At 66.0% G+C, this 56519-nt stretch carries 55 protein-coding genes, 2 tRNA genes and 1 riboswitch (2 of these 58 cut by a window edge); of the genes, 14 read left to right on the top strand and 43 right to left on the bottom strand.

Translation table 11 applies throughout. From position 1 onward, the window contains the following. The 4 genes from NG698_RS12255 to NG698_RS12240 form a co-directional block, all read left to right on the top strand. A protein-coding gene (locus NG698_RS12255) for an ACP S-malonyltransferase (RefSeq protein WP_181037144.1) crosses the window boundary here: on the top strand, positions 1 to 475 show its 3' portion. It extends 455 nt beyond the left edge of the window; the window shows 475 of its 930 coding nt (coding positions 456-930); its start codon lies off the left edge, out of view; it ends in the stop codon at positions 473 to 475. Then, the gene (locus NG698_RS12250; protein ID WP_252601563.1) at positions 472 to 1533 is read left to right on the top strand and encodes a beta-ketoacyl-ACP synthase III; all 1062 of its coding nucleotides are present in this window, start codon (positions 472 to 474) and stop codon (positions 1531 to 1533) included. Before NG698_RS12255 ends, NG698_RS12250 begins: the two co-directional genes overlap by 4 nt. 81 nt (positions 1534 to 1614) lie before the next feature. After that, positions 1615 to 1860 (top strand): acyl carrier protein, encoded by a 246-nt coding sequence (locus NG698_RS12245; RefSeq protein ID WP_009359314.1) that lies wholly within the window; start codon positions 1615 to 1617, stop codon positions 1858 to 1860. Positions 1861 to 2012: 152 nt separating this feature from the next. Then, positions 2013 to 3248 (top strand): beta-ketoacyl-[acyl-carrier-protein] synthase family protein, encoded by a 1236-nt coding sequence (locus NG698_RS12240; RefSeq protein ID WP_252610009.1) that lies wholly within the window; start codon positions 2013 to 2015, stop codon positions 3246 to 3248. 154 nt (positions 3249 to 3402) lie between these two features. Here NG698_RS12240 and NG698_RS12235 read toward each other — a convergent pair whose 3' ends face one another. From NG698_RS12235 to NG698_RS12160, 16 genes are all read right to left on the bottom strand, one after another. Next, positions 3403 to 3906 carry a DUF3145 domain-containing protein gene (locus NG698_RS12235; protein WP_056349065.1) on the bottom strand — a complete coding sequence of 168 codons (504 nt, stop codon included), beginning with the start codon at positions 3904 to 3906 and terminating at the stop codon, positions 3403 to 3405. Between the two features lie 276 nt (positions 3907 to 4182). Further along, positions 4183 to 5109, bottom strand: coding sequence for a tyrosine recombinase XerC (locus NG698_RS12230; protein ID WP_252601567.1), 927 nt, complete (start codon positions 5107 to 5109; stop codon positions 4183 to 4185). Positions 5110 to 5159: 50 nt separating this feature from the next. Next, a complete protein-coding gene (gene dprA / locus NG698_RS12225; RefSeq protein ID WP_252601570.1) occupies positions 5160 to 6344 on the bottom strand; it encodes a DNA-processing protein DprA in 1185 nt (394 codons plus the stop codon). A 13-nt stretch (positions 6345 to 6357) separates the two neighbouring features. Further along, a complete protein-coding gene (locus NG698_RS12220) occupies positions 6358 to 7902 on the bottom strand; it encodes a YifB family Mg chelatase-like AAA ATPase (RefSeq protein WP_252610007.1) in 1545 nt (514 codons plus the stop codon). Further along, positions 7903 to 8259 (bottom strand): YraN family protein, encoded by a 357-nt coding sequence (locus NG698_RS12215; RefSeq protein WP_252601576.1) that lies wholly within the window; start codon positions 8257 to 8259, stop codon positions 7903 to 7905. A 123-nt stretch (positions 8260 to 8382) separates the two neighbouring features. Beyond that, complete coding sequence (locus NG698_RS12210) at positions 8383 to 8709, bottom strand: DUF2469 domain-containing protein (protein WP_252601579.1); 327 nt, start codon at positions 8707 to 8709, stop codon at positions 8383 to 8385. A gap of 93 nt (positions 8710 to 8802) precedes the next feature. Then, positions 8803 to 9531, bottom strand: coding sequence for a ribonuclease HII (gene rnhB / locus NG698_RS12205; protein WP_374209885.1), 729 nt, complete (start codon positions 9529 to 9531; stop codon positions 8803 to 8805). 11 nt (positions 9532 to 9542) lie between these two features. Then, positions 9543 to 10394, bottom strand: a complete 852-nt coding sequence (lepB, locus tag NG698_RS12200; protein WP_252610005.1) for a signal peptidase I — start codon at positions 10392 to 10394, stop codon at positions 9543 to 9545. Continuing rightward, complete coding sequence (gene lepB / locus NG698_RS12195) at positions 10395 to 11072, bottom strand: signal peptidase I (protein WP_252610002.1); 678 nt, start codon at positions 11070 to 11072, stop codon at positions 10395 to 10397. An 84-nt stretch (positions 11073 to 11156) separates the two neighbouring features. Beyond that, a complete protein-coding gene (rplS, locus tag NG698_RS12190; RefSeq protein WP_056349088.1) occupies positions 11157 to 11516 on the bottom strand; it encodes a 50S ribosomal protein L19 in 360 nt (119 codons plus the stop codon). Between the two features lie 243 nt (positions 11517 to 11759). After that, the gene (gene trmD / locus NG698_RS12185; RefSeq protein ID WP_252609999.1) at positions 11760 to 12632 is read right to left on the bottom strand and encodes a tRNA (guanosine(37)-N1)-methyltransferase TrmD; all 873 of its coding nucleotides are present in this window, start codon (positions 12630 to 12632) and stop codon (positions 11760 to 11762) included. Next, on the bottom strand, positions 12633 to 13178 hold the full coding sequence (rimM, locus tag NG698_RS12180; protein WP_252609997.1) for a ribosome maturation factor RimM: 546 nt from the start codon (positions 13176 to 13178) through the stop codon (positions 12633 to 12635). Between the two features lie 112 nt (positions 13179 to 13290). Further along, entirely contained in the window at positions 13291 to 13533 is a 243-nt protein-coding gene (locus tag NG698_RS12175; RefSeq protein WP_056349097.1) for an RNA-binding protein, read from the bottom strand. A gap of 1 nt (position 13534) precedes the next feature. After that, complete coding sequence (rpsP, locus tag NG698_RS12170) at positions 13535 to 13951, bottom strand: 30S ribosomal protein S16 (protein ID WP_056349101.1); 417 nt, start codon at positions 13949 to 13951, stop codon at positions 13535 to 13537. A 212-nt stretch (positions 13952 to 14163) separates the two neighbouring features. Continuing rightward, a complete protein-coding gene (locus tag NG698_RS12165; protein ID WP_200950819.1) occupies positions 14164 to 14601 on the bottom strand; it encodes a hypothetical protein in 438 nt (145 codons plus the stop codon). Between the two features lie 113 nt (positions 14602 to 14714). After that, complete coding sequence (locus tag NG698_RS12160) at positions 14715 to 15590, bottom strand: VOC family protein (RefSeq protein WP_252609995.1); 876 nt, start codon at positions 15588 to 15590, stop codon at positions 14715 to 14717. Positions 15591 to 15745: 155 nt separating this feature from the next. Next, a riboswitch (TPP riboswitch) is annotated at positions 15746 to 15853 on the top strand. Between NG698_RS12160 and thiC the strand changes: the two genes are divergently transcribed. Next, entirely contained in the window at positions 15848 to 17665 is a 1818-nt protein-coding gene (gene thiC / locus NG698_RS12155; RefSeq protein WP_374210092.1) for a phosphomethylpyrimidine synthase ThiC, read from the top strand. Its footprint overlaps the riboswitch before it by 6 nt. Positions 17666 to 17669: 4 nt before the next feature. Here the strand turns inward: thiC and NG698_RS12150 are convergent, their stop codons facing one another. Continuing rightward, positions 17670 to 18404: an alpha/beta fold hydrolase gene (locus NG698_RS12150; RefSeq protein WP_252609993.1), complete on the bottom strand. Its 735-nt coding sequence runs from the start codon at positions 18402 to 18404 to the stop codon at positions 17670 to 17672. Positions 18405 to 18504: 100 nt separating this feature from the next. After that, a complete protein-coding gene (ffh, locus tag NG698_RS12145) occupies positions 18505 to 20085 on the bottom strand; it encodes a signal recognition particle protein (RefSeq protein WP_252609991.1) in 1581 nt (526 codons plus the stop codon). 88 nt (positions 20086 to 20173) lie between these two features. Here ffh and NG698_RS12140 point away from each other — a divergent pair, with 88 nt between their 5' ends. After that, positions 20174 to 21577, top strand: a complete 1404-nt coding sequence (locus NG698_RS12140) for a glucose-6-phosphate dehydrogenase (protein ID WP_252609989.1) — start codon at positions 20174 to 20176, stop codon at positions 21575 to 21577. A gap of 143 nt (positions 21578 to 21720) precedes the next feature. Here the strand turns inward: NG698_RS12140 and NG698_RS12135 are convergent, their stop codons facing one another. Then, positions 21721 to 22059 carry a P-II family nitrogen regulator gene (locus NG698_RS12135; protein WP_056349123.1) on the bottom strand — a complete coding sequence of 113 codons (339 nt, stop codon included), beginning with the start codon at positions 22057 to 22059 and terminating at the stop codon, positions 21721 to 21723. Next, positions 22056 to 23393, bottom strand: a complete 1338-nt coding sequence (locus NG698_RS12130; protein ID WP_252609987.1) for an ammonium transporter — start codon at positions 23391 to 23393, stop codon at positions 22056 to 22058. Before NG698_RS12130 ends, NG698_RS12135 begins: the two co-directional genes overlap by 4 nt. A gap of 226 nt (positions 23394 to 23619) precedes the next feature. Between NG698_RS12130 and NG698_RS12125 the strand changes: the two genes are divergently transcribed. Continuing rightward, positions 23620 to 24861 carry an MFS transporter gene (locus NG698_RS12125; RefSeq protein WP_252609985.1) on the top strand — a complete coding sequence of 414 codons (1242 nt, stop codon included), beginning with the start codon at positions 23620 to 23622 and terminating at the stop codon, positions 24859 to 24861. Between the two features lie 76 nt (positions 24862 to 24937). Here NG698_RS12125 and ftsY read toward each other — a convergent pair whose 3' ends face one another. From ftsY to coaD, 7 genes are all read right to left on the bottom strand, one after another. After that, positions 24938 to 26146 (bottom strand): signal recognition particle-docking protein FtsY, encoded by a 1209-nt coding sequence (gene ftsY, locus NG698_RS12120; RefSeq protein ID WP_252566025.1) that lies wholly within the window; start codon positions 26144 to 26146, stop codon positions 24938 to 24940. Positions 26147 to 26202: 56 nt separating this feature from the next. Continuing rightward, on the bottom strand, positions 26203 to 29793 hold the full coding sequence (gene smc / locus NG698_RS12115; RefSeq protein WP_252609983.1) for a chromosome segregation protein SMC: 3591 nt from the start codon (positions 29791 to 29793) through the stop codon (positions 26203 to 26205). Positions 29794 to 29934: 141 nt separating this feature from the next. Continuing rightward, positions 29935 to 30882 (bottom strand): bifunctional DNA-formamidopyrimidine glycosylase/DNA-(apurinic or apyrimidinic site) lyase, encoded by a 948-nt coding sequence (mutM, locus tag NG698_RS12110; RefSeq protein ID WP_252609981.1) that lies wholly within the window; start codon positions 30880 to 30882, stop codon positions 29935 to 29937. An 8-nt stretch (positions 30883 to 30890) separates the two neighbouring features. After that, a complete protein-coding gene (rnc, locus tag NG698_RS12105) occupies positions 30891 to 31631 on the bottom strand; it encodes a ribonuclease III (RefSeq protein WP_252609978.1) in 741 nt (246 codons plus the stop codon). Positions 31632 to 31652: 21 nt separating this feature from the next. Then, on the bottom strand, positions 31653 to 31856 hold the full coding sequence (gene rpmF, locus NG698_RS12100; RefSeq protein WP_009356569.1) for a 50S ribosomal protein L32: 204 nt from the start codon (positions 31854 to 31856) through the stop codon (positions 31653 to 31655). 36 nt (positions 31857 to 31892) lie between these two features. Continuing rightward, positions 31893 to 32417: a YceD family protein gene (locus tag NG698_RS12095; RefSeq protein WP_082576166.1), complete on the bottom strand. Its 525-nt coding sequence runs from the start codon at positions 32415 to 32417 to the stop codon at positions 31893 to 31895. A 124-nt stretch (positions 32418 to 32541) separates the two neighbouring features. Then, positions 32542 to 33042 (bottom strand): pantetheine-phosphate adenylyltransferase, encoded by a 501-nt coding sequence (gene coaD, locus NG698_RS12090; RefSeq protein WP_141140891.1) that lies wholly within the window; start codon positions 33040 to 33042, stop codon positions 32542 to 32544. 43 nt (positions 33043 to 33085) lie between these two features. Here coaD and NG698_RS12085 point away from each other — a divergent pair, with 43 nt between their 5' ends. Beyond that, positions 33086 to 34315: an aminotransferase class I/II-fold pyridoxal phosphate-dependent enzyme gene (locus tag NG698_RS12085; protein WP_252609976.1), complete on the top strand. Its 1230-nt coding sequence runs from the start codon at positions 33086 to 33088 to the stop codon at positions 34313 to 34315. After that, complete coding sequence (locus NG698_RS12080) at positions 34315 to 35103, top strand: spermidine synthase (protein WP_252609974.1); 789 nt, start codon at positions 34315 to 34317, stop codon at positions 35101 to 35103. Before NG698_RS12085 ends, NG698_RS12080 begins: the two co-directional genes overlap by 1 nt. Positions 35104 to 35157: 54 nt before the next feature. Here the strand turns inward: NG698_RS12080 and rsmD are convergent, their stop codons facing one another. From rsmD to thiL, 4 genes are read right to left on the bottom strand one after another with little or no spacing between them, the layout of a single operon-like run. After that, on the bottom strand, positions 35158 to 35796 hold the full coding sequence (rsmD, locus tag NG698_RS12075; protein ID WP_252609972.1) for a 16S rRNA (guanine(966)-N(2))-methyltransferase RsmD: 639 nt from the start codon (positions 35794 to 35796) through the stop codon (positions 35158 to 35160). Positions 35797 to 35805: 9 nt separating this feature from the next. Then, entirely contained in the window at positions 35806 to 38088 is a 2283-nt protein-coding gene (locus NG698_RS12070) for an ATP-dependent DNA helicase RecG (RefSeq protein WP_252609970.1), read from the bottom strand. Continuing rightward, complete coding sequence (locus NG698_RS12065; protein WP_252609968.1) at positions 38078 to 39088, bottom strand: DAK2 domain-containing protein; 1011 nt, start codon at positions 39086 to 39088, stop codon at positions 38078 to 38080. The genes NG698_RS12070 and NG698_RS12065 overlap by 11 nt, the downstream gene beginning before the upstream one ends. A gap of 22 nt (positions 39089 to 39110) precedes the next feature. After that, on the bottom strand, positions 39111 to 40151 hold the full coding sequence (gene thiL / locus NG698_RS12060) for a thiamine-phosphate kinase (RefSeq protein ID WP_308293033.1): 1041 nt from the start codon (positions 40149 to 40151) through the stop codon (positions 39111 to 39113). Positions 40152 to 40273: 122 nt separating this feature from the next. Here thiL and NG698_RS12055 point away from each other — a divergent pair, with 122 nt between their 5' ends. Then, a complete protein-coding gene (locus NG698_RS12055) occupies positions 40274 to 40777 on the top strand; it encodes a DUF3515 domain-containing protein (RefSeq protein WP_252609965.1) in 504 nt (167 codons plus the stop codon). 76 nt (positions 40778 to 40853) lie between these two features. Here NG698_RS12055 and NG698_RS12050 read toward each other — a convergent pair whose 3' ends face one another. The 6 genes from NG698_RS12050 to leuC form a co-directional block, all read right to left on the bottom strand. Next, entirely contained in the window at positions 40854 to 42002 is a 1149-nt protein-coding gene (locus NG698_RS12050) for a D-alanine--D-alanine ligase family protein (RefSeq protein WP_252609963.1), read from the bottom strand. A 2-nt stretch (positions 42003 to 42004) separates the two neighbouring features. Beyond that, positions 42005 to 43054: an NAD(P)H-dependent glycerol-3-phosphate dehydrogenase gene (locus NG698_RS12045; RefSeq protein ID WP_252609961.1), complete on the bottom strand. Its 1050-nt coding sequence runs from the start codon at positions 43052 to 43054 to the stop codon at positions 42005 to 42007. Beyond that, positions 43054 to 43821, bottom strand: a complete 768-nt coding sequence (locus NG698_RS12040; RefSeq protein ID WP_058932093.1) for a lysophospholipid acyltransferase family protein — start codon at positions 43819 to 43821, stop codon at positions 43054 to 43056. Before NG698_RS12040 ends, NG698_RS12045 begins: the two co-directional genes overlap by 1 nt. Before the next feature lie 10 nt (positions 43822 to 43831). After that, complete coding sequence (gene murA, locus NG698_RS12035) at positions 43832 to 45157, bottom strand: UDP-N-acetylglucosamine 1-carboxyvinyltransferase (protein ID WP_056349177.1); 1326 nt, start codon at positions 45155 to 45157, stop codon at positions 43832 to 43834. A 158-nt stretch (positions 45158 to 45315) separates the two neighbouring features. Then, the gene (gene leuD, locus NG698_RS12030) at positions 45316 to 45918 is read right to left on the bottom strand and encodes a 3-isopropylmalate dehydratase small subunit (protein ID WP_252609957.1); all 603 of its coding nucleotides are present in this window, start codon (positions 45916 to 45918) and stop codon (positions 45316 to 45318) included. Positions 45919 to 45927: 9 nt separating this feature from the next. After that, positions 45928 to 47382 (bottom strand): 3-isopropylmalate dehydratase large subunit, encoded by a 1455-nt coding sequence (gene leuC / locus NG698_RS12025; RefSeq protein WP_252609954.1) that lies wholly within the window; start codon positions 47380 to 47382, stop codon positions 45928 to 45930. Positions 47383 to 47495: 113 nt separating this feature from the next. On the opposite strand from leuC, the gene NG698_RS12020 reads away from it, so the two are divergent. After that, positions 47496 to 48215 (top strand): IclR family transcriptional regulator, encoded by a 720-nt coding sequence (locus tag NG698_RS12020; RefSeq protein ID WP_058932091.1) that lies wholly within the window; start codon positions 47496 to 47498, stop codon positions 48213 to 48215. A 48-nt stretch (positions 48216 to 48263) separates the two neighbouring features. Next, positions 48264 to 48803, top strand: coding sequence for a DUF1697 domain-containing protein (locus NG698_RS12015; protein WP_252601415.1), 540 nt, complete (start codon positions 48264 to 48266; stop codon positions 48801 to 48803). 5 nt (positions 48804 to 48808) lie between these two features. On the opposite strand, the gene NG698_RS12010 is transcribed toward NG698_RS12015, so the two are convergent. From NG698_RS12010 to NG698_RS11995, 4 genes are all read right to left on the bottom strand, one after another. Beyond that, on the bottom strand, positions 48809 to 50425 hold the full coding sequence (locus NG698_RS12010; protein ID WP_252609951.1) for a GTPase: 1617 nt from the start codon (positions 50423 to 50425) through the stop codon (positions 48809 to 48811). Further along, positions 50422 to 52137, bottom strand: coding sequence for a dynamin family protein (locus NG698_RS12005; protein ID WP_252609944.1), 1716 nt, complete (start codon positions 52135 to 52137; stop codon positions 50422 to 50424). The genes NG698_RS12010 and NG698_RS12005 overlap by 4 nt, the downstream gene beginning before the upstream one ends. Positions 52138 to 52352: 215 nt before the next feature. Continuing rightward, positions 52353 to 52428 (bottom strand) — tRNA-Glu (locus NG698_RS12000). 143 nt (positions 52429 to 52571) lie between these two features. After that, positions 52572 to 52643 (bottom strand) — tRNA-Gln (locus tag NG698_RS11995). A gap of 297 nt (positions 52644 to 52940) precedes the next feature. On the opposite strand from NG698_RS11995, the gene NG698_RS11990 reads away from it, so the two are divergent. Together NG698_RS11990 and NG698_RS11985 are read left to right on the top strand one after the other, a co-directional pair. After that, complete coding sequence (locus tag NG698_RS11990) at positions 52941 to 54011, top strand: hypothetical protein (protein ID WP_252609942.1); 1071 nt, start codon at positions 52941 to 52943, stop codon at positions 54009 to 54011. After that, positions 54008 to 54355, top strand: coding sequence for a hypothetical protein (locus NG698_RS11985; protein ID WP_252609940.1), 348 nt, complete (start codon positions 54008 to 54010; stop codon positions 54353 to 54355). Before NG698_RS11990 ends, NG698_RS11985 begins: the two co-directional genes overlap by 4 nt. Positions 54356 to 54363: 8 nt before the next feature. Here NG698_RS11985 and NG698_RS11980 read toward each other — a convergent pair whose 3' ends face one another. Both NG698_RS11980 and gltX read right to left on the bottom strand, forming a co-directional pair. Further along, the gene (locus NG698_RS11980) at positions 54364 to 55101 is read right to left on the bottom strand and encodes an HAD family hydrolase (RefSeq protein WP_252609938.1); all 738 of its coding nucleotides are present in this window, start codon (positions 55099 to 55101) and stop codon (positions 54364 to 54366) included. Next, a protein-coding gene (gltX, locus tag NG698_RS11975; RefSeq protein WP_252609937.1) for a glutamate--tRNA ligase crosses the window boundary here: on the bottom strand, positions 55101 to 56519 show its 3' portion. The gene runs 96 nt beyond the window's last position; the window shows 1419 of its 1515 coding nt (coding positions 97-1515); its start codon lies beyond the right edge, outside the window; it ends in the stop codon at positions 55101 to 55103. Before gltX ends, NG698_RS11980 begins: the two co-directional genes overlap by 1 nt.

The following is a 56519-nucleotide window of genomic DNA, read 5'->3' as shown; positions in this document are numbered from 1 at the left end:
TGCCAATGTCAACGGCGCGGGCCAGACCGTGGCAGCCGGAACCTTCGAACAACTCAAGGCCCTGGCGGACAACCCGCCGGCGAAGGCGCGGGTCATCCCGCTGAAAGTGGCCGGGGCGTTCCACACCTCACACATGTCCCCCGCCGTGAGCGCCCTCGAGTCGCTCAAGCCTGGCCTCAAGCCGCAGAAGCCGCAGGTGCCCCTGCTGTCCAACTTTGACGGCCGGGAAGTGACCGACGGCGGCGCCGCCGTCGAGAGCCTCATCGCGCAGGTCTCCCGGCCGGTCCGCTGGGACCTCTGCATGGAAACCCTTGTGCAGCGCGGCGTCACCGGTGTCATTGAGCTGGCCCCGGCCGGCACCCTGGCCGGGCTCGCCAAGCGCGGCATGCCCGGCGTCAAGACCGTTGCAGTCAAAACCCCGGACGACCTCACGGCCGCACTGGCACTCTTCGCAGAACTGGAGGGAAACGCATGAGCGTTCCCACGCTGAAACAGGTTTCCGTAAACGAATACAGCCGCATCATCGGCCTCGGCGCATTCCGGCCTGACGTCATCGTCACCAACGACGACGTCTGCCAGTGGATTGATTCCTCGGACGAATGGATCCGCCAGCGGACCGGCATCGTGACCCGGCACCGGGCCGCTGCCGACGTCAGCGTCATCGATATGGCCGAGGGCGCTGCCCGGGAGGCCCTGCAGCAGGCAGGCATCGAAGCCTCCCAGCTTGGTGCCGTCATCGTTTCCACCGTCACCCACCCGTACGCCACGCCGTCGGCTGCCGCCGCCTTGGCTGACCGCATCGGTGCGACGCCGGCTCCGGCCTTCGATATCTCGGCCGCCTGCGCCGGGTACTGCTACGGCATCGCCCAGGGTGATGCCTTGGTCCGCTCCGGCACGGCCACCTACGTGCTGGTGGTCGGCGCGGAGAAGCTCTCCGACGTCATCGACAACCGGGAACGTACCATTTCCTTCCTGCTGGGCGACGGCGCGGGCGCTGTTGTCATCGGCCCCTCGGACACCCCCGGCATCGGACCCTCAGTGTGGGGTTCGGACGGCAGCAAGTGGGACGCCATCGGCATGACGCGTTCCATCCTGGATGTCCGCGACCTCAGCATGGCCGCCCGCCAGTCCGACGAGCCCGGCGACTTTGCCCTGCTCGAAGAAGCGCAGGAGCTCTACCCCACACTCCGCCAGGACGGGCAGACCGTCTTCCGTTGGGCGGTCTGGGAAATGGCCAAGATGGCACAGCAGGCTTTGGAGGCCGCGGGCGTCAAGGCTGAAGACCTCGTTGCGTTCATCCCGCACCAGGCCAACATGCGGATCATCGACGAGATGGTCAAGAAACTGAATCTTCCTGAATCCGTCACCGTGGCCCGGGACATCGCTGATGCCGGAAACACCTCGGCGGCCTCCATCCCCCTTGCTACCCACCGCCTGCTCAAGGAAAACCCTGAGCTCAGCGGCGGCCTCGCACTCCAGATCGGCTTCGGCGCCGGGCTGGTCTTCGGTGCCCAGGTAATCGTCCTTCCTTAGGAACGCCCCATACAGCCCGCATCCGCGGACTGCACCGTTTCCGGCACCCCCTGCCGGCAATAACAAGAAAAGGAGCCATCAATGGCTAGCAACGAAGAGATCCTGGCCGGCTTGGCTGAAATCGTCAACGAAGAAACCGGCCTTGCCCCCGAGGCTGTGGAACTGGACAAGTCCTTCACCGAGGACCTGGACATCGACTCCATCTCCATGATGACTATCGTGGTCAACGCCGAAGAGAAGTTCGGCGTGCGTATCCCGGACGAAGAGGTCAAGAACCTCAAGACCGTGGGCGACGCCGTCAGCTTCATCGCAGGCGCACAGGCCTAGCCAAGGCTTCAGCCCCTTAAGGCTGACTGGACTGCCGGTCCGTGCTCAGGCCGGACCGGCAGTCCACCACATTTTTCGGCAGCCAGCTGCCCCACACGCGGGACCCCGCCGGACAACCGGATACGGCCTGCCCACCGACAGAGAGTGATCCAATGACACGCAAAGTAGTCATTACCGGTCTGGGTGCCACCACGCCCATCGGCGGCGACGTACCCACCATGTGGAACAACGCGCTGAAGGGGGTCTCCGGTGCCCGCACGCTGGAAGACGAATGGGTCGCCAAGTACGAACTGCCGGTCCACTTCGCCGCCCGCTGCTCCACTCCGGCACTATCGGTCCTGAGCCGCGTTGAGGCCAAGCGGATGGACCCGTCCACCCAGTTCGGCGTCATCGCCTCCCGTGAAGCCTGGGCCGATTCCGGCATCACCGAGATTGACCCCGACCGCCTTGCGGTCGCCTTCGCCACCGGCATCGGCGGCGTCTGGACGCTGCTGGACGCGTGGGACACGCTGAAGGAAAAGGGCCCGCGCCGCGTCCTGCCCATGACGGTGCCCATGCTGATGCCCAACGGCGTCGCAGCAGCCGTCAGCCTTGACCTTGGCGCCCGTGCCGGCGCCCACACCCCTGTTTCGGCCTGCGCGTCGGGCACCGAGGCCCTTCACCTGGGCCTGGAGCTGATCCGCTCCGGCAAGGCCGACGTAGTGATGTGCGGCGGCGCCGAGGCAGCCATCCACCCCATGCCCCTGGCCGCGTTCTCGTCCATGCAGGCCCTCTCGCGCCGCAACGACGACCCCCAGGGCGCCTCACGCCCCTACGATCTGGGCCGCGACGGCTTTGTGATGGGCGAAGGCGCCGGCGCGCTGGTGCTCGAAGCTGAGGAACACGCCATTGCCCGCGGCGCCCGCATCTACGGCGAACTGGCCGGCACCTCCGTGACGGCCGATGCCTACCACATCACCGCCCCGGACCCCCAGGGCCTGGGCGCCACGCGCGCGCTGAAGGCAGCCATGTTCGACGGCCGGATCCAGGCCGAGGACGTTGTCCACGTCAACGCGCACGCCACTTCAACTCCCGTCGGTGACAAGCCCGAGTACACGGCCCTCCGCGCATCGCTGGGGAACCACCTCGACAACGTCGCAGTGTCCGCCACTAAGTCACAGATGGGCCACCTGCTGGGCGCGTCAGGTGCCGTGGAGGCAGTACTCACTGTGCTGGCCGTGTACCACCGCAACGCCCCGCTCACCATTAACCTCGAGAACCAGGACCCGGAGATCCCGCTCGACGTCGTCACGTCGGCGAGGGATCTGCCGGCAGGCGACATCGTGGCCCTGAGCAACTCGTTCGGCTTCGGCGGCCACAACGCCGTGATCGCTGTCCGCAGCATCTAGCAGCAGCGCGGGAACAGCAAGTACCGCAGACGAAGCAGAGGCCCCGCCATGTGGCGGGGCCTCTGCTTTTGCTATGGAGCGCCGCCTTCCGATCCGGCACGTCTTCTGCCGGGACAGCGGACAGGAAGTACGACGGCGTGATGTCCGACGGCGGTCAGCCCACCTGGTGCAGCCAGCGGACCGGTGCGCCCTCGGCTGCGTGGCGGAACGGCTCTAGTTCCTCGTCCCACGCCTCACCCAAGGCCAGGGAAAGCTCGTGGTACACGGCCGAGGGATCGCCGGCACCCGATTCGTAGGCGTAACGGATGCGGTCCTCTGAGACCATGATGTTGCCGTGGACGTCCGTTGTGGCGTGGAAGATTCCCAGTTCGGGGGTATGCGACCAGCGGCCGCCGTCAACTCCCTGGCTCGGCTCTTCAGTGACCTCGTAGCGAAGATGGGCCCAGCCGCGAAGTGAGGATGCCAGCAGCGATCCGGTGCCCGGGGTTCCTGTCCAGGAGAGCTCGGCGCGGAACATTCCGGGCGCGGCAGGCTGAGGGGTCCACTCTAGATCCGTCCGCTTGTCCACGACGGATCCAATGGCCCACTCAACGTGCGGGCACAGTGCTGTAGGGGCTGAGTGAACAAACAGCACACCGCGGGTCATTGCAACAGACATTCCATCCTCCATAGCTGTAGGTACGTCTTCCCCAACGACCTCTGCCTGGATGAAACTGCCCGGTGCTGTATGTTCCAGCGGCGGTGTTCCCTGCCTGATTATTAAGCTGTGTCCGGACTTGCGGGTGACGCGCGAAGCGAAAGAGCTTCAAGCGTCACTTGAAAGTTGCCGGACGTGACTCTTATTGTGCCGTACGCCGCGTAATTACGCCAGTGCGATCCGCCATAGGTAACACAGTCCTGGAATTAACCCCGCGTTGGCGGGAATCCACGGCTCTCAGGCCCGGGGATGGGCCTGCTGGTAGCTGCTCCGGAGCCGCTCAACGGACACATGGGTGTAGATCTGCGTAGTGGCGAGGCTGCTGTGGCCCAGGATTTCCTGGACCGCACGAAGATCCGCGCCGCCATCGAGCAGGTGCGTTGCCGCAGTATGCCTTAGCGCGTGCGGACCGGTTGCTGAGGTGTCGCCCAAAGCTTCGAAGAGAGCATTCACCACGGTCCTGACCTGACGCTGGTCAACACGGTTTCCTCTGGCGCCCAGGAAAAGCGCCGGTCCGCTGTGGCCCGTCGCCAGGAGCGGCCTGGCCCTGCGGAGCCAGTCGTCGACCGCTACAGCTGCCGGGACGCCGTAGGGAACCGTCCGTTCCTTGTTGCCCTTGCCGACCACCCGTAGGGTCCGGCGGTCCGGGTTGAGATCGTCCACATCCAAGGCGGCCAGCTCCCCCACCCGCAGCCCCGTGGCGTATAGGAGCTCCACCATGGCCCGGTTACGCACCGGAACCGGTGACCCGTTAGCCGCGGCTTCTTCCAGACTGTTCAGCAGCCTGAGGAGTTGTTGGGACTGCAGCACCCCGGGCAGTGACTTTTCCGCTTTGGGAGCCCTGAGACGGAGGGCAGGATCGGTCTCGATGAGCTCTTCCCGCATGGCCCACGTGGTGAAGGAACGCGCTGTAGCCGATCGCCGCGCAAGGGTGGCCCGGGATATCCCGGCCTGGCTCTGCGCCCCGAGCCAGCGTCGGAGAGTGCCCAGCTCCAGTTCCGGCAGATCCGTGACGCCCTCGGAGGCGGCGTATTCCAGGAGGCTTCGAAGATCGGACAGGTATGCCCGAAGCGTATGCCCGGACCGGGCCCGCTCGGCGGTCAGGTATCTGCCGAAGTCTGCGAGTGCCTGCTCAAACGCCCGGGACAGTTCCTGATTCTGCACTGTTCCACTGTCCCAGAACTCCGCGGGAATCCCGTGCCGGACACAGGCAACTACGCTAATTCCTTGGCCCGTTTCCAGCCTCCCCTTTCTGAAGCTGCGAGCCCCAGCAGGCCTAGCCTGCCCAACCCGGCCCGCACGGAGTCCGCACTGAGGCCGGCAACTGCGCAGAGCTTGTCCACGGACGTGGTGGACCGCAGCGGCAGGGCGTCAAGAAGGATCAGATCCTCCAGGGTCAGTCCGTCATGGTCGGCCGCATGCGCTGTCCCGGGCGCCGCAAGCCCCACGCCGCTTGGGGAGGCCAGTTCGGCGATCTCCGCGGCGTCAGTCACGCAGACAGCCCCGCCATCCCGGAGTAGACGGTGGCAGCCGGCGGAGTTGGCGCTGTGCACGGACCCCGGCACAGCTCCCACCGCCCGGCCAAGCGTCTCCGCGTGGTGGGCCGTGTTCAGCGCACCGGACCGCCAGCGCGCTTCCACCACCACCGTCACAGCGGCCAAGGCCGCGATCAGCCTGTTCCGTTGGAGAAAGCGGTAGCGAGTGGGCGCCGACCCCGGCGGCACCTCTGCGAGCACCGCTCCCTGGTTGCAGACCGCCCGCAGGAGATCCTCATTGCCGGACGGATAGAACCGGTCCACACCACCAGCCATCACCGCGATGGTAGGCACCGCCGCTGATCCCCCGGCCAGTGCTGCCCGGTGCGCGTGGGCGTCGATGCCGTACGCGCCCCCGGACACCACGGTGAAGCCCCGCTGAGCCAGGGAGTAGGCGAGGTCCCCGGTCACCGATGCGCCGTAGCTGGTGCTGTCGCGGGACCCCACCAGCGCCACGCTCCGGGCCGGACCGGGAAGCTCCTGTTCCAGGCCCCGCCACCACAGACAGATGGGCTCCTGCATCCCAAGGTCCCCGAGCTGGGCAGGCCAGAGATCATCCGACGGGATTATCAGCCGGCCGCCAAGGCGTGCCATGGTGGCCAGGTCACGCTCGGGCGCCAGATCCGGAATGCGGGGAGCCCAGCGTTTGAGGGAGGCAGCCATCCCCGCCCAGCTGGTTCCGGCGCCGTTGTCCGCCAGCAGTCCGGTGATCTCCCGCTCCAGTGCCGGGCCGGCGGCCGCCTGGCCCGTGGCGATTTTCAAGGCGTCGGGTGCGCCGGTGGCCTGTACCAGGGCCAGTCCGGCCGCGTCCTGCGGTTCCATGAGCCGCGACAGGGCGGCCCGGGCGATCCGTTCGTTGTCCATGTGGTTTCTTCCTTCACGCAGCTGCCGAGGCAGCCTGCCGGAGGCCAAGGGCCTGGCCGATGTCGTTGGTGTCGGGCATGTCGCGGTGCGACAGGTCCGCCAGGGTCCAGGCCAGCCGGAGAACCCTGTCATAGCCCCTGGCGGTCAGTACGCCCCGCTCCAGTGAGTGGTCCAGGATCCGCGTGGCGTCGGCCGGCAGCCGCAGGGCGCCGCGCAGAATCCGGCCGGGCACCTGCGAGTTCGTTTCCATTCCCAGCGGCCGCAGCCGTTCGGCCTGGCGCCGGCGTGCGTCGCCTACCCTCCGTGCCACGGCGGCTGTGTCTTCTTCGGCGCCCGCCTGGCCGAAGTCGGCCAGTGACACGCGTTCCACCTGCAGCTGGATATCCACCCGGTCCAGCAGCGGACCGGACATCCTGGCCACGTAGCGGCGCCGCATCATGGGCGTACACGTGCAGTCCAGGCCCTTTCCCGAAGCCTTGCCGCAGGGACAGGGATTGGCGGCAAGGACCAGCTGGAACCGGGCAGGGTAGGCTGCCGTTCCTGCCGAGCGGTGAATGACCAGCTCCCCGCTCTCCAGGGGCTGGCGGAGGGCGTCCAGGACGCGCCGTTCGTATTCCGGGGCCTCGTCCAGGAACAGGACACCGCGGTGCGCCCGCGACGCCGCACCCGGGCGCGGCAACCCCGATCCCCCGCCGATAATGGCGGCGGCTGTAGCCGAATGATGCGGGTTTTCGAACGGCGGCCGCCGCACAAGCTGAACGGCGGATGAGGGAAGGCCGCAGAGGGAGTGGATGGCAGTGACTTCCATGGCCTCATTATCGGCAAGGTCCGGCAGGAGACCGGGAAGTCTTTCGGCCAGCATGGTCTTGCCCGCACCCGGGGGTCCGGTCAGGAGCAGGTGGTGGGCCCCGGCAGCGGCCACCTCGAGTGCACGTCTGGCTTCGCCCTGGCCGGAGACGTCGGCCATGTCAGGAACAGCCTGGGCTCCCGGTTCGGAGTCCCCGTGACCGGCCTCGTCCTCCGGCTCGAAGTCCAGTGCGAGCTCTTGCGGGTCTGCACCGAAATCGAGCGCCAGCCGCGCCAGCGTGCGGTACCCCTTGACGTTGGCTCCGGGGACTAGCGATGCTTCGCCGAGGTTGGCGTGCGCGACCACCACGTCCGGATAGCCGGCCTGCACCGACGCCATCACTGCCGGCAGGATGCCGCGCACCGGCCGTAGCCGGCCATCCAGCCCGAGTTCGGCGATGAAGACGGTCCGGCCGGTGGGCTTGATGTCATTTGCGGCCCTCAGGACTGCCATGGTCACGGCAAGGTCGAAGCCGGAACCGCGTTTGGGCAGCGACGCAGGGATGAGGTTGGCCGTGATCTTCCGCCGGCTCAGCGGAATTCCGGAATTTTTGGCCGCGGAACGTATGCGTTCCTTGGCCTCGTTGAGGGCTGCGTCCGGGAGGCCCAGGATCACGAATGCCGGCAGGGTCTGGCCAATATCTGCTTCTACCTCGACGATGTACCCGTTCAATCCCACCAGTGCCACGGAGTAGGCCCGGCCCAGCGCCATCTACCCCACCCCCTTGAGGTGTTCCACCACGGGTTCGCCGCCGCCGTCGTCCACCACGGCAATGACGTCCACGCGCCGTAGCGGCATCCGCAGCTCCCGGTCTCGGCACCACGCCGAACCGAGCCGATGCAGCCGGGCGAGTTTGTCCGGCCCCACGGCTTCGAACGGGTGCCCGTAGTCCAGGGAACGGCGGGTTTTCACCTCTGCGATGACCAGGGCGTCGCCGTCCAGGGCCACAATGTCTATTTCACCGTCGGCGCAGCGCCAGTTGCGTTCCACCACCAGCATGCCGAGCGATTCAAGATAGCCGGCCGCGAGTTCCTCGCCGCGCCGGCCCAACAGGTCTTTGGATTTCATTTCTACCTCCGCAACCAGCCTGCAGTGGCAGGACAGCGGAGGACAGCAGGCTATTCGCGTATGTGGGCAACCCGGGAAAACCGCCCCAATACAGCGGGGCTGTGGAGGAGCAGTGGGCCGGCGTCAGTTGCCGAGGTCAGCGTCCTTCGGCAGGGCGAGATCCTCGTTGCGGGGCAGTTCTTCGACGTTGACATCCTTGAACGTCAGGACACGGACTGTCTTCACGAACCGTGCCGAACGGTACACATCCCACACCCAGGCATCCTGGAGCGTCAGATCGAAGTAGACCTCGCCGTCGGCGCTTCGGGCCTGCAGGTCAACGTGGTTTGCGAGGTAAAAGCGGCGTTCGGTCTCGACAACGTAACTGAAGAGCCCGACAACATCGCGGTATTCACGGTAGAGCTGCAGCTCCATGTCGGTTTCATAGTTTTCAAGATCCTCTGCACTCATGCTTCCATCTTGCACCATCCAGGGCGCCGCAGTCGCAGCGTCCGCGCCGCACGAGCCCCACACCAGTGCGGCAGGCACTGGAGCGGTACGGAATCAGAGTTCGCCGCCCAGGAGGTTCCAACTCACCCGGTGGTACGGTGTGGCTCCGGCGGCGCGGAGCGCGTCCCGGTGAATTGCCGTGGCGTAGCCCTTGTTGACGTCCCAGCCAAACTCGGGGTATTCACAGTGCAGGCCGCGCATCTGCTCGTCGCGTTCCACCTTCGCAATCACGCTGGCTGCGGCCACGCTCAGGCACTGCATGTCCGCCTTGATCTTGGTGTGGACCGGGGCAAGGCACGCGAAATCCACGGGCGGCTCGTCAAACAGGGAGGGCTGCCCGGCGGGCGAGAGCCAGTTGTGGCTGCCATCGAGCAGCACCACATTGGGGCTGATGCCGGCCGCAAGGATGTCCTGCCAGGCGCGCGTACCGGCCAGCCGCAGCGCAGCGATTATGCCCAATGCGTCGATCTCCCGCGCGGAAGCGTGCCCGACGGCGGACGCAACACTCCAGCGTCTGACCAACGGTTCCAGCCGTTCCCGTTCGGCGGGGCTGAGGAGCTTGCTGTCCCGCACACCGGCCAGGGGCTTCTGGGTGTGGAGGTCCACGACGGCGATTCCGACGCTCACCGGTCCTGCCAGCGCCCCGCGGCCGACTTCGTCCACGCCGGCCAGGTAACGGGCGCCCTGCGCTTTGAACGTCCGCTCATGCCGGAGCGTCGGCGCTTTGGAGCGGACCCCGTCCGTCTGGCGGGCCGGAGCCTTGGACCCGGTGGCCGGTATCACTGCGGACACCCCTAGCCTCCCGCAGGCACGTTCCGGAAGACGGCCGGATAATTGTCAAGGACAGTGATCCGGTTCAGCGGCCATGCGATGACGGCGGCTTTGCCCTCTACGTCCACGAGGTCGACGAATCCGCCATTGGATTCCAGGTGCGAGCGGGAATCCGCGGAGTGATTGCGGTTATCGCCCATGACCCAGACCTTTCCTTCAGGAACAACGACGTCGAAAGCACGGATCTGCGGTTCCTCAGCCCCGTTGACATAGGTTTCATCAATAGGAGATCCGTTGATGGTCAGTTTACCGCCGGCATCGCAGCAGATCACGTGGTCACCGGGTAGCCCGACAACCCGTTTGACGAGGTGCTGTTCCGAGTTGTCCGGCAAAAGTCCCACAAATGTCAGACCGTCCTGGACCCATGTGAAAGGTCCATTCGGTTCCTCCGGTGCGGAGCTCAGCCAGCCCTTGGTGTCACGGAAGACCACAACGTCGCCGCGTGAGAGGGAAAACGGCTCCGGAACCAGCAGGTTCACGAAGATGCGGTCGTTGACGTCCAGGGTGCTGACCATGGACTCGGACGGAATATAGAACGCGCGGAACAGGAACGTCTTGATCAGGAAGGACAGCACCACGGCGATCACCACTACCGTGGCAACCTCCTTCAGCCAGACAAAGAGCTGGCTGGGGGCGGCGGGCTCGGAAGTCGGTGCCGCGGATCGCCTGCCGGACTGTGGCGCCGACGGGCTGCTATCCGCCACGCCGTCGGATGTCCCGCCGCCGGAAATCGCGTTGGCGGACATACCGTCGGTGTCGGCACCGGGGGCGCCGTCGCGAGGCGGCTCAGGTGTCCGGGCTTTGTTTTCGGGCATCTACTGTCCGTCCTCTGTTGTTGATCCTGCCGCTGGCGGCCGTGGTACTGCAGCAAATCTATCAAGTGGCCAGACGATCTGGACCGGCCTGCCGATAACGCGGTCCATTGGCACCATGCCGCCGCCGGGCGCACCGAGCAGGCTGCGCGAATCGGCGGACGCCGAGCGGTGGTCACCGAGCAGCCAAAGCCTTCCGTCGGGCACCACGGCGCTGAAGACCTGCGTGCTTGGGCTGTCTCCGCCGAACAGGTACGGCTCATCGAGTGCCCCACCGTTGACGGTGATCTTTCCGTCTGCATCGCAGCAGACCACGGTGTCCCCGGGGATGCCGATGACACGTTTGACGTACGTGGTGTCGCTGCTGGCCAGGCCAAGCCACTGCCCGGCCGCTGCAAGGGAATCCAGAAAGGGGCCCTTCCCACTGTGCAGGGGAGCAAACGAACCCCTGCCGTCGAAGACCACAATGTCGCCCCGACGGATGGGTTCGGCATGGAAGTCTGTCCTGGAGACCAGGATGCGGTCCCCCTTCGCGAGGACCGGCTCCATGGATTCGGACGGTATGTAATAGACATCCAGCAAAAGTGAACGGACCAGCCCGCTGATGGCCACGGCCAGGAGAACTGCCAGGAACGCAAAACGCCAGCCCATTCGTCTGGGCTGGCGTTTTGTCTGGTCCATGATCCGTATTCCTGGGGCGCTGATGCGAAGGGCTCCGGCGCTGGCCTGGTACGGCTGGGGCCTGCTTTGTAGGTCCCTGGGGACTTACTTCTTGGGCTGGAAGTCGCGCTTTTCCTTGATCTTCGCAGCCTTGCCGCGCAGGTCGCGCATGTAGTACAGCTTCGCGCGGCGCACGTCACCCTTGGAGACAACTTCGATCTTGTCGATGATCGGGGAGTGCACCGGGAAGGTACGCTCCACACCGACGCCGAAGGAGACCTTGCGGATGGTGAAGGTTTCGCGAAGACCGTCGCCGTGGCGGCCAAGGACGAAGCCCTGGAACACCTGGACACGGGAGTTCTTGCCTTCGATGATGTTCACGTGAACCTTGAGGGTGTCACCCGCGCGGAAGACAGGAACATCGGTGCGCAGCGAGGCTGCATCTACGGAATCGAGAATATGCATAATTGCACTCCTGGTGAACGCCACAGGACATTCACTTTGGGTCACGGCGGGCAAGCCCGGAAGTACCGGAAATTACCGCCGAAAATTAAGTGGGGCCGGTTCCTTCACTGATTGAAGGTCCCGGGGTGTCCAGCTGTTGGTTGCGCTCCCCCTGTGGCAGGTGCGGACCCAGCAGACACAAAGACTAATTTTGCCACACTCGCGGGCCTACAGCCAATCGCCTTGGACCACAGACGCGCCGGTTCAGGTTGAGGCGTCGGTTCCGGCGTCCGTGCTGGTATCGGCCTGCCGCCGCGCCAGGAGGTGACCGTCGACGACCTCGTACCCGAGGTCGGCGAAAGCCGTCCGGTCGGCACGTGGCAGCTTCCCGGCGTCGAACGTTTCCAGGAGGTCCGGACGGCGTTCCGCCGTCCGCCGGTACTGCTCGTGGCGGCGCCACTGCGCGATCTTCCCGTGGTTGCCGCTCAGCAGCACTGCCGGGACTTCCCGGTCCCGCCAGCTGGCGGGCTTGGTATACACGGGGTATTCCAGCAGCCCGTCCGAATGCGACTCCTCCACCAGGGAATCAGGGTTGCCCACAACGCCTGGCAGCAGCCTGCCGATGGCTTCGACCATGGCCAAAACGGCCACTTCGCCGCCGTTCAGCACATAGTCACCAAGGCTCATGGGGCGCACCGTGAAGTGCTCTTCCGCCCACTCGATGACACGCTCGTCGATGCCCTCATAGCGGCCGCAGGCAAAAACCAGCTGGTCCTCTTCTGCGAGCTCATGGGCCAGGGCCTGGTTGAAGCGCTCCCCTGCCGGCGACGGGACGATCAGAACCGGTTTGGCGGGCTCGGCCGCCGTGGCCTCGGCGCCCCCTGCGGCTTCACCGGATCCGGCGACAGCAGCTGCGGCAACAGCAGCCAACGCCTGCGCCCAAGGCTCAGGCTTCATCACCATGCCGGCGCCGCCGCCGTACGGGGTGTCGTCCACTGAGCGGTGCTTGTCGGTGGTGAAATCACGCAGGTCATGGACGCGCAGGTCCAACAGGCCGTCCTGGCGGGCCTTGCCAATGAGCGAGAGCTCCAGGGGCGCCAGGTACTCCGGGAAGATACTGACGACGTCGATTCTCATCTACGCGTTTTCCTCCGCTTCACCGGGGCCGGCTTCGCCGTCGTTGACCTCAAAGAGACCGTCCGGCGGCGTCAGCAGGACGAAGCCATCGGCCACATTGACCTCCGGAACGATCTGCTCCACAAACGGGACAAGGATTTCCTTGCCGTCCGGCGTTTCAACCACGAGCAGGTCCTGGACGGGCAAGGTGTGCAGGGCGGCGATCCTGCCGACCACCTGCGACCCGACGCGCGCCTCGAGCCCTACTAGTTCGTGCTCGTACCAGCCTTCGTCGTCGTCCTCGTCCAGCTCTTCGGTTTCGATGAAAAGCTTGGCGCCGCGCAGGGTCTCTGCCTGGTTGCGGGTCTCGATTCCTTCGAATGCGAGCAGCAGGATGTCCTTGTTCCAGCGCGCACCCTCAACAATGAGCGGGCCGGCCGATGCAGGCTCCACCACAAACTCGGTACCGGGAACAAACCGGTCCCCCGGAGCGTCGGTCAGCACCTGGACCGTCACTTCGCCGCGGATTCCATGCGGTTTGCCGATTCGTGCCACCTGAAGCTGCATCTGTTCCTCTGTCTGTGATCGTGCCGGGATTGGGCGATGTGGTGAAAGCACTCCGGCCCCTCCACCGTTGCTGGTGGAAGGGCCGGAGCAAAAAACTGATGTTGCCGAGCGCTTAGCGGCGGCGGTCGGTGTCGACGACGTCGACCCTGACCGGCTCGCCGTCTGCCAGTGCCGCCACAACGGTGCGCAATGCCCGTGCGGTGCGGCCCTGGCGGCCGATCACCCGTCCCAGGTCATCCTGATGAACACGAACCTCGAGGGTGTCCCCGCGGCGGTTGTTCTTCGAGCTGACCTTGACATCCTCCGGCGAATCAACGATTCCCCGGACGAGGTGTTCGAGCGCTTCTGCCAGCAATCTACTCAGCCTCTGTGGTCTCTGCCTCGGCCGGGGCCTCGGCTGCGTCAGACTGCTTCGACTTCTTGGTGATGGCTTCCGGGATGATCACGGAACCCTTTTCAGGGGCAACAAAGGCAGCCTTCGGAGCTTTGGTCTTCAGGGTGCCTTCCTGGCCCGGCAGGCCCTTGAACTTCTGCCAGTCACCGGTGATCTTCAGGATCGCGGCAACCTGCTCGGACGGCTGTGCGCCGACGCCGAGCCAGTACTGGGCACGGTCCGTGTCCACCTCGATGTATGAGGGCTCTTCGGTGGGGTGGTACTTACCGATCTCTTCGATGGCACGGCCGTCACGCTTGGAGCGTGCGTCCATGACGACGATGCGGTAGTACGGTGCGCGCATCTTGCCAAAGCGCTTAAGGCGAATCTTTACGGCCACTTTTGTGGTCACTCCTGTTTCAGAAAAGGGGTGAACCGACGTTCTGCACCCGTGGGGCGGGCCATACTTGAGGGTTCGAAGGACAGGATCCGGACGCGGAGAGAGGGGCCACGCAGATCGAGTACCTGTTTATTGTGCCAGATCAGCGTCCGGATTTCGACTTGACACGTCGGGATGGGGCAGCCGGGCGGACCCGGCGGGCCACGGCCGGCCTACGACGACCAGACATACACGCCCGTGCGTGCGGCGTCATCGACGGAGTTGGCCAGCTCAGCGAACTGCTGGACATACGTCCGGGCCTCGGCCACGCCGAACGGCATGTCATCCTGGGCAGCCCACTTTTCAGCGACGTCGTCCAGGACATTGCCTTCGCCTTCAGTCTCGTAGCTGAGCAGGTCGGCGAGCGCACGCACCATGGCCGGCGGGACCCCGAGGAGGGAATCACTGGCCACGTCAACCATGGCCAGTTCGTAGTCCGCGCCACCGGCGTGCACCGCAACGCCGGCAAGATCGCCAAGCTGCTCGATTTCGAAATCGCTGATTCCGGGAATCCGCAGGGCCTGGCCCGCCGGGGAGCCGCCTGCATCCAGGACGTCCGCCCGCTTCAGCGCGGCATCGTGAGTGGAAACAAAAATTTCAGTGAAGCCCATGGGAACAGCCCTCATTCCGTCGACGGTGCGGCCTGGAAGGGCAGTAGCAAGTGCCGCCCCGGCCGTTCAGAATCAGCCTAGTACAAGGCAGGCCGCACTTTTGGCATCCGCACTCAGCGGACGGCGACACGGATATTGTTGCGCCACGGGTCCTCGAAGCGAAGCTCGGCGCCCGTGTGGTGCGAGGCCACACCGGCGACCTTCAGGCGGTCGGCGAGCGCTCCGACGTCATCCCCGGAAGGGACCTCGATGAGCACTTCGCCGAGGCCCAGGGTGTCCTTGCGGGGACCGGCTCCGCGGCTGTTCCAGACGTTCATGGCCATGTGGTGGTGATACCGGCCCGCGGAGACAAACAGTGCCTGCCCGTGCCAGCCAGCGGTCTTTTCGAAGCCCAGCGTGCCCACGTAGAAATCGTGCGCTGACTGGACGTCGCCCACCTGGAGATGGACGTGGCCCACGCCGGCTTCGCTGGCCCGCTGGCCGGCCACGGATTCCTGGCTCAGGTGCTGCTCGAGATAGCGCTGCGGCGGCAGTGCCAGGCTGTCCATCACTACATCCTTCCCGTTCCAGGACCAGTTTTCGCGGGGCCTGTCCCAGTACAGTTCGACGCCGTTGCCTTCGGGGTCATTGAAGTAGAAGGCCTCGCTGACGAGGTGGTCGGCGCTGCCGGTGAAGGACCGGGGTTCGTACTGGGCGGCGGTGGCTACCGTGGCGGCCAGCGAAGCCTGGTCGTCAAACAGCAGTGCGGTGTGGAACAGCCCGGCCTCTCCCCTGCCAGGCAGATTCAAGGACGGGGCGGCCGCGAGATGGACCAGCGGGCGTTGAAGGCGGCCAAGATAGACGCCGCCGTCCTGTTCCGCGACGACCTCCAGCCCGAGCGCACGCTGGTAATAGTCGGTCATCAGCTTCATGTCGCCTACCTTGAGCATCACGGTGCCCATGGAGAGGTCGGCAGGAAGGAGATCCCGGCTGGTGGCTTCTGCAGTCATTTGAACACTCCCGGTCCGTTGGCCTTCGGATGGAAGGCGGCTATGGTTCCAATTTACTTGAAGCTTCAATTTAATTCAAGTGGCGGCGCAGACAGATTGCGACCGCTTTCCGGTGATTGCTGTCACCAGTCCACCCTCGGCCTGTGGTAGCTTCGACTTGACCACACGGGAGCCCTTGCAGGGGCTGAGATCCGGCTGACGCAGCCTGCGACCGTTGAACCTGTCCGGGTAATGCCGGCGAAGGAAGTGAGTATTCATTGAATACACAAGAAACACAGCTGATCCCTGCCCAAAATGAAGCCGACGTGGATCAACCGCTCCAGCCTCAAACCCAGTCACTGAAGTCCCACTCGCTGGCGTTTATCAACGATGAGGCCACCGGGATCCGGGTTCCCGTGACCGAGATCGCCCTCGAACCGTCGCCAAACGGCGCGCCGAACGGGCCTTTCCGGACCTACCGCACGGCGGGACCGGGCAGCGATCCGGTGGTGGGCCTCAACCCGTTCCGCTCAGAGTGGATCGCCGCCCGCGGAGACACTGAGCCCTACAGCGGCCGGGAGCGGAACCTGCTCGACGACGGCAAGTCGGCCGTCCGCCGCGGCGCAGCCTCTGCGGAGTGGAAGGGCGCGCAGCCGGTGCCCCGCCGCGCCGTCGGCGGCCGGACCGTCACGCAGATGCATTATGCGCGGCAGGGTGTCATCACCCCCGAGATGCAGTTCATCGCCCTCCGCGAAAACTGTGATGTGGAACTGGTCCGCAGCGAAGTCGCCGCCGGCCGCGCCATCATCCCCAACAACATCAACCACCCGGAATCCGAACCGATGATCATCGGCAAGGCCTTCCTGGTCAAGATCAACGCCAACATCGGCAACTCGGCAGTGACCAGCTCCATTGCCGAGGAAGTGGACAAACTCCAATGGGCCACCCAGTGGGGCGCCGACACGGTGATGGACCTGTCCACCGGAGACGACATCCACACCACCCGGGAATGGCTCATCCGCAACTCCCCCGTGCCCATCGGTACGGTGCCCATTTACCAGGCGCTGGAGAAGGTCAACGGGGAGGCCAACGCCCTGACGTGGGAGATCTACCGGGACACGGTCATCGAGCAGTGCGAGCAGGGGGTGGACTACATGACCATCCACGCCGGTGTGCTGCTGCGTTACGTGCCGCTGACGGCCAACCGCGTTACCGGCATCGTCTCCCGGGGCGGCGCGATCATGGCCGGGTGGTGCCTGGCGCACCACCAGGAGAACTTCCTCTACACCCACTTCGACGAGCTGTGCGAAATCTTCGCCAAGTACGACGTCGCGTTCTCCCTGGGCGACGGACTGCGCCCGGGGGCGACGGCGGACGCCAACGACGCCGCCCAATTCGCCGAGCTGGACACCCTGGCTGAACTGACCCAGCGGGCGTGGGAATTCGACGTGCAGGTCATGGTGGAAGGTCCCGGGCACGTCCCGTTCCACCTGGTGCGGGAGAACGTGGAACGCCAGCAGGAACTCTGCAAGGGCGCCCCGTTCTACACGCTGGGGCCGCTGGTCACGGATATTGCCCCCGGCTACGACCACATCACGTCCGCCATCGGCGCCACCGAAATCGCCCGGTACGGCACGGCGATGCTTTGTTACGTCACGCCCAAGGAACACCTTGGCCTGCCGAACAAGGACGATGTGAAGACCGGAGTGATCACCTACAAGATCGCCGCCCACGCAGCAGACCTTGCCAAGGGCCACCCCGGCGCCCATGAGCGGGATGATGCCCTGTCCAAGGCCCGGTTCGAGTTCCGCTGGCGCGACCAGTTCGCGCTGTCCCTGGATCCGGTCACGGCGGAGGCCTTCCATGACGAGACGCTGCCGGCCGAACCGGCCAAAACCGCCCACTTCTGCTCCATGTGCGGCCCGAAGTTCTGCTCCATGAAGATCAGCCAGGACATCAGGGACGAATACGGTTCCGCCGATTCGCAGGCGGCCATCGCCGAGGCCTACAGCGGGATGCGCGAAAAGAGTGCGGAGTTCCTGGCCGCGGGCGGGAAGGTCTACCTCCCCGAGCTTCGGATCCCGGCCGGGAGCTGACGGCTCAGGAAGCCTGAACCGAGCGTGACCTGCCGACGTCGGCGATGAAGGACCGGATGGCACGGTCACCTTCGGCAGAGTCCTGGGGCCGGTGTCCTCCCGCAGCGATGCGGTGCAGGGCACCGGTTTCCTGCAGATATCCGGCGATTTCCTCGTAGAGCGGTTCCCACCCACCCGTCAGGACCATGGTGGGGACGCCCGGAACTATGTGCAGCGGGGCCTCCCAGGACGGCGCCTGCAACCGGAGCCGGCGCGCCGACCGTTTTTCCTCCGGCGTGGCGGGCTCCTGCAGGTCCGCCGCGAACATTCGCCGCACGAACTCACGCTGGAAGTCTTCATCGCTGAGCTGGCGCCGGACGTCGAACAGCGGTTGCATCAGGGCGCGGTGTGCGGCCGTGGCCGGCAGTTCGGCGGTCAGGGACAGGCACGCCGGTTCTACCAGCGTGAGGGAATACACCAGTTCGGGGCGTTCGACGGCAGCCATCATGGCCGCAATCGCGCCCTCGGCGTGGGCAACAACATGGCCCCCAGTAGCCCCGCGGCCGTCATCGGCAAGTGAGCGCAGGATGATGGCGGTGTCTTCAGCGAACGAGGACTCCACGGGTTCAGCGACGGGGTCAAAACCGTGCCGCCGCAGGAACAGGGCGTCGTACGTCAGCGCCATGCCGTGCTGGCGCAGCCACGCCGCGGCACCGAAAGGTCCGGCGCCGTGCACGAACACTACCCGCTGTTTGAACATGACCCAACCCTATTCCACGGCACCGACATCCCAATTGGGCAGCTGCCAGTGTCGTTATGAGTGCCCACAACGACGCCTGCTACCCAGCCGGGAGGGGTGGCTACTTGCCGAGGAACTTGTCGAATCCCTTGGGCAGGTTCAGCTGCGACGGGTCGAAGTCGCCGGCCTGCTGGCCGAACGCCGCCCCCGTGGGGAGCGCCTTCGCCGCCCCGGCCCGCCGGGCCTCGGCGTCCTTCAGCTCCTGGGCAGCCTTGGCAGGGTTGCCTGAGCGGGCCTTCTTCTTCGGGGCGTTCTTGCCGCCCTTCCGCGCGCCGCCGGGGCCGCCCATGCCAGGCATCCCGGGCATTCCGGGCATGCCGCCGCCCTGGGCCATCTTCTTCATCATCTTCTGGGCCTGGCCGAAGCGCTCCAGCAGGCCGTTGACCTCGGAGACATGCACGCCGGAACCCCGGGCAATGCGTGCCCGGCGGGAGCCGTTGATGATCTTCGGGGCGACGCGTTCGTGCGGCGTCATGGAACGCACGATCGCTTCGACACGGTCGATCTCGCGCTCGTCAAAGTTTTCCAGCTGCTCACGGATGTTCTGCGCACCGGGCATCATCATGAGCATCTTTTTCATGGAGCCCATGTTGCGGATCTGCTGCATCTGGGAGAGGAAGTCGTCCAGGGTGAAGTCTTCCTGGTCGGCGAATTTCTTCGCCATCCGGGCGGCTTCGTCCTTGTCCCAGTTCTTTTCGGCCTGCTCAATCAGGGTGAGGACGTCACCCATGTCCAGGATGCGGGAGGCCATGCGGTCCGGGTGGAACAGCTCAAAGTCATCCACGCCTTCGCCGGTGGAGGCGAACATAACCGGCTTACCGGTGACCGACGCAACCGAGAGTGCGGCACCGCCGCGGGCGTCGCCGTCGAGCTTTGACAGCACGATTCCGGTGAAGTTCACACCCTCGTCAAACGCCACAGCCGTGTTCACGGCGTCCTGCCCGATCATGGCGTCGATCACGAACAGCACTTCATTGGGGACGATGGCGCGGCGGATCTCGCTCGCCTGCTCCATCATCTCGGCGTCAACACCGAGGCGCCCGGCGGTGTCAACAATCACGACGTCGTGCAGCTTCTGGCGCGCTTCCTCAACGCCGGCGCGGGCGACGGCGACCGGGTCACCGGCGGGGTGCTCCAGTTCCGAAGTGGCTCCGGGGTGCGGCGCGAAAACGGGCACGCCGGCGCGGTTGCCGACAACCTGAAGCTGGGTGACGGCATTGGGCCGCTGGAGATCACATGCCACCAGCAGGGGGCTGTGGCCTTGGGCCTTGAGCCATTTGGCGAGCTTGCCCGCCAGGGTGGTCTTACCGGCACCCTGAAGGCCGGCCAGCATGATGATGGTGGGACCGGTCTTGGCAAGGCGGATCCGGCGGGTCTCGCCACCGAGGATCTCAACGAGTTCCTCATTGACGATCTTGACGATCTGCTGGCTGGGGTTCAGCGCCCCCGATACCTCTGCCCCGAGGGCACGCTCGCGGACGCGGGCCGTAAACTCACGCACCACGGGAACGGCGACATCGGCATCCAGGAGGGCGCGGCGGATCTCCCGGACTGTGGCATCGACGTCGGCCTCAGTGAGGCGGCCCTTGCCACGGAGATTCTTGAAGGTTGCTGTCAACCGGTCAGAGAGTGAATTGAACACGCGCCGCGCACTTCTTTCAGTGGATTTACAGGGGGGACTCGACTATCTAGGGTACCAAGTCGGGCTTGCCGGATGGCATGCTGGCAGGGTGACCAGCGAAACAAGTGTAAAAACCCTGCTCATTCTGGGTGCCTCAGGCGATCTGACGGGACGCCTCCTGCTCCCGGGACTGGCCCGGCTGGTGGCGAGCGGCCGTGCCGATGGCCTGGCCCTGGTGGGCGCCGGCTCCGATGCCTGGACGCCGGAACAGTGGCGGACCCGGGTCCACGAAGCCTTCGCCCCCGCCGTGGAGGCCGCCGACGCGGCTGGAAAAAAGGCACTCACCGCCTTGGCGGAAGCTACCCCCTACCACCAGCTGGATGTTACGGCGGACGGAGCCCTGGCGGCATTGTTGGCAGGCTTGGAAGGCCCCACCGCGATCTATTTTGCGTTGCCTCCCCAAGTCAGCCAGCTGGCCTGCGAGTCCCTGCACCGCGACCAGGTTCCGGCCGGAACACGGCTGGTAATGGAGAAGCCGTTCGGCGCAAGTGTTGCTTCGGCCCGTTCCCTTAACCACACACTCGCCGCGCTGGTGCCGGAGGACCACATTCACCGGGTGGACCATTTCCTGGGCAAAGCGACGGTGCTGAACATCCTGGGCCTGCGTTTTGCGAACAATTTTTTGGAACCCGTCTGGAACCGCGATCACGTGGAAAAGGTCGAGATCATCTTCGACGAGGACCTGGCACTGGAGGGAAGGGCGAGGTATTACGACAATGCCGGCGCCCTGCGCGACATGATCCAGAGCCACCTGCTGCAGATCATGGCACTGATGGCCATTGAGCCGCCGGCCACCATCGGGGAGCGGGACCTACGGGACGCGATCGCAGCCGTGCTCCGCGCCAGCAGCATCAGCGCGCCGTACGCCAAATCCACGCGCCGGGCCACGTACACGGCAGGTTCGATTGCCGGCAGGAACGTCCCAGACTATACGCAGGAAGAAGGGGTGGACGCAGCCCGCGGGACCGAGACTCTGGCGGAAGTCCGGGTGGACATCGACAACTGGCGCTGGAAGGGGGTCCCGTTCATCCTGCGTTCGGGCAAGGCCCTCGGGGTGAAACGCAAGGAAGCCGTGGTCACGTTCCGCCCTGTCCCGCATCTGCCGGGAGGATTCACCGGCGTGGACTCCCCCAACCAGCTGCGGATCGGGTTCGGGCCGGATACCCTGGCGTTCGACGTCGACGTCAACGGCCCCGGCAGCATCTTCAGCCTGAGCCGCACAACGCTGAATGCGGAGCTGAGCGCTTCTGAGCTGCTGCCCTATGGCGAAGTGCTGGAGGGCGTCCTGAGCGGCGACCCGCTGCTCTCGGTGCGCGGCGACACCGCGGAGGAATGCTGGCGGATTCTTGAGCCCGTGCTGAAGGCCTGGCATCGGGGCACAGTGCCGCTGGAAAAGTACGACGCCGGTTCGGCCGGTCCCGCCGGAGGGCCAAGTTCCGCGCCGACTGGCTAAGTGCTCGCTGGCTAAGGCTGGCTGGCTGAGCGGCGGCTGAGTAGGCCAGAACAAACGGAGCGGGCAGGGAGCCTTTTGAGGTTCCCTGCCCGCTCTTTCGTGTGGAACAGTCTGCTTTGCCGATCAATCAGCTTCCGGAACTGCTAGATGGCGGCGACGCCGCGTTCTCCCGTGCGGACCCTGACTGCTTCGAAGACGTCCACGGTCCAGACCTTGCCATCGCCCGCGCGGCCCGTGTTGGAGCTGGCGATGATGACGTCCAGGATGTCATCTGCCTGTTCGTCCGTGGCGAGGACTTCAACCCGGATCTTGGGCAGGAGGTCCACGTTGTATTCAGCTCCGCGGTAAACCTCTGTGTAGCCGCGCTGGCGGCCGTAGCCGCTGGCCGCGCTGACCGTCAGCCCCTGGACGCCGTAGGACTCCAGGCCTTCCCGGATGGCTTCGAGCTTCTCCGGGCGGACGATAGCTGTGATCAGTTTCATGCTTCCACGCTTTCCTTGCCCGCTGCCGGTTCGGTCTTCTTGGCTGCTTCGGCGCCACCGGCCGATCCCTTGATCAGTTCGTGGAGCGGCTGGAAGCTCCCGCCGTGGCCGCCCACTCCGAACTCGTACGCCGTCTCGGCGTGCAGGCTGAGGTCAACACCAACAACTTCCTGCTCCTGCGAGACGCGGAAGCCCATGGTCTTGTGGATGGCGTAGGCGATGATCGCCGTGAGGATTGCCGAGTACGCGATGGCGATGCCTGCAGCTGCGAGCTGGGCCCAAAGCTGGGCCGGACCGCCGCCGTAGAAGAGGCCGCCGCCCACACCGTCGGTGGGGAGTGCGATGAAGCCCAGGGCAACCGTTCCGATGACGCCGGAGACCAGGTGCACGCCCACAACATCCAGGGAGTCATCGAAGCCCCAGCGGAACTTGAGACCGACGGCCAGGGCCGAGGCGACACCGGCGATGACGCCGAGGCCCAGAGCGCCCACCGGGCTGACGTTGGCACAGGCCGGGGTGATGGCGACCAGGCCGGCAACCACACCGGAGGCAGCACCAAGTGAGGTGGGGTGGCCATCGCGGATGCGTTCGGTGACAAGCCAGCCGAGCATTGCCGCGGCCGGGGCCGCGAGGGTGTTGACCCAGATCAGGCCGCCCTGCTCAGCAGTGGTGGCGGCGCCGCCGTTGAAGCCGAACCAGCCGAACCACAGGATGGCTGCACCGAGCATTACGAACGGGATGTTGTGCGGGCGGTGGTTCGGGTCCTTGCCGAAGCCGCGGCGGTTGCCGATGATCAGGACCAGTACGAGGGCTGCCACACCGGCGTTGATGTGGACCACGGTGCCGCCGGCGAAGTCGATGGCCGGGCCGAGGGCCTGGCCAATGGCGCCTTCCGGGCCGAAGAGGCCCCCGCCCCAGACCATGTAGGCCAGGGGGCAGTAAACGAGGGTGACCCAGACGGGGACGAAGACGGACCAGGCGCCGAACTTGGCACGGTCAGCGATCGCGCCACTGATGAGGGCGACGGTGATGATGGCGAAGGTGGCGGCGTAGCCGACCTTGATGAGCCCGTCCGGGGTGGTGATGCCTTCAAGGCCGAATGTGGCGAACGGGTTCCCGACGATTTGCAGGAAGCCCTCGCCGGAGCTCATCGAAGCGCCCCAGAGGACCCAGACCACGCCGACCATGCCGATGGAGATGAAGCTCATCATCATCATGTTCAGTGCAGCTTTGGCGCGCGTCATGCCGCCGTAGAAAAATGCCAGACCTGGTGTCATGAACAGCACGAGTGCTGCTGCCACCATGAGCCATACGTGACCTGCGGTAAGTTCCATGGTGCACGTCCTCCCTATGATCGATGCTGCGGAATGCTCCGCCTTACTAACGCCTTTTGCGTCCTGCATCGAGTCTGTCGCTGCCGTGTTTCGCCCGCGGAGGATTTACATTGCTGGCTTGTTACAAGAACCTCCCGGAAGTAAATGGTGCATATCTGGCTTGTTACGGTTATGTTTCACCATTGCCGCCGACCCTCGGCTGCCTACCTTGCAAGGAACCCGCCCCATGACGGCACCATCACGCGTGAGCCGCGCCACAACGCGGATCTTGTCCGTTATCCGCCCGCAGAAGCCCACGCTTCCGCGCGACATCAAGGTGATGCTCGCTGCGGCGTTCCTGATTGCCCTCGGCTTTGGGCTGGTGGCACCGGTCTTGCCGCAGTTCGCCACCACTTTCGACGTCGGGGCAACAGCGGCCGCCGTGATCGTGAGCATCTTCGCCTTTATGCGGCTGGTGTTCGCACCGGCCGGCGGGGCCTTGATCGGACGATTGGGTGAGCGGCCGGTCTATGTGGCGGGGCTGCTGATTGTGGCGGTATCAACCGCGGCGTGCGCTTTTGCCCAGGACTATTGGCAGCTCCTGGTCTTCCGGGGGCTCGGCGGCGTGGGCTCGGTGATGTTCACGGTGGCCTCCATGGCCCTTGTGGTGCGGCTGGCGCCGCCGGAAAGCCGGGGCAGGATATCCGGCGCTTACGCGTCCGCGTTCCTGATCGGCAGCGTCCTGGGCCCGGTGGTAGGCGGGCTGCTCGCCGGATTCGGCTTGCGGGTGCCGTTCCTTTGCTACGCCGCCGCGCTGATCCTTGCTGCCGCGGTGGTGCAGACCCAACTCAGCCACGCGCCGTCCGCGGACCGGTCCACAGTGGGCCGCGCCCCGGACATGCGCTTCGCCGAGGCCTGGGGAATTGGTGTGTACCGCTCGGCGTTGCTGTCCAGCTTCGCCAACGGCTGGGCCACATTTGGTGTGCGGATGGCCACCGTCCCGCTGTTTGCCGTTGCTGCGCTGGGTGCCGGTCCCGAGGCCGCCGGCCTTGCGCTGGCCGTTTTCGCCGCGGGCAATGCCGCCGCACTGACATTCTCCGGCCGGCTGGCGGACAGCCTGGGCAGGCGGCCGTTGATGGTCGTAGGGCTCCTGGTCGCCGGGCTCGCCACGGCCGCCATCGGCTTCACGTCCCACCTGGGCTGGTTCCTCGCCGCATCGGTTGTGGCCGGGGTGGGGTCCGGCCTGCTGGGACCTGCCCAGCAGGCCGCCGTCGCGGATGTCATTGGCAATGAGCGGTCCGGCGGGCGGGTCCTGGCGGCCTACCAGATGACCTCGGACGTCGGGGCCATTGCCGGACCGGTGCTGGTGGGCGTCCTGGCGGACCGGCTGGGCTACGGCTGGGCATTCGGCGTCACCGGCGGTGTGCTGGTGCTCGCGGCGGCCTGCTGGTCCGTGACGCGCGAGCCGCTGAAACGCGTCGAGGGGTGAGGTCCCGCTGCTCAAGCCTGTGCTTAGCGGCGGGAACTCACCCCTCGTTGGTGTCGACCCGGTGTAGACCCGGTCCCTAGTTCAGCAGGGCGTCGACAAAGCTTTCAACTTCGAACGGAGCCAGGTCGTCGGCGCCTTCGCCAAGACCGATCAGCTTGACCGGCACGCCGAGTGATTTCTGGATGGCCACCACGATGCCACCCTTGGCGGTCCCGTCCAGCTTGGTCAGGACAATGCCGGTGATGTTCACTACCTCGGAGAAAACGCGGGCCTGGTTCAGGCCGTTCTGGCCGGTGGTGGCGTCCAGCACCAGCAGAACCTCATCCACCTCGGCCAGCTTCTCGATGACGCGCTTGACCTTGCCGAGTTCGTCCATGAGGCCGGTCTTGTTCTGCAGGCGGCCCGCCGTGTCAATCATGACAACGTCGACTTCCTGCTCAATGCCCGCCTTGACCGCCTCATAGGCGACGGACGCCGGGTCCGCGCCGTCGACGTCGGACTTCACCGTGGGAACACCCACACGCTGGCCCCACGTGGCCAACTGCTCCGCGGCTGCCGCGCGGAACGTGTCCGCCGCGCCCAGCAGGACGTCCTTGTCCTCGGCAACGAGCACGCGGGCGAGCTTGCCCACGGTGGTGGTCTTGCCCACGCCATTGACGCCTACCACCAGCACGACGGCCGGCTTGTCCGCGTGCCGGTCGGTGCGCAGGGCGCGGTCCATGGTGGGATCCACGAGCTTGATCAGTTCCTCGCGGAGCAGTGCCTTGACCTGCTCAGGGGTCCTGGTGCCGAGCACTTTCACGCGCTCCCGCAGGGCGTCGACCAGCTGCATGGTGGGTTCAGTGCCGAGGTCGGCCAGCAGGAGGGTCTCCTCCACTTCGTCCCAGACGTGTTCGTCGATCTTGTCGCTGGACAGCAACGCGAGCAGGCTCTTGCCGAGGATGTTGTTCGACCGGACCAGTCGCTCCCGGAGGCGGGTCAGGCGGCCGGCGACGGGAAGGGGCGTCTCAACCTGGATGGTTTCCAGGCCCGCCACGTCATCAGGTACATCGGTGACTTCGAGGTCTTCGAGGTCGACGCCGGCGGGGGCGTTGGGCTCGGCGGGAACCACGGGCGCGTCCTCGAGCAGTGTTCCCCCGCCTTGCGGGGTGGCAGGATCATTGGCGTCGCGCGTCCCGGGGTACTGGGTGATGTTCTTCCGCGTCTTCAACAGGACCGGGATCAGCCCGCCAATAACCGCCAGGGCAGCAACAATGGACAGAATAATGGGGAGGATGTCATTCACTCCCCTAGCTTCTCACAAACGCGGCAGGCGTTCGGGGCGGCCACCTGCCGCGGATGCTAGACGTCGGCGCCCAGCCGCTGGCTGATGACGGTGGACACGCCGTCCCCGCGCATGGTGACGCCGTACAGCGCATCAGCCACTTCCATGGTCCGTTTCTGGTGGGTGATCACGATCAGCTGGCTCGACTCCCGGAGCTCTTCGAAGATGGTGATGAGCCGGCTGAGGTTGGTGTCATCAAGGGCCGCTTCAACCTCGTCCATGACATAGAACGGCGAGGGGCGGGCTTTGAAGATAGCAACCAAAAGGGCGACGGCGGTGAGGGACCGTTCGCCTCCTGACAACAGTGAGAGGCGCTTGATTTTCTTGCCGGCAGGTCGCGCTTCGACCTCGATTCCGGTGGTGAGCATGTCCGAAGGGTCCGTCAGCACCAGCCGGCCTTCGCCGCCGGGAAAGAGGCGTTCAAAGACGTGGACGAACTGGTCCCGGGTGTCCTCAAAGGCCTCGGTAAAGACCCGCTGGACCCGGTCATCCACTTCCTTGATGATGTCCAGCAGGTCCTTACGGCTGGATTTCAGGTCCTCCAACTGGGTGCTGAGGAACTGGTGGCGTTCCTCCAGGGCCGCAAACTCCTCCAGCGCCAGCGGGTTGACCTTGCCCAGGGCTGACAGGTCCCTCTCGGCTTTCCGGAGGCGCTTCTCCTGCTCCTCCCGGACAAAGGGCTTGCCTTCGGGGACCGGTGTGCCGTCGTCGTCCACGGGTGTCCGCAGTGCCGCCCATTTGTCCCCGCTTTCCTCCGCGGGCACGGGCACGGGAACGTCCGGGCCGAAGTCCGCCACCAGCACGTCGGGGGTGATCCCGAGTTCCTCGATGGAACGTGTTTCCAGGGCTTCAATCCGTGCCCGCTGCTGGGCGCGGGCCAGTTCGTCCCGGTGAACCGAGTCGGTCAGTTCCCCCAGCTCACGCGCCAGGGTGTCATTGGTTGTCCGGGTCGCCAGCAGCGCACGGTCCCGCTCTTCCCGGTTCTCTTCGGCGAGGTCACGTTCATGCCTGGCCAGCTCAACAGAAACATCGATGAACCGGATTGCCAGCTCCACCGCAGCGGAGACGGCGGCCGCCCGTCTGGCCTGGATCCGACGGCGGCGCGCCCGTTCGGCAGCCTCTTCACGCGCCCGTCGTTCGGTGGCCGCCGCCCGCTCCAGCGAGAGAACCCGGTTGCGGGTGGCGGTCAGCTGCTCTTCGGTGCTGCGCAGCGAGAGCCTCGCGTCCATCTCCGCAGACCTGGCCAGGGATGCGGCCAATGCGAGCGCATCGCGCTGTTCGGTGGAGGGTTCCTCTTCGGCCGGCGCCTCCTGCGCCGCAGCCAGCCGCGCCGCAACGGCGGCGAGCGCCTGTTCCGCGGTGACAACATTGCCCTCGGCCCTGGCCAGCGAAGCGGCCAGCCTGTCGCTTTCGCCGACGGCGCTGCGCAGAACGGAGTTCAGGTGGCCGAGCCTTTCGGCCACGGCCGCGAGCCGGGCGTCAGAATCGTGCAGGCGGTCCAGGGCAGCTTCTGCCCTCGACAGCGCCTCGGCGCGCCGGACCTCGGCGCCTGCCAGGGCGAACCTGTTCCGTTCCAGATCCGCGGTGACAACGGCCAGCCGGGCCTCAGCGTCGTCCACGGCGGCCTGCACCTCAAGCAAGGACGGCGCCTTCGCCGAGCCTCCAGTCACTGTGAGGGCGGTAAACACGTCCCCGGCCCGGGTCACGGCTGTCAGGTCCGGGCGTTCGGCAACCAGCAGCCCCGCACCATCCAGGTCTTCAACAACTGCCACCCCGGTCAGGAGCGCGGCCACGGCGGGTGCGGTCACGCCCCCGCCGGATGCCAGGTCCACAGCCCAGCGTGCGCCTGCCGGCAAGGGTACGCCCGTGCCGGAGTCTGCGTCCCGCAGGGGCACAGCAGACGCCAGCAGCAGGGAGGCACGCCCCGCATCGTCGTCCTTCAGAAGTTGCACCACGACGGCGGCCACGGCTGGATCCCGGACCACTATCGCTTCGGAGGCGTCGCCCAGCGCCGCGGCAATCGCCGTCTCATAACCCGGCTGAATGGTGAGGCCCGAGGCAAGCGTGCCCACAACGCCATCCAGCCCGGAGTTGAGGGCGTGCGCCGCGCCGTCTTTTCGGTTCAGGCCGAGCTGCAGTGCGTCCCGTCGGGCCACGAGGGCGTCACGTTGGCGCACAGCTTCTCCCCCTGCGGAGGTCAGATCGGCAATGTCCTGGACGACGGCGTCGAGCTCTGCGCTGGCGTCCTCGTAGTCGGCGTCGAGGCTTTCCTCCCCCTCTTCGACCCCCGCCACCTGGGTTTCCAGGGCGGTGAACTCCGACTGGGCCCGGCGGCGGCGTTCCTGTCCGGCGGCGAGTGATTCCCGCAGCCTGCCCAGCTCGGCCTGCGCTGATTCAACCCGCGATCTTGCCGCACCAACTTGTCCGGCAAGTTTCGCCAAGCCCTCGCGCCGGTCCGCTGCGGCCCGCAGGACGGCAGTGAGCCTTTTTTCCTCGGCAGACGCCTCGAGTTCGGCCCCGGTCTTCGCAGCCGTCGCTGAGTCCAGCGCACTGCGCCGGTCCAGGATGTGGCGCTCCAGCTCCGTCAGCTCATCCCTGACCCGGACGGCCTGCCGTTCCAGCTGCTCAGGATCCCTGCCCGAGTACGGTTCAGCATCAACGGCACCCAGCAGCCGGCCGCGTTCCTGGGCCAGTGAGCCCAGCGAACGGAGCCGTTCCCTGGAAGCGGAGAGCCGGTACCAGGTATCCCGCGCGGCGTTGAGCTTTGGCGTGGCCTCGGCGGCGAGCTGTTCCACAGCTGCCTGCTGGCGGCGCCCCTCCTCCAGCTGCTGCTCCACTACGGCACGGCGGGCCTTCAGCGCCGTTTCGTCAGCCACGTCCTGCTCGAGTGAACTCTGCTGCTGGACGAGGTCGTCGGCCAACAGCCGTGCGCGTGCGTCCCGGACATCGAACTGGACCCGCTGGGCGCGGCGCGCCACATCAGCCTGCTTGCCGAGTGGTGTGAGCTGGCGCCTGATCTCCCCCGTCAGGTCGCTCAGCCGTTGCAGGTTCGCCTGCATGGCCTCAAGCTTGCGGACCGTTTTTTCCTTGCGGCGGCGGTGCTTGAGGATCCCGGCCGCTTCCTCGATGAAGCCGCGGCGGTCCTCCGGAGTGGCGTGCAGGACCTTGTCCAGCTGCCCCTGGCCCACGATGACATGCATTTCCCGGCCCATACCGGAATCCGAGAGCAGTTCCTGGATGTCGAGCAGACGGCAGCTGGCGCCGTTAATGGCGTATTCAGAGCCCCCGGTGCGAAAGAGGGTCCGCGAGATGGTGACCTCGCTGTATTCGATGGGCAGCGCCCCGTCAGCGTTGTCGATCGTCAGGGACACATGGGCCCGGCCCAGCGGCGGCCGCCCGGAAGTCCCGGCAAAAATGACGTCCTCCATTTTGCCGCCGCGGAGCGTTTTGGCTCCCTGCTCCCCCATCACCCAGGAGAGGGCGTCCACCACGTTGGACTTGCCGGAACCGTTCGGCCCCACCACTGCCGTGACTCCGGGCTCAAAATCGAAGGTCGTGGCCGACGCAAACGACTTGAACCCACGGACGGTAAGGCTTTTGAGGTGCAAGGTGTTTCTGGTCTCCTGAATGGCTGAAGCGGCTGCTTTGCTGCCCCAAATCTACTGCGTCCCTGCGGGTTTCCACGGATTGCCGGGTGTCTGTCCCTGCACCGGGCAGCGCCCGATCATGGCCGGCAGGGCGACGGCGGCCTACCAGCGGCCGTTGCGCGGGCGCGGCTGACAGACCGGGCAGGTGTAGGACGAGCGGTTCATGAACAGCTCGCGGCGGAGTACGGAGTTAATCCCGACGGCGGCACAACGGCTGCAGGGTTTCCCTTCCCGCCCGTAGGCATTCAGGGAGCGGTCGAAGTAACCAGAGGCCCCGTTGACGTTGACGTACAACGAATCAAAGCTGGTACCGCCGGCGGCAAGTGCGTCCAGCATGACTTCGCGCGCGCTGGTGATGAGCCGTTCCGCGTCGCCGCGTCGCAGCGTATCGGTGGGCCTGGCGTAATGCAGTTTTGCCCGCCACAGGGACTCGTCGGCATAGATGTTGCCGATGCCTGATACGAGACCCTGGTCCAACAGGGCGCGTTTGAGGCCCGTCTTGCGCTTTCGCAGCCGGCTGTAAAAAAGGTCAAAGGAAAACGCCGGATCCAGGGGATCCCGGGCGATGTGGGAGGCTTCCTCGGCGATGAACGCAACGGGAGATTCCGCCTGGCCGCCCGGGCCGCCGTCGTCCGTGGGAACCATGCCGGTGACGAACAGCCCGCCGAAAATCCGCTGATCCACAAACCGGAGCTGTTCAGGCATACCGGCCCCGGGACTCAGGCGCAGCCTGACCTTGAGGTGTTTCTCGTCGGGCACGTCCGCGTCCTGCATCAGGAGCTGGCCGCTCATCCCGAGGTGGGCCATCAGTGCGACGGTGGGCGTGTCGGTGGCGCCGGGTGTCTCACACAGCGGCATCCAAAGGAATTTACCGCGGCGCACCACGTCCACAACCGTGGCACCCTGGAGGTTGCCTCTGAAATCCTCGGCGCCCAGGGCATGGCGGCGGAGCGAACGCGGATCCAGCACGTCCACCGATGTGATGGTCCGGCCGCGGACCCAACTCACCAGTCCGCGGCGGACTACTTCGACTTCAGGCAGTTCGGGCACGGCTCAGCCTAGACGCTGCGGGAGGACTCTGGTGATGCGTCCTCCGCCGCTGAGGCCACGGCGGCTCCCGCGCTTGGGGAGAGCTGCCGCCAGGCGTCCGCGGCAGCTTCCTGCTCCGCTTCCTTCTTCGAATGGCCCGACCCATTGCCATATGGCTTGCCCCCGATATTCAGGACAGCCGCGAAAGTACGGGCGTGGTCGGGCCCGTCCCCCTCAACGGCGTAGTAGATAGTGCCCATCTGCCGGCTGGCTGCCAGTTCCTGGATGCTGGTCTTCCAGTCCGTGCCGGCGCCGAGTGCGGCCGCATCCCTAAGGAGCGGCCCAATCAGGCGCATGACCAGCTGGCGGGCAGTCTCAATGTCGTTGGACACGTAAGTGGCACCAATGAGTGCCTCCATGGTGTCCGCCAGGATGGAGGCCTTGTTCTTGCCCTCGGTGAGCTTTTCGCCCTGCCCCAGGTAGATATAGTCCCCGATGCCCAGGCTGCGGCCGATGCCGGCGAGGGCGCGCGTGCTGACAACCGCAGAGCGGCGCTTGGCAAGGTCGCCTTCGGGCAGCGTGGGGTTGTCCCGGTACAGGGCATCGGTCACGGAGAAGCCCAGGATGGAGTCGCCCAGGAATTCGAGCCGCTCGTTGGTGGGGATGCCGCCGTTTTCGTAGGCGTAGGAACGGTGTGTGAGAGCAAGACGAAGCGTCCCGGCGTCAATGGAGACACCGAGACGCTTCAGAAGCTCTTCAGTTGAAGACATCATGTCAGCCCAAGCGGCCGATTAGACGTCTGCGACCTTGCGGCCCTTGTACTCAAGGAACAGCGCGGTGCCAGCCGAGTCGGTAACGACCTTTGCCTGGTGCGGCAGGCTGTAGGTAACCTGGCCGTTTTCGACAGTCTTCACCAAGTGGGGGGCAGTTGCCTTCCACTGGGAGCGGCGGGCGCGGGTATTCGAGCGAGACATTTTCCGCTTCGGGACAGCCACGGCTAACTCATTTCTCTCTAGACAAACACGTACAAATCAGTTTTGCCGGTCAGGCTTAGCCAAGTCGGCTAGGGCAGCCCAGCGAGGATCTACGATCTCGTGGTGATGCCCCGGCTCGTCTTCCAGGCGGACTCCACATTCGGAGCAAAGGCCCTGGCAGTCTTCCCGGCACACCGGCTGGAACGGCAGCATGGTTACAACTGCGTCCCGCAACACCGGCTCAAGATCGATGACATCGCGCTCGACTCGATATTGCTCTTCTTCGTCTTCTTCGTCCGAAAGCACAACGCCCTCGTAGAAGAAAAGTTCTTGCACATTGACCTCAAGGTCATACGCAAGGGGATCCAGGCATCTGCCGCATTCGCCTTTTACTTCGGCGACTGCGGTTCCTGATACCAGGATTCCTTCGTGTACGGCCTCAAGCCTCAGATCCAGCTCGATGTCCGAGCCTTCCTGAACGCCAATGAGTGCCACACCAAGATCACTTGGTGCGGGTACATGTTCCTTCAGTGTCCGCATGCTGCCCGGGCTGCGCCCGAGATCCTTGACGTCGAACGCCAAGGGCGAACTAGCATCTCGTTTAATGAGAACTCCTGTTGAACATATGACCGACGTACCATCTTAGCCTGAAGAACCGCAGGGACTCAAACCAGGCGACGGACGGCCGTCGAAGTACCGGACTAGCCTACCCTCTTGCCGGCTGATCGGGCGCAGACCCGCCCGCGAGCAACCTTTTATGTACCGACCGGGGCACATAGTCGGACACGCTGCCACCCAGGCCGGCCACCTCTTTGATCAGGGTGGATGACAAATGCAGGTAGTGCGCCTCCGCCGGCAGGAACACCGTTTCCACGCCGCTGAGCTGGCGGTTCATCGTTGCCATCGGAAGTTCGTAGTCGAAGTCTGAGGATGAGCGGAGACCTTTGACGATCGCGGAGACACCGCGCTGGCGGCAGTACTCGGCCAGGAGACCGTCGCCCACCGGTTCCACCACAATGCCTTTGAGGGATGCCAGGGTTTCGCGCGCCATATCCAGACGGTCCCCCAGGCTGAACATGTACTTCTTCGCATAGTTGGTCGAAACCGCCACGATCACCTCATCGAAGAGGCCGGCGGCACGGGCGATGACCTCGAGATGGCCGTTGTGAATGGGGTCAAAGGATCCGGGGCAGACAGCGCGTCTCATGCACCGAACCTACCGCATGGGACGGCCGGGATACCATGACTGGATGCATCCACCACGGGACCTTTCCATGCCCACCGTGCCTGCCCCGTGGCAGCGCACCGCCTCAGGCGCCAATCTGCTGGGACCTGCCGGCCAACTGGGCGTCACCATCTTCGAAGAGATGACCACGCTGGCGGCGCAGACCGGCGCCATCAACCTCGGGCAGGGCTTTCCTGACGAGGACGGACCGCGGGAAATCAAGGCGGCAGCGATGGCCGCGATCGAAGCCGGGGCCAACCAGTACGCGCCCGGCAAGGGCATCCTGGAACTGCGTGAGGCCGTGGCTGCCCACCAGGAGCGGTTCTACGGGCTGGCCCCGGACCCGCACACAGAGGTCATCATCACTACCGGCGCCACAGAGGGGATCGCCGCAACGTTGCTGGCGTTCGTCGGCCCTGGCGATGAGGTGCTGACGTTCGAACCGTTTTATGACTCGTACGGCGCCGTCATCGGCCTGTCAGGGGCCACTCACGTCACCGCCCCGCTGCTGGCTCCCGACTTTTACCCGGACATGACGGCCATGGAGGCGGCCTTCACCGACCGCACCAGGGTGGTGCTGTTGAACAACCCGCACAATCCCACCGGTGCCGTCTTCCCCCGCCATGTTCTGCAGCGCGTCGTTGAGCTTGCCGCAAAGCATGACTGCCTCATCATCACCGACGAGGTGTACGAGCACCTCACCTTCGGCGCCAGGCACATTCCTGTCGCCACCCTGCCGGGTGCAGCGGAGCGGACCATCACCATCTCGTCCGCCGGAAAGACCTTCTCCTTCACTGGCTGGAAGATCGGTTGGCTGACCGGCCCGGACCATCTGGTGGCGGCTGTCCGGACGGTCAAGCAGTTCCTGACTTACAGCTCCGGTACACCGTTCCAGGCGGCCATTGCGACCGGCCTCGCACTGCCGGATGAGTTTTACCAGGGCGTTGCGGCCACTCTCCAGAAAAAACGGGACATCCTCAGCGAAGGCCTTCGCGCCGCAGGATTCGACGTTTACACGCCGCAGGGAACCTATTTCGTCAACGTGGATACCGCACCCCTCGGCATTGGCGACTCCGTGGACCTGGCCCGCAGGTTGCCCGGACTGGTGGGAGTGGCCGCGGTCCCCGTCCCCGTGTTCTGCCACCCGGAGGGCGCGGAACGGACACGGAGCCTGCTCAGATTCGCGTTCTGCAAGAAAGTGGAGCTCCTCGAGGAGGCCGCCGCCAGGCTGGCGACCCTCCGCGGAAAGCTCTGATGGCGGAGCCCGACGGCACACGTTCCACGCGGTTCCTGCGGACCACGGGACAGCACGCCTCCATCGAGCCCGATGCTTTCACCGACGGCGGCTACGTCCTGAGGATCGGCGGGGCCGAGCAGTCCCATGTTAACCTGGCGCATCCCGAGGAGATCTTCTACGAGTACCTGCGACGGATCGGCCACATTGTGGACCTCGCCGCTCCCGAAGGCCGGCCAATCACCGCGCTCCATCTTGGGGCCGGAGCCCTGACCCTTGCGCGCTACATCCAGGCGACGAGGCCCGGATCCGTCCAGTATGCGGTGGAGCTGGAACGCGAGCTCCTCGACTTTGTCCTGCAGCAACTCCCCCTGCCTGACGGTACCGAGCTGCACACCGTCATCGGCGATGCCCGAGACGCCCTGGCGGACCTGAACGCGGAACTTCTGTTCGACGTCGTGATCCTGGACATCTTTTCGGGTCCGGAAGCCCCGGCCCACATCGCCTGCGAGGAGTTCTACCAGGAGACGCGTGCACGCCTTGCACCGGAAGGCTTGCTGATCGTCAACGTGGGCGATGAACCCGGCCTGACCCTGGTACGAAGCCAGGCCGCCGCCATGCGCCGCGCCATGACCGACGTGGCGGCCTTCGCCGAAACCGGGATGTTCGCGGGCCGCTACCCCGGCAACATCATCCTCGCCGGAACGCAGGCGCCCTGGCCCGAAGCCTGGTCAGCCGAATTGACGGCACGCGGCCCCCACCCCGCGAAGGTTCTCGCCGGCGTGGACCTGGATAGGCTGGCCGGCTGAGCCGCAGACTCCCCGCCGTCCCAGGCGTCCCAGGCGTCCCAGGCGTCCCAGGCCCTAAACCTGCTTCGGCGGCTGCTCCTCAATAACAACGTCCGGCGTGATGGCGTCCGGCGTGATGGCGTCCGGCACAAATGGCTCCGCGAACCAGAGCCGCGTTTCGCCGTACTTCTTCTCGGCAAACCGTTCCAGGCCGGCGGGCCAGAACGGCTCCGGTGAACGCGAGGACCGCTCCACCACTACCACGGCCGCCGGAGCCAGATGATCGGCGAGTTTGCCCAGCACCGCCGACAGGGCAGGGTCATCCAGCGGATACGGCGGGTCCAGGAACACCAGGTCCCAGCTGGCCGTCTCCGCCGTGCGCTCCAGGAAGGACTCCACCTTGGACCGGTGGACCGTCACTGCCTTGCGGCCCAGCACGCCGTTGATCAGGTCCGCGTTGCGTTGGCACACGGAACTGGCCTTGGCATCGAATTCCACGAGGTCGACGGCCTCAGCGCCCCTGCTGCTGCTCTCCACGCCCAACGATCCGGACCCTGCGTACAGGTCCAGGACCCGGGCGCCGGCAATGATCCCGAATGCGTCGAGCCGGGAGAACAGTGCTTCCTTCACGCGGTCGGTAGTGGGCCTGGTCAGGGAGCCGGGGACGCTGACCAGGGGGGTCCCGCCTGCGGCGCCCGCGATGATGCGGCTCATGGCCGCCTCCTATCCGCGCTCAAGGAACGCCTCCTTCTCGGGGTTCAAGTACTCGTCAATGGCCTCCGCCAACCGCGGATGCCGCGCCAGGGCCGGATCCGAGCCCACAATTTCCTGGGCGTCCTGGCGCGCCTGCGCAATGATGTCCTCGTGTTCCAGCACGCGCAGCAGTTTCAGGGTGGAGCGGCCGCCGGACTGCGACGCGCCCAGGATGTCGCCCTCGCGGCGCAGCTTCAAGTCCTCCTGCGACAGTTCGAAGCCGTCGGTGGTTGCCTCCACGGCATCGAGCCGGCGCCGGCTCGGGTGCCCGCGTTCGAGGTTGGTGACGAGCAGGCACGTTCCGGGAAGCCCGCCACGGCCCACCCGGCCGCGCAGCTGGTGCAGCTGGGAAATGCCGAAGCGGTCGGCGTCGAGGATCACCATCAAGGTGGCGTTATGGACGTCGACGCCGACTTCGATAACGGTGGTGGAGACCAGGAGCTTGGTCCGGTTGGCGGTGAAGTCGGCCATCGCGGCGGATTTCACTGCGGTGTCCAAACGGCCGTGCATTGGCCCAAGGGGCACACCGGCCAGAGCCGGCACCTGCTGGAGATGTTCGACGACGGCGGTCACCGACGCGAGCTCCCGCGCAGCGCCGTCGCCCGCCAGGTCAGCCGCGGAAGGTTCCGCTTCCCCCGGGCTGAAGTCGCCGTCGTCGTCCGTTCCGATCCTGGGGCACACCACATACACCTGATGACCGGCGTCGATCTCCTCACGGGAGCGGGACCAGATGCGGTCTGCCCAGCCGGGGTTCTCGGCGAGGCCCACCACATGCGTGGAAATCGGCGCCCGGCCGGCCGGGAGCTCGTCCAGAACGGACGTTTCGAGGTCGCCGAAGACCGTCATGGCCACGGTGCGTGGAATGGGCGTGGCCGTCATGACCAGCAGGTGTGGCGGTTTGTTGGCCTTTGACCTGAGGACGTCCCGCTGCTCCACACCGAACCGGTGCTGTTCGTCCACCACGATCAGGCCAAGGTCGTAGAACGCTACGTTGTCGCTGAGCAGCGCGTGCGTGCCGATCACAATCCCGGCGGCGCCGGATGCGGCGTCCAGCATGGCCCGTTTCCGGGCGCCGGTGGGCATGGAGCCGGTGAGGAGGGCGACCTGCACCGCCCCTTCGGCCAGGCTGCCCAGCAGCCCGTCCGCGGACAGCATCGGGTCACGGGACAGGGAGCCCAGGGTCCGCCGGATGGATTCGAAGTGCTGGGCGGCGAGGACCTCGGTGGGCGCCAGGAGGGCCGCCTGCCCGCCGGCATCCACTACCTGCAGCATGGCCCGCAGCGCGACGATGGTCTTGCCCGAGCCGACCTCACCCTGCAGCAGCCGGTTCATGGGGCTGTCCTGCGCCAGCTCCGTGGCCAGCGTTTTTCCGACGGCGGCCTGGCCGCCGGTGAGCGTGAAGGGCAGCTGCCTGTCGAACGCCGCCAGCAGCCCGTCCGTGGCCGGGCGCCGCGCCGTGGCTTCCTCGGCCGCAAGCTGGGCACGGCGCCGCGCCAAGGCCGCCTGCAGGACCAGGGCCTCCTGGTAGCGCAATCGCTCCTGGGCCTTCATCCAGTCAGCCTGCGATTCCGGCCTGTGGATGAGCCGGTAGGCCTCGGCCACGGGAAGGAATTTCTCCCTACGGGCCACCGCCTCCGGCAGCGGATCCGGCAGGGCATCCAGATCCACGGTTTCCAGGAGCGTGGCGATGACTTTCTGAATCGACCAGCTGGTGAGCTTTGCGGTGGCCGGATAGACCGGGATGGGCATCGCGGCGAGCTTTTCGGGGTCCATGACCGGCATGTCCGGGTCCTCGTCGAGGAGGTGGAAGTCCGGGTTGGTCAAGCCCAGGGACGCTCCGTAGCGCGTCACCTTGCCGGAGAACATCACGCGCCGGCCCGGCAGGAGCTGCGCCTGTGCCCGGTGTCCGCTAAAAAAGGTGATCTTGAGCGTGCCGTGCCCGCTGCCGGGGCCTACCGCGGAAAGGCGCGGACGGCCGTGGGAGGCGGCGTCGTCGGTGATCACAACGTCGGTGATGGAACCACGGCGCGTATGCATCTTGCGCGTGCTGTTGGAGAGCACCCGCGCAAAAAGCGTGACCTCTTCATCCAGCGGCAACTCGCTGATGGGCGTCAATTCACCCCGGTTCAGGTAGCGGCGCGGGAAGTAGTTCAGGAGGCCGCCGACTGTGGCGATGCCCAGGTGCTTCTCAATGGCCGACGCTGACCGCTTTCCGATCAGGCGTTCCAGGCCCAGGTCCAGTTCAGCGTTCATGCCCACTGGAGTTCACCGGAGCTGGTTCGGGTTCGCGGGCCAGGGCGAGTTCGCTGACCGAAATGTCGCTGGGCTCGCCGAGGGAACGGATCAGGGCCACCGCGGGTGCGGCGTCGGGGACGTGGACATGGACGCGCCACCGGTAGCTGCCTTCAGCATCGGCCAAACTGTCCACCTGGCTCATGATGACGGACTCGCCGACCTCGTCGAGCCGCTGGCGCAGCGTGGCCGCGCTGAGCGGCGAAAGGCTGATGGTGCACATGACCTCAACGCCGTCGTCAGCCGGCATGTCAGCGTGGATGTGGGGGTCCTGGACGTCGAAGCCGTGCAGCCCGTCGAGGAGTTCGCCCTGCAGTTCTTCGCCCAGGACGGCGGAGCGGAGGCAGTCAAGGATGAGCAGCATGCCAACGCCCCCGGCATCGACAACATGCGCGGCTTCAAGGGCTGCCAACTGGCTCTCGGTGCTGACAACTGCTCTCAGCGCACCGTTGACGGCAGCGTCGAGGGCTTTGCCCAGGGCCTGGTTGCTGTCGTCGCCGTTGTGGCCGGCGTCCACTGCCGCGGCGGCCCGTGCGGCGGCTTCCATCACCGACAGCATGGTGCCGGGGACGGGATCGCTCAACGCGGACCACGCCCGGATCTGGGCGCGGTTCAGCGCGGCGGCCAGGAGGGTTGACGTCAGTCGGGTGTGACCGGCCAGGGGTTCAGCCGCGGCGCAGAGAAAGACCGAGAAGAGGGTTCCGGAATTGCCGCGGGCCTGCTCCATCGCGGCCCTTCCGGCACGCGCCAGCACCGCTCCGACATCCGCCTGGCCGGCGTCAGCCGGGACTGCCGCGCCTTGGCCCGCCGGGCCGCTGTGCAGGGCACGGGCGGCCGCCCGAACGGTGAGGTAAAGGTTGGTGCCGGTGTCACCGTCCGCCACGGGGAAAATGTTGATGGCATTGAGGCGGTCGCTGTGGTTGGCAATGGCGGTTTCAGCCTTGTCCAACCACCGCTTCATCGCTTGCGCGTTGGCGGCAACCTTAGTCTGCAAAGTGATCCCATCCCCCGGTGCCAACGGCGTGGCCCGCAATTGTGACGCCCGGAAGTGTGGCGCTTCCCAAGGCTTGTACTGAGCCTATCGCAGTGAATCCGGCAGGCAGCTGAACGCCGGCCGGGAATGTGGCCAGCAGCCCGTGGTCCTCTCCCCCGCCCAGCACCCAGGCCATGGGGTCAGCTCTGAGAAGGTCCGACGCCGGGCGCAAGGCTTCCGCGAGAGGTTTCAGTGCGGCGGGGTCAAGGTCCAGGACAACCCCACTGGCCGCGGCGAGGCGGCCGCCGTCGCGCACCAGGCCGTCCGATATATCCAGCATGGCAGTGGCTCCGGCTGACCTGGCCAGCGGCCCCGCGGACAGTGGCGGCCGTGGCCTGCACTGCACTTCCACGAGCGCCCATTGCGCGGGCACCAGGGATTGCACAGCAGCCTCTGCTTCCAGGAGCGCAAGCCCGGCCGCGGCCCTGCCCACCGTACCGGCCAGGGCCACAACGTCGCCGGTACGGGCCCCCGACCGCAGGACCGCGTTGCCGCCAGCCAATGAGCCCAGCACGGCGACCGTCACGGAGATTTCCCTGCCGCGGCCCAAATCGCCCCCAGCCACCGAACAGTCTGTTGCCCCGAGTTCCCGGATTCCCGCAGTCAGGCCGTCGGCCAGGTCCGCCACCCAGCTGACAGGGGTGTCGGGCGGCAACGTCAGGCTCACCACCAGCGACGTGGCCACGCCGCCCATGGCGTTGATATCGCTGAGGTTCTGGGCCGCCGCCTTCCAGCCGACGTCGAAGCCCGTGGTGCGGTACCCGCTGGGCCATTGGAGCCGGAAGTCCTGGTCCTGCACCTGGGTATCGATGCTGATTACTGTCCTGCCATCCGGAGCGGCGATAATGGCGGCATCGTCGCCCGGGCCAAGCAGGGTTGCCGAACTGTACGTTCCGGCCATTTCCAGCCGCGGAAAGATCCGGGCCAGCAGTTCGGCTTCGGACAGCGCGGCGACAGTCAGCGTTTCTTCAGTCAACGGAATTTCAGGCACGCCCCTACGCTACAGCGCGGCACCGACATTGCTGGTCCGCCCCTTGTTGTAGAGATCCTCGCGACGGACGTCCGGTCCTTCCTGCGTCCCGCTCCATACGGCGGCGACGCTAGGCTGGATGGATGCGCAATCCCCGTTTTCCCTTGCCTGTCAGCGTGTCCGGAATCCTGCTGACCGCGGCCCTCACTGCAGCCGCTTTGTCCGCCTGTGCCCCGACTGTGGATGTCACCGCCGCAGGCGACGCGGCGAACCCGGCCTGCGCTCCGATGATGGTGGCCCTTCCTGACGCCATCGGCGATGCTGCCCTGCGGAAAACCAACAGCCAGGCCACCGCCGCCTGGGGGGACCCGTCTCAGGTGATCCTGCGCTGCGGCGTCAACGCTCCTGGCCCGACGACGGACCGCTGCGTGAGTGTCAACGGCATCGACTGGGTCATCAAGGAGGGCGACCCGATCTACACGCTGACGACATTCGGCCGCGAACCTGCTACCGAAGTCCTGATGGATCCGGAGGTCATCAGTTCAGCGACCGTCCTGGCTGATCTCTCCGCCGCGGCCGCAAAGATCCCGGCCAGCCGGAACTGCGTGGGTCAGGAAGACCTGCAGAGCCTGCCGTCCAGTCAGTAGGGTCCCGGTGGTGGGCCCACGCCGGCAGGGTTCCCTGGCCGAAGCGGAGCGAGGTTAGGGTGCCGGTGGGGACCGGTCAGCGCAGGCCGGTCTTCCGGTTCAAGGCCAGATGGATCAGCTCATCAATCAGGTCCGCGTAGTTCAGGCCTGATGCTGCCCACATCTGCGGGTACATGCTTTTGGGCGTAAACCCGGGCATGGTGTTGATCTCGTTGATGATCAGTTCGCCGTCGGGCGTGTAGAAGAAGTCCACTCGGCTCAGGCCTTCGGCACCCACAGCGTCGAAGGCAGCTGCTGCGAGTTCCCGGACCCGCACGATGGCTTCGTCGGGAATGTCGGCGGGGCAGCTCAGCGCGGCGGCGTCGTCCTCAACATACTTCGCGTTGAAATCGTAGAATTCGTGCGTTCCGGCGGCGACGGAAATTTCGCCCGGCATGGACGTCCGGGGGGAATCGGTCCCGCGTCCTTCCAGGACCGCGCACTCAATCTCACGCCCTACGATGCCAGCCTCGATGACCAGTTTGAGGTCGTGGCGCCGGGCTTCCTCGACGGCGGCGTCGAGTCCCTCGAGGGAGTCCACCTTGGAGATCCCCATGGACGAACCCGCCCGCGCCGGCTTGACGAACACAGGAAAGCCGAGCTGGTCCACCTGCTTGCGGACGGCCTCCGCGTCCTTGACCCACTGGCGGTCCGTGACGGCAATGTAGGGCCCCACGTGCAGCCCGGCGGCCTCGAACACAACCTTCATGTAGTGCTTGTCCATGCCCACAGCCGACGCAAGCACGCCGGCGCCGACGTAGCGCGTGTCGGACAGTTCCAGGAGCCCCTGGATGGTGCCGTCCTCGCCAAAGGGACCATGGAGAAGGGGAAAAACGACGTCCACGGTTCCGAGTTCCTGCGGGACCTGGTTCGGTGCGGCGACGATCAGCTGGTGCTCGCCGCCGATCTCGGCGAGCGTCACGGTTTCCGACGACGGCGGGACCTCCGGCAGCGACGACGCGGACAGCGACCATTGGGCGGTATCCCCCGCGGCCAGCACCCATTGCCCCGATTTGGCGATGCCGATGGGGATGACATCGTACTTGTCTTTGTTGATGGCGCCCAGGACGCCGGCAGCGGTCACGCAGCTCACGGCATGCTCGCTGGACCGGCCACCAAAAAGCACCGCGACGCGGGGTTTGGCCCGTGGGGCTTCATCCGCTGCGGTCAGGTTTTCATCGGACATCGTCAGTAATCGCCTTCGGGTTTCAGGTCCCGGGCCAGCAGCAGCGGCCCCAGTTGGTCAACGGACAGTTTGCCGGCCAGGACGGCAACGACGGCGGCGGTGATGGGCATCTCGACGCCCAGTTTCCCCGCTAGCTCGTGCACGGCCTGGCCGGATTTGATGCCTTCGGCTGTTTGGGTCATCTTCAGTGCCAGCTCGTCAAGAGTGAGTCCCTGGCCCAGCAACCGGCCAGCCGTATGGTTTCGCGACAGAGGCGAGGAACACGTCGCCACCAGATCCCCCAGGCCCGCCAGCCCGGCCATGGTCCGTGCCTCGCCACCAAGGGCAAGGGCGAGCCTGGATGTTTCGGCCAAGCCTCGGGTGATCACGGAGGCCTTGGTGTTGTCCCCCATCTGTTTACCTTCACAGATGCCCACGGCCAGCGCTATGACATTCTTGACGATGCCGCCAATTTCCACACCGACGACATCCGCCGTGGTGTACGGACGGAAGTACGGTGCGGTGCAGCTCCTCGCGATCCAGCCCGCGGCCGCCGCATCGGAACAGGCCACCACAGAAGCAGTCGGTTCCTCCCGGGCGATCTCCATGGCCAGGTTGGGACCGGAAACCACGGCAATGCGGTCCTTGGGAATCCCCAGTTCGTCGCTGATCACCTCACTCATCCGGGAGTCCGTGCCGAGCTCCAGGCCCTTCATCAGGGACACCACCACGGCGTCAGCGGCGATCAGCGGCTTCCATTCACGGAGCTGGAGTCGCAGTGACTGTGCAGGAACGGCCAGGACCACCAGGTCCGCGCCCGCCAGCACCTCGCTGACGTCTGTGGACGCTGTGATGCTGGGCGGCAGCTCTGTGTCCTTCAGGTACTGGACGTTTCGGTGCGTGCTGTTGATCTGCTCCACCACTTCGCTGCGTCGGCCCCAGATCCGGATGCTCCGCTGTTCCCCCGCTGCCCGAGCCGCATCGGCGAGGATCTTGGCGAACGTGGTACCCCAGGAACCGGCGCCCAGGACGGCGACAGACCGGGCGGAACCCTGACGGCTTCCGTCAGCCATCAGGTGGCATCCGCAGCGTCGTCAGGATTTTCCCGCACAACGAAGCGACCGTGCGTGGCTTGATTGTGCTTGGAAGGGTCCCAGCGTTCAGCGGGCGGCTCCTCCCCGCGGATGTCGGCCAGCAAACCGGTCACGGCATCCATGATCTTCTCGGTGGCCGCGGTCAGCGTTGCTTTGTCCAGTGGCCGGCCCATGAACTGGCTGAGGTCAACGGGCTTGCCCACCATCACCCTGGACGTCCTGCGCGGGAAAAGGTGGAACCGCTTCGCATAACGCGGGAACACCTCATGGGCGCCCCAGTGCGCGATCGGTACCACGGGAATGCCGCCTTCCAAGGCAAGGCGGGCAGCGCCGGTGTGGCCCTTCATCGGCCACAGCGCGGGATCGCGGGTGAGTGTGCCTTCGGGGTAGATGATGATGGCCCCGCCGTCCGCCACAATCTCCTGGGCGAGCTGCAGCGAGCGGTTCGCTCCCGCCGTCGAGCGTTCCACCGGGATCTGCCGGGTGGCCCGCAGGACCGCGCCCAGGACGGGAACCTTGAACAGCCCGGCCTTCGCCAGGAAGTGCGGGGCGCGGTTCTGGTTGTAGAGAATGTGCCCCACGATCAGCGGATCGATTTCCGTGCAATGGTTAGGCGCGGCAATAAACCCGCCGGCGGGGAGGTTCTCGAGGCCTTCCCACTTCTTGTTCATCATTGCGTTCAGCACCGTGCGCACTATGGCCGCGACCACAACGAATGTGGCCTGGCTCTTGGCCGTTTCCTTCACGTACCCACCGCTACTTTGTCGAGGTGATGTCGAAGTCGGCGCCGAGGCCGGACAGCTTTTCGGTGAAACGTTCGTAGCCGCGGTTGATGATGTCGATCCCGGTCACGCGCGACGTGCCCGAAGCGGCCAGCGCCGCGATCAGGTGGCTGAAGCCGCCACGCAGGTCCGGTACGTCGATGTCGGCGCCCTTGAGCTGGGTGGGACCGGAGATGACGGCGGAGTGGAGGAAGTTGCGCTGGCCGAAGCGGCACGGCACGCTGCCCAGGCACTCGCGGTGCACCTGGATGCTCGCGCCCATCCGGATGAGCGCGTCGGTGAAGCCGAACCTGTTTTCATAGACGGTCTCGTGAACGATCGACACGCCTTCGGCCTGGGTCAGGGCCACCACCAGCGGCTGCTGCCAGTCGGTCATAAAGCCGGGGTGCACATCCGTTTCCAGGACCAGAGGGTTGAGCTTGCCGCCCCGGTGGTAGAAGCGGATGCCGTCCTCGCCGATGTCCATGCCGCCGCCTACCTTCCGGTAGGTATTCAGGAACGTCATCATGTCCCGCTGCGAGGCGCCTTCGACGAAGATGTCACCGCGGGTCACCAGTGCTGCCGAAGCCCACGACGCCGATTCGTTGCGGTCCGAGAGGGCACGGTGGTTGTAGCCGCCCAGGTCCCGGACGCCTTCAATGCGGATGGTCCGGTCGGTCTGGACGCTTATGATGGCGCCCATCTTCTGCAGCACTGCGATGAGGTCGATGATCTCAGGTTCCGTGGCAGCGCCGGAAAGCTCCGTGATCCCTTCGGCGCGGGTGGCGCTGAGCAGCACCTGCTCCGTCGCACCCACCGAGGGGTAGGGCAGATTGATCTTGGCGCCATGCAGGCCCTTGGGCGCAGAGATGTGGATGCCGCCCGGGCGCTTTTCCACCACGGCGCCGAACTGGCGGAGCACGTTCAGGTGGTAGTCGATGGGCCGGTCACCGATCTTGCAGCCGCCAAGGTCCGGAATGAAGGCCTCACCGATCGCATGGATCAGGGGTCCGCAGAGCAGGATGGGGATACGCGAATCACCGGCGTGGGCATCGATCGCCGTGCTCGGGGCGGTTTTGGCCGCCTTCGGATCCAGGGTGAGGTCACCGCTGACGGGATCCTTGACCACCGTCACTCCGTGCAGCTGCAGGAGCGAGGTGACAACCTCGACGTCCTTGATCTCCGGAACGTTCCGCAACACCGACGGCTCGTTGCCCAGTAATGCTGCCACCATGGCCTTGGGAACAAGGTTTTTGGCTCCCCGGACGCTGACGCGGCCTGTAAGCGGGACTCCGCCGCGGATTGTCAGAACACTACTCATATACCGGTTTCCTTACGATTACTCGCCCCAAAATCCTTGCAAAGGCTCCAGCTAAGCATAGGAGGTTGCGTTACCGAACCGAAATACGGGCGCCGAAAGCCTCCGGCGCGGCGCTGTACAGGCGGCTCCGTCCGGGGCGGGAAATTCCGCGCTCCCGCTCAGGAAAGGCGGGCCGGAAGCGTTTTGGGCATAAAGGCCGGACGGGTGGCCTCGAAGGCGGTGATGTCCTCTTCGTGCTGGAGCGTCAGGCCAATATCGTCCAGGCCTTCCAGGAGGCGCCAGCGTGTGTAATCGTCGATTTCAAAAGGCGCGACGATACTGCCGCAGATAACAGTCTTTGAAACGAGGTCAACGGAGACTTGGGTGCCTGGTGCGTTTTCCAGTTCTTTCCAGATCAGCTCGATATCGTCCTGGGCGAGCTCGGCGGCCAGCAGCCCCTGCTTGCCGGAGTTCCCACGGAAAATATCGGCGAAACGTGAAGACAGGACCGTCTTGAAGCCGTAGTCCTTCAAAGCCCAGACGGCGTGTTCACGGGACGAACCGGTACCGAAATCCGGGCCCGCCACCAGAACGGAGCCGGCGTTGAACGGCGCCTGGTTCAGGATAAAGGCCGGGTCCTTGCGCCAGGCGGAGAACAGTGCGTCCTCGAAGCCGGTACGGGTGATCCGCTTGAGGTAGACCGCGGGGATGATCTGGTCCGTGTCAACGTTGCTCTGGCGCAGCGGGACGCCGATGCCGGTGTGGGTGGTGAACTTTTCCATGGCGGCCTCCTAGGCTGCGTCGGTGCGGATGGCGGCGGATTCGGGGGCCGGATCGAGATCCGACGGCGAACTCAGGGTGCCACGGATGGCCGTGGCCGCTGCCACCACAGGCGAGACCAGGTGGGTGCGGCCGCCCTTGCCCTGCCGGCCTTCGAAGTTACGGTTGGACGTCGAGGCGCAACGCTCCCCCACCTCGAGCTGGTCCGGGTTCATGCCCAGGCACATCGAGCAGCCGGCGAAGCGCCACTCGGCGCCGAAGTCCTTGAAGACCTTGTCCAGGCCTTCGGCCTCTGCTTCCAGCCGCACGCGGGCCGAACCGGGTACCACCAGCATCCGGATGTTGGGGTCCTTCTGGCGCCCGCGGATGATGTCCGCAGCAGCCCGGAGGTCCTCCATGCGCGAGTTGGTGCAGGAGCCCAGGAAGACCGTGTCCACCCGGATGTCTTTCATGGGCGTACCGGCGGTCAATCCCATGTACTGCAGGGCGCGTTCGGCGGCAGCCTTGGCGTTTTCGTCGCCGAAGTCCTCCGGGGACGGCACCTTGGCGGAAAGCGAAACACCCTGCCCTGGGTTTGTGCCCCAGGTGACGAACGGCTCCAGCGTGTCGGCGTCCAGGGCCACCTCGACGTCGAACGTGGCGTCGTCGTCGGTCCTCAGCGTGTTCCAGTACTCGACGGCGGCATCCCACTCGGCGCCCTGTGGCGCGTGCGGGCGGCCATTCATGTAGTCGTAGGTGATCTGGTCCGGGGCCACCAGGCCGGCGCGGGCACCGGCTTCGATGGACATGTTGCAGATGGTCATGCGGGCTTCCATGGACAGCGCGCGGATGGCGGAACCGCGGTATTCCAGGACGTAGCCCTGGCCTCCGCCGGTGCCGATCTTGGCAATCACGGCCAGGATGATGTCCTTGGCGGTAACGCCCGGGCGCAGCGTGCCTTCGACGTTGATGGCCATGGTTTTGAACGGCTTCAGGGACAGCGTCTGGGTGGCCATGACGTGCTCCACTTCGGACGTGCCGATGCCCATGGCCAGGGCACCGAACGCGCCATGGGTGGACGTGTGGGAGTCACCGCAGACAACGGTCATGCCAGGCTGCGTGAGGCCAAGCTGCGGGCCAACCACGTGCACAATGCCCTGTTCCGCGTCGCCGAGAGAGTGCAGGCGGACGCCGAACTCCGCGCAGTTGTTGCGCAGCGTCTGGATCTGCGTGCGGCTGGTGAGATCGGCAATGGGCTTGTGGATGTCCAGCGTGGGAGTGTTGTGGTCCTCCGTGGCGATGGTGAGGTCCGGGCGGCGCAGCTTGCGGCCGGCCAGGCGCAGGCCCTCGAAGGCCTGCGGAGAAGTCACCTCATGGACAAGGTGAAGGTCAATGAAGAGGAGGTCGGGCTGGGCATTGGCTCCTTCGCCCTCGCCTTTGCGCACCACATGTGCGTCCCAGACTTTCTCGGCCAGTGTCTTTGCCACGGCCATCTCCCTTCACTGCTGTTTGGCTGTTTGGTTCCACTGAACCAGCAGGGCTGCATTTTGTGCCAGCCCAAAGATTTGCATCTCAGATAATGAGACGGCAATATCATTACATGGACAATTCTAGTGGAGTCGGTGTCATTGATAAAGCGGCCCATGTGCTTGATGCATTGGAGGCCGGCCCCACCACGCTGGCACAGTTGGTGGCCGCCACGGGCCTGGCCCGGCCCACGGTGCACAGGCTCGCCCTGGCCCTGATCCATCACCGGCTGGTAAGCCGCGACATCCAGGGCCGGTTTGTCCTCGGCAGCCGCCTGGTGGAGCTGGCCTCCGCCGCCGGCGAGGACCGTCTCATCGCTTCTGCCGGGCCGGTCCTGATGCAGCTGCGCGACGCTACCGGCGAAAGCTCCCAGATCTTCCGCCGCCAGGGCGAATGGCGTATTTGTGTCGCCTCCGCGGAACGCCCCATCGGCCTGCGCGACACCATCCCCGTCGGCACCAAGCTTTCCATGAAGGCCGGCTCCGCCGCCCAGGTGCTGCTCGCCTGGGAAGACCACGACCGGCTTCTCGAGGGCCTGCAGGCCGCCCGATTCACGCCCACCGTGCTGGCAGGCGTACGACGGCGGGGCTGGGGACAGAGCCTCGGCGAACGCGAGCCCGGGGTCGCCTCAGTCTCGGCACCGGTCCGGGGACCGTCCGGACGCGTGATCGCCGCGGTCTCGATCTCCGGCCCCATCGAGCGGCTCACCCGCCAGCCGGGCCGCCTCCACGCCGAGGTGGTTTGCAACGCCGCGCGGATCCTCACCGAGGCCCTGCGCAAGGGCAACGACTGAAGGCTCGCCTCCGTCCAGGCCTGGCTGCCCCCCGGCTAGGCTGTCGGCATGAACAGCTACGCAGTCTTCCTCCGCGGGATAAATGTCGGCGGGATCAACATCAAGATGGCGGACCTCAAGACTGCGCTTGCATCGCAGGGGTTCGCGGACGTCAGGACACTGCTGGCCAGCGGCAATGTGGTGCTTGCCAGCGACGAGGATCCTGCCGCGGTCAAGCAGACCTTTGAAAAGTTCCTGCGTGACGCCTTCGGCTACGAGGCCTGGGTGGTTGTCCTCACGGCACGGCGGGTCTCCGAACTCGTGGCGGCCTGCCCGTATCCGGCAGACGACAAGGCAACGCACACCTACATCACGCTGGCATCGGACACCGCCATGCTCAATGAGCTTGAAGCCGCCGGCGCAGCCTTTGAAGGTACCCAGCAGAAACGCCTCGGCCCGGAGGCATTGGCCTGGCTGGCTCCGGCCGGCGGGACGTTGGACAGCCCGTTCAGCAAGATTTCGTCCAAGGCCAGGTTCAAGGCAACCACTACCACCCGGAACCTGCGGACGCTGATCAAGGTCAGGGACGCCGCAACCGCACTGGTGTAACTACCTTAGTTTCCGCCCGCGACCTTCAGTGCGGCGTTGAAGGACGCGAGCCTGCTGACCTCAATTTCAACCGGCTCCACTACGAAGTCCCGGGCAACCTCGCCCACCGCTGCCCGCAGCCGTTTCCTGGCCCTGGCTGCGCGCGCCTTCGCGGCTCCTGACCCAATGAATTTTCCAGTCAGCGCCAGGAAGATCCCCAGCACCACACCGCCGCCAATCAACAGCGTCGGCACCGGCCAGCCCTCCACCTTGGGAACCTCGGGGACGGGCAGCTGGAGATAGCCGAGCCCGGCCAGCACACCCAGCCAGCCCAGGCCGCCCAGGACTGTCAGCAGCGCGAGCCACTGGACCACGTTGAACATGCCCCACCACCAGGACTTCCGGGACGCCATCAGGTCCGTGCCTGCGATGGCCTGGTCCAAGGCATCCGGCAACGCCTCCCGCCCCTCCCGGGCAGCACCCCTGATCGCGGCACGCCACGGTCCGGGTGCGCCCGCACTCGCCGCGTCCGCAAACTCACGGACAGCAGCATCCGTCCGGGCGCGTTCCGGGGCGCCCGCGGCCGGGAGCGAGGTCCGGTTAAGTTGGGACGGAGAAGAACTTCTCAGATTGAGCCGGCGGAGCGGATCAGGCCGGAACCGCACCAGCCACCGCGTCACCGGCCACCCCGTGCGGCGCGTCGACTCGATGCGGTAGGACCGCGCAACTGCGTCCACCACCACGGGCACGTTGGCGGCCGTTGCCAGCTCATCGGTGAGCCGGGATCTCGACGCCGGCCTGACACCGGCGGCTTCCCCGGCGCCGGCGGCTTCCCTGAGTTGCCCGGAGGCCCGTGAAACGTCAGCGGCCAGCCGCTGTGAAAGCGCCTGGCGCTGCACCACAACATGTCGGATGGCACTCCGGACTTTGTCCACGCCGGTGCCCTTCAGGGCGGATGCGCCCAGGACCTGGACCTTGCCCAGCCCGTCGCGGGCAAGGATCCCTTTCAAGGACTCCAGCACAGGCTGCACGTCCCGTTCGGGCAAGCGGTCCACCTGGTTGAGGACCACCAGGGTCACGGCGCCATGCGCGGACAGGGGCGCCAGGAAATCGTTGTGGACCGCCGCATCGGCGTACTTTTGCGGATCCAGTACCCAGACCAGGACATCAACCAGGCCAACCATGCGCTCCACGATCTCGCGGTTCGCGGCCCTGGTGGAGTCGAAGTCCGGCAGGTCCAGCAGGATCAGCCCCGTGCGCTCGTCCGCGAAACCTGCCACGGGCTCCGCATGGTGGCGGTTGCCCACCTCAAGCCAGTCCAGCAACGGCTCGCTGCCGTCCGCTCCCCAGACACCAGCCAAAGGTTCCGACGTTGTGGGCCGGCGGGCGGCCGCCGTCGCGATTTCAGCGCCGCTGACCGCGTTGAAGAGTGACGATTTTCCGCTGCCGGTGGCACCGAAGAACCCAACAACGGTGTGATCAGCCGACAGTGACCGCCGGGAGCTCGCGCGTTCCAGGAGCTGGAACACCTCCTCGAGTGCAGCATCCGGTAAGACGCCTTCGGCGAGTTCGCGGGCATCGTTGAGGGCTTCGAGCCTGCGGTCCAGCTGCGACGCTTCACGGGCTACGCTGTGGCGGCTCATGCCTTGTCCGCCAGCCGGGCCAGGGCAGCGGCGTGGCCCGTCAGGATCCGGCCGGTGACCGCGCCGCCCTCCGGCAGGCGTTGGATGAATTTCTGCTGCTCTGCCTGCAGCAGCCGCTGGCAACGGGCGTGGAGGTCATCCCGCGCGGTCTTCGCAAGTCGGCGGACCGCGTCTTCGCCGAACACTGCCTCGAGCAGTTTCTGGCCGACGACGGCGGTACCGCCCGCGACGCCGATCTCCAGCCCGGTGAGGCCGGCTGTCATGGAAAACACCACGATCATCAGTGCGGCACCCAGCCCGTTAATCCCGAAGGAAAGCCATCTGGCCTGCGTGCGCTTGCCCTGCCCTTCCGTGCGGATCAGTTCCATCAGGCCGGCCTGCCAGGCCCTGATCTCCGCTGCGGCCGCATCGGCAAAGCCGGGGCTGGTGCCGGACAGATCCTCCGTCCCCAGGAGCTCGCGGCCGGCCGGGTCCGAGCGCCACCGCTCGTCGGTTTCCTCGCCGGCATTGGCGGCCTCGTCCAGGATGACGGCCTGCAACCCCGTTTCGATGGCGGCCTCAACCCGGACGGCCGGCGTCGGCTCGCCCCGGAAGAACGCTCCCACGCGGTCCCGCAGCCGTCCGATGTTCTGCTCCAACGCCCGGAAGAATTCCCCTGTTCCAACGAAGTCCTGCCAGCGCGCCAGTACTTCGCCACGGAGGAGGGCGCCGTCCTTTGTTGCGTCCAGGATCCGGGCCCCGGCATCGCGATAGGCGGCCTCAGCGCCTGCACGGAGCGAGGCCGCGGCACGCTCCTGCCCCTGGACCGCGTGCGCCACGGAACCGACCCGCCCGGCCAACGCCTTCACCGTCCCGTTGAGGGTACGGCGGGCAATTTCGGACCGCCCAGCGGCGTCGGCAGCAAGTTCCTGCAGCCAGCGCCGCAGCGGCTCCACGGCGCTCGTTGGCAGCATGCCAAGATGGTCCAGGTCCGTCTCCGGCACAATGAACAGTCCGGCATCGCCGAGGCCTTCTTTCTGCAGCAATGTGCGGAGGTCGGCGCTGACTTCGGCTTCCGCCTCCGCCGGCACACGGTCCAGGACCACGGCCACCATGATGTCCCGCGAGGACGCGTCCAGGAGAAGCTTCCACGGGACCGCGTCCGCGTAGCGGTTGGCGGTGGTCACAAAAACCCAGAGGTCCGCGGCGGCCAGCAATTGACCGGCGAGCCTGCGGTTGTCGTCGGAAATAGAGTCGACGTCGGGGGCGTCAAGCAGTGCGATCCCCTGCGGAACAGCCTGGTCCGCTACCAGCACCAGGGAGGAAATGGCTTCCGCATCGGGTGTTGCGCCGGCCCGGCTGGCCGGAACGGGTTCCCTGGAGACGGTGCCCCGGATCCGGTTGAGGGTGGGCAGCACGCGGTGGCCTTCGAACCAGCCCGCATCGGCCGGGTGGTGCAGCAGAATTGGCTGCCGGGTGGTGGGCCTGATGGCCCCGGAGCGTGTGACCGGGTGCCCCACCAAGGCGTTCACCAGCGTTGACTTGCCGGCACCGGTGGAACCTCCGACGACGGCAAGCAGCGGCGCGTCCAGGCTGCGGTACCGCGGCAGGATGTAATCGTCCAGCTGGGCGACGGCGTTCCGAGTGTCCTGGCGCGCCTGTTCCACGTCCGCAAGGGCGAGCGGCAACGACACGGCGGACAGATCCCCACGCACGGCCTCAAGCAAGGCCACGGCTGGCTCCGATGCCGCGTCGGGCCGGCCCGGCTGGGTTCGCGGTGCGCGCTTAGGCGGCGGAGGCTGCGTGGGACGAAGCCCGTCTGAGGAGGTCACAGGATCATCATGCCAGTTGCGCCGGCTGTTCCACCGGGCCCCGGCTTTGTCCTATATCCCGCAGCGCAGCCTCCACAACGAAAAACGGCCCCGGGCTGATGCCCGGGACCGTTCGTTGGTGACCCCAGCGGGATTCGAACCCGCGTTACCGCCGTGAGAGGGCAGCGTACTAGGCCGCTATACGATGGGGCCGCGTACTTCCAGGAAGTTTTCACTTCCAACCGGCGCCAGGCCGGTTTGCTAAGTGAGTATTTCATACACTCAGCGCGCGTTTCAAATCGGCGAACCGATCTGAAACCACTGATTTGCCGCGGTTAGCCTGCGACCAAACAGAGCTGGGATACCAGGACTCGAACCTAGAATGACGGTACCAGAAACCGTAGTGTTGCCAATTACACCATATCCCAATGATACTTTCGGGCCGGAGTTTCGGGCTTCAAGCCCTGCTCCGTGCGCCTCAGCACGAGAAATTACTTTACCCGAGACTTTGGGCTGGCACAAATCGGCACCGAAGACCCAAGGTCCGAACCCCTTGCCAGATCACCCGGAATAAGTTTACTCTCGGTAAGTTACCCGAGAGTAACCACCCTCTGCCTTTGCTGCAGGCACTTCGGAATTTAGATTTTCGTCCGGACTGCCGCCCCTGGTCCAGGTGGGTGGCCGGCGGATTTCACACTGCCGGCAAACCGTCGAGAGGACCCACCGTGACACAAAGTCGTGCCGCCGCGCCCACCAAGACCCGAACCCGGGCACAGCAGCTAGCCATCGCCGTCCTGGCCCTGATGCTGATTGCTTTGCTTGGATTTTACACCCTGGTCACCGGCAGGATCACCGACGGATCGGCCAAGCTGATGGACGGTGCGGGCCAGGCCTCGGCCGGTGCGGGCCAGGCCTCGGCCGGCGCTGAGCAGCTCAAGGACGGCGCCGGTCAGCTGGCGGCCGGCGCGGGCCTGGCAGACACCGGTGCCGGCAAGCTCTCCTCCGGCGCCGACAAAGTCTCCCTGGGTGTCAGCGAGAAGCTGGCCCCGGGCGCTGAAAAACTGCAGTCCGGTGCAGACCAACTCGCCGCTGGCGCTGTCAAGATCGAAACTGACGTCAACAACAAGTTCGCGCCCGGCGTGTACAAAGTGGACGATGGCGCCCGAAAGCTCGCCGCCGGAGCCACCCAGCTCGCCGCGGCACTGACGCCTTCGGCCGCCGGAAACGCCGAGAACAACCTGGCCGACGGCGCGACTGCGCTGAATGCAGGTGCGGGCCGTCTGGCCTCCGGAACCGGCGAGCTGGCCGCCGGAACGGCCCAGCTGAAAGGCTACCGGGGAGCGAACAACTCCCCCGAGGCGGGCACTGGCACGGCGGCCTTGGCACAGGCCCTTGAGCTGCTGGAAGCGGCAGCGTCGGACCCGCTTCAGGGGCTGGTTCCACTGTCCGTTGTCAAGGACAAGATCACCAAGATCACCGCTGGAGCCCACAAGCTCGACGCCGGGGCGCAGCAACTGCAGGCTGGTGCCGGGAAGCTCAATGAAGGAGCGGCACAGTTGCACACGGGAACAGGGCGTCTCACCGCCGGCTTCGCCACGCTGGGTGGAAAGCTCAACAGCCGCGATCCCAACAACCTCGGCGTTGTGCTGGGTACCGAACTGCTGGCCGCCGGAACGTCCCAGATCCGCACTGGTATGGACGGCGTGCCTGGCAATGCCGACCGCCCGGGCCTGATCAAAGCCGTCGCCAAGACTACGGAGGGCAGCTCACGGCTGGCGGACGGCACGGTGCGTTGAATGCCGGGATCAAGGGCGATCCGGCCGATCCGTCAAACCCTGGCCTGCTCCACGGCTCCCAGGCACTGGCTGCGGGCGCTTCGGAGCTGGCCACAGGCAACACCAAGCTGGCCTCGGGATCGACAGAGCTGGCCACCGGTGTCCAGAAACTTGCTGATGGCAATGCCCGGATTGCGGCTGGCACGGACACCCTGTACTCCAGCGCAGCGGCCATCTCGCCCACCAGTATGGTGGGGAAGTCGGATACCGCCGTTGCTCTCGGCATGGTTGCTGTGCTGGTGCTCGGATCCGTGAGCATCTACATGGTGCTGTGGAACAGGCGAAGGCTGCAGTCTGCGGAGTAAGCGGCCGGTCAGCCCAGCAGCTGTGACAGCGAGGTGATCTTGTGACCGGTGAAATCCGGCGCAGGCTCCCCCACCCTGTTGAGCCAGACGCCTATCAGGCCCGCCGCCGTCGAACCGTCTGCGTCCAGCATTCTGTTGTCCCCAACGTAGAGCGTCTCCTCCGGTGCAGTCCCCAGCAGGCGGACTCCTTCGAGGTAGATGGCCGGCTCGGGCTTGGCAACGCCTACCGTGTCCGTACCAACCAGGCGGCGGACGCGTTCCAGTCCGGCGCCGTCGAGCTTGGCCCGCTGGTAGTCGTGCACGTTGTTACTGACGGCACCGTAGGGGACGCCGGCAGCGTCCAGCAGGTCCAGGAGCGGCAGCACGTCCTCAAAGGCACGTACATACGTGGGCTGCAGCCGGCCGTAGGCCGAGAGCCACCCGTGCGCTTCTTCGCCGTCGGCAAGATCCACTCCGAAGTGCCCCAGGGCGGCGCGTCCCCGCAGGAGGCGCTGGTCGTTGAAGGTCAGCTCCCCCGCCAGGTACCGGTCGTAGTAGTGCGTGGTCTCGTGCGTGAAGATCCTGCCGAAACGCTCCCACCCGGTCTGGTCCAGACCGGGCAGGAGGTGCTCGCTGACCTCACGCAGGGCGGTGGTCATGGCGTATTCGAGGTCCACCAGGGTGTCGTCGATGTCGAAGAGGACGCCCCGGATGGACCCGAAGCGTGTGCTCAGGACTCCGTCAGCCGTGGTGCCGGTGGTAGACATCAGCCGCGGAAGGTGCGGAGCCGGCTCAGGGACGAGTCCTTGCCCAGGATCACCATGGATTCGAAGAGCGGCGGCGAGATCCGGCGCCCGGAGATGGCCGTGCGGACAGGACCGAAGGCCAGCCGCGGCTTCAGGCCGAGGTCCTCCACGAGTGCCTGCTTCAGGGCCGTCTGGATCTCCTCCGGGTTCCAGTCCTGAATAGGCTCAAGGGCGGCGAGGGCGGCGTCGAGGACTTCGGTCAGGTTGGCGGGCAGGCCCTTACGGGCGTCGTCTGCGACGTCGATCGCGTCGTCGGCCTTGAACAGGAAGGCGAGCATTTCCGGGGCCTCCCCCAGCAGGGTGATCCGCTCCTGGACGAGGGGGGCGGCCTCGGTGAGGATCTCTTCCTCCCGGTCCGTGAGGATCTCTCCGACCAGGTCCGCGGCCCTGAGGTACGGCACCAGGCGCGCACGGAAATCGGCCGCCTCAAGCAGCCGGACGTGCGTGCCGTTGATGGCCTCTGCCTTTTTCAGGTCAAAACGTGCCGGGTTGGCCAGCACATCGTGGATGTCGAAGTGCTCCACCAGCTGCTTGACGGTGAAGATGTCCTCGTCGGCGCTCAGCGACCAGCCCAGCAGCGACAGGTAGTTCAGCAGGCCCTCGGGGATGAAGCCGCGTTCGCGGTGCAGGAACAGGCTGGATTCGGGGTCGCGCTTGGAAAGCTTCTTGTTGCCCTGGCCCATAACGTAGGGAAGGTGGCCGAACTCCGGCATGTACTCAGCCACACCGATGGCGTAGAGGGCACGGTACAGGGCGATCTGGCGGGGCGTGGAGCTGAGCAGGTCCTCGCCGCGAAGCACGTGCGTGATTCCCATCAGGGCATCGTCCACGGGGTTCACCAGCGTGTACAACGGCGCGCCGTTGGCACGGACCACCGCGAAGTCCGGCACCGAGCCGGCCTTGAACGTGATCTCGCCACGGACAAGGTCCTTGAACGTGAGGTCCTCGTCCGGCATCCGCAGGCGCAGCACGGCCTGGCGGCCTTCGGCCTTGTACTGGGCCAGTTGTTCCTCGGTGATGTGCCGGTCAAATCCGTCATAACCCAGCTTGGGGTCCCGGGAGGCCGCACGGTGGCGGGCTTCGATTTCAGCGGGCGTGGAGTAGGACTCGTAAATGTGGCCGCCGGCCTTCAGCCGTGCGATGACATCCTGATAGATGTCGCTGCGCTGGGACTGCCGGTACGGCTCGTGCGGGCCGCCCACTTCGACACCCTCGTCCCAGGTGATGCCCAACCACTTCAGCGCGTCCAGCAGCTGGTGGTAGCTTTCTTCGCTGTCCCGCGCCGAGTCCGTGTCCTCGATGCGGAAGACCAGGGTGCCTTTGGTGTGCCTGGCATAGGCCCAGTTAAACAGCGCCGTGCGGATCAGGCCAACGTGCGG

The organism is Pseudarthrobacter raffinosi (genome assembly GCF_023913735.1).
Classification (GTDB): Bacteria; Actinomycetota; Actinomycetes; order Actinomycetales; family Micrococcaceae; genus Arthrobacter; species Arthrobacter raffinosi.
Note: the sequence above shows the minus strand (reverse complement) of the source record. Positions and strands in the feature narration are given on the sequence as shown.

What these genes read in the sequence shown, in the direction of transcription:
- NG698_RS12250 (WP_252601563.1), top strand. Translation starts at nt 472, where the DNA reads ATGAGCGTTCCCACGCTGAAACAGGTTTCCGTAAACGAATACAGCCGC.
- NG698_RS12245 (WP_009359314.1), top strand. Translation starts at nt 1,615, where the DNA reads ATGGCTAGCAACGAAGAGATCCTGGCCGGCTTGGCTGAAATCGTCAAC.
- NG698_RS12240 (WP_252610009.1), top strand. Translation starts at nt 2,013, where the DNA reads ATGACACGCAAAGTAGTCATTACCGGTCTGGGTGCCACCACGCCCATC.
- NG698_RS12235 (WP_056349065.1), bottom strand. Translation starts at nt 3,906, where the DNA reads ATGTCTGTTGCAATGACCCGCGGTGTGCTGTTTGTTCACTCAGCCCCT.
- dprA (WP_252601570.1), bottom strand. Translation starts at nt 6,344, where the DNA reads ATGGACAACGAACGGATCGCCCGGGCCGCCCTGTCGCGGCTCATGGAA.
- NG698_RS12220 (WP_252610007.1), bottom strand. Translation starts at nt 7,902, where the DNA reads ATGGCGCTGGGCCGGGCCTACTCCGTGGCACTGGTGGGATTGAACGGG.
- NG698_RS12215 (WP_252601576.1), bottom strand. Translation starts at nt 8,259, where the DNA reads ATGAAATCCAAAGACCTGTTGGGCCGGCGCGGCGAGGAACTCGCGGCC.
- NG698_RS12210 (WP_252601579.1), bottom strand. Translation starts at nt 8,709, where the DNA reads ATGAGTGCAGAGGATCTTGAAAACTATGAAACCGACATGGAGCTGCAG.
- lepB (WP_252610005.1), bottom strand. Translation starts at nt 10,394, where the DNA reads ATGCCCGAAAACAAAGCCCGGACACCTGAGCCGCCTCGCGACGGCGCC.
- lepB (WP_252610002.1), bottom strand. Translation starts at nt 11,072, where the DNA reads ATGGACCAGACAAAACGCCAGCCCAGACGAATGGGCTGGCGTTTTGCG.
- rplS (WP_056349088.1), bottom strand. Translation starts at nt 11,516, where the DNA reads ATGCATATTCTCGATTCCGTAGATGCAGCCTCGCTGCGCACCGATGTT.
- trmD (WP_252609999.1), bottom strand. Translation starts at nt 12,632, where the DNA reads ATGAGAATCGACGTCGTCAGTATCTTCCCGGAGTACCTGGCGCCCCTG.
- rimM (WP_252609997.1), bottom strand. Translation starts at nt 13,178, where the DNA reads ATGCAGCTTCAGGTGGCACGAATCGGCAAACCGCATGGAATCCGCGGC.
- NG698_RS12165 (WP_200950819.1), bottom strand. Translation starts at nt 14,601, where the DNA reads ATGGGCTTCACTGAAATTTTTGTTTCCACTCACGATGCCGCGCTGAAG.
- NG698_RS12160 (WP_252609995.1), bottom strand. Translation starts at nt 15,590, where the DNA reads ATGACTGCAGAAGCCACCAGCCGGGATCTCCTTCCTGCCGACCTCTCC.
- NG698_RS12150 (WP_252609993.1), bottom strand. Translation starts at nt 18,404, where the DNA reads ATGTTCAAACAGCGGGTAGTGTTCGTGCACGGCGCCGGACCTTTCGGT.
- NG698_RS12135 (WP_056349123.1), bottom strand. Translation starts at nt 22,059, where the DNA reads ATGAAACTGATCACAGCTATCGTCCGCCCGGAGAAGCTCGAAGCCATC.
- NG698_RS12130 (WP_252609987.1), bottom strand. Translation starts at nt 23,393, where the DNA reads ATGGAACTTACCGCAGGTCACGTATGGCTCATGGTGGCAGCAGCACTC.
- NG698_RS12125 (WP_252609985.1), top strand. Translation starts at nt 23,620, where the DNA reads ATGACGGCACCATCACGCGTGAGCCGCGCCACAACGCGGATCTTGTCC.
- rnc (WP_252609978.1), bottom strand. Translation starts at nt 31,631, where the DNA reads ATGTCTTCAACTGAAGAGCTTCTGAAGCGTCTCGGTGTCTCCATTGAC.
- coaD (WP_141140891.1), bottom strand. Translation starts at nt 33,042, where the DNA reads ATGAGACGCGCTGTCTGCCCCGGATCCTTTGACCCCATTCACAACGGC.
- NG698_RS12085 (WP_252609976.1), top strand. Translation starts at nt 33,086, where the DNA reads ATGCATCCACCACGGGACCTTTCCATGCCCACCGTGCCTGCCCCGTGG.
- NG698_RS12080 (WP_252609974.1), top strand. Translation starts at nt 34,315, where the DNA reads ATGGCGGAGCCCGACGGCACACGTTCCACGCGGTTCCTGCGGACCACG.
- rsmD (WP_252609972.1), bottom strand. Translation starts at nt 35,796, where the DNA reads ATGAGCCGCATCATCGCGGGCGCCGCAGGCGGGACCCCCCTGGTCAGC.
- NG698_RS12070 (WP_252609970.1), bottom strand. Translation starts at nt 38,088, where the DNA reads ATGAACGCTGAACTGGACCTGGGCCTGGAACGCCTGATCGGAAAGCGG.
- NG698_RS12065 (WP_252609968.1), bottom strand. Translation starts at nt 39,088, where the DNA reads ATGAAGCGGTGGTTGGACAAGGCTGAAACCGCCATTGCCAACCACAGC.
- NG698_RS12055 (WP_252609965.1), top strand. Translation starts at nt 40,274, where the DNA reads ATGCGCAATCCCCGTTTTCCCTTGCCTGTCAGCGTGTCCGGAATCCTG.
- NG698_RS12050 (WP_252609963.1), bottom strand. Translation starts at nt 42,002, where the DNA reads ATGTCCGATGAAAACCTGACCGCAGCGGATGAAGCCCCACGGGCCAAA.
- NG698_RS12045 (WP_252609961.1), bottom strand. Translation starts at nt 43,054, where the DNA reads ATGGCTGACGGAAGCCGTCAGGGTTCCGCCCGGTCTGTCGCCGTCCTG.
- murA (WP_056349177.1), bottom strand. Translation starts at nt 45,157, where the DNA reads ATGAGTAGTGTTCTGACAATCCGCGGCGGAGTCCCGCTTACAGGCCGC.
- leuD (WP_252609957.1), bottom strand. Translation starts at nt 45,918, where the DNA reads ATGGAAAAGTTCACCACCCACACCGGCATCGGCGTCCCGCTGCGCCAG.
- NG698_RS12020 (WP_058932091.1), top strand. Translation starts at nt 47,496, where the DNA reads ATGGACAATTCTAGTGGAGTCGGTGTCATTGATAAAGCGGCCCATGTG.
- NG698_RS12015 (WP_252601415.1), top strand. Translation starts at nt 48,264, where the DNA reads ATGAACAGCTACGCAGTCTTCCTCCGCGGGATAAATGTCGGCGGGATC.
- NG698_RS12010 (WP_252609951.1), bottom strand. Translation starts at nt 50,425, where the DNA reads ATGAGCCGCCACAGCGTAGCCCGTGAAGCGTCGCAGCTGGACCGCAGG.
- NG698_RS11980 (WP_252609938.1), bottom strand. Translation starts at nt 55,101, where the DNA reads ATGTCTACCACCGGCACCACGGCTGACGGAGTCCTGAGCACACGCTTC.